Source organism: Saccharopolyspora sp. NPDC003752 (genome assembly GCF_053605825.1).
This window is the reverse complement of record NZ_JBSGJZ010000035.1, coordinates 1-55926: the sequence shown is the minus strand read 5'-3', so window position 1 is coordinate 55926 and position 55926 is coordinate 1. Positions and strand designations below refer to the sequence as shown.

51 protein-coding genes and 1 pseudogene (1 of these 52 only partly in view) are annotated in these 55926 nt (G+C 71.1%); 21 read left to right on the top strand and 31 right to left on the bottom strand.

What is annotated here, in order from left to right; genetic code table 11:
- The 4 genes from ACWEV3_RS33285 to ACWEV3_RS33270 all read right to left on the bottom strand — a co-directional run.
- A protein-coding gene (locus tag ACWEV3_RS33285; protein ID WP_452617683.1) for an ABC transporter permease crosses the window boundary here: on the bottom strand, positions 1 to 211 show its 5' end (the start). 965 nt of this gene lie to the left of the window's left edge; the window shows 211 of its 1176 coding nt (coding positions 1-211); the start codon lies at positions 209 to 211; its stop codon lies beyond the left edge, outside the window.
- Complete coding sequence (locus ACWEV3_RS33280; RefSeq protein WP_452617682.1) at positions 208 to 1119, bottom strand: ABC transporter ATP-binding protein; 912 nt, start codon at positions 1117 to 1119, stop codon at positions 208 to 210. The genes ACWEV3_RS33285 and ACWEV3_RS33280 overlap by 4 nt, the downstream gene beginning before the upstream one ends.
- A gap of 197 nt (positions 1120 to 1316) precedes the next feature.
- A complete protein-coding gene (locus ACWEV3_RS33275; RefSeq protein WP_452617681.1) occupies positions 1317 to 2891 on the bottom strand; it encodes a glycerol-3-phosphate dehydrogenase/oxidase in 1575 nt (524 codons plus the stop codon).
- Positions 2892 to 3002: 111 nt separating this feature from the next.
- Positions 3003 to 3659: a TetR/AcrR family transcriptional regulator gene (locus ACWEV3_RS33270; RefSeq protein WP_452617680.1), complete on the bottom strand. Its 657-nt coding sequence runs from the start codon at positions 3657 to 3659 to the stop codon at positions 3003 to 3005.
- A 16-nt stretch (positions 3660 to 3675) separates the two neighbouring features.
- Here ACWEV3_RS33270 and ACWEV3_RS33265 point away from each other — a divergent pair, with 16 nt between their 5' ends.
- Positions 3676 to 5319, top strand: a complete 1644-nt coding sequence (locus tag ACWEV3_RS33265; protein ID WP_452617708.1) for an FAD-binding oxidoreductase — start codon at positions 3676 to 3678, stop codon at positions 5317 to 5319.
- On the opposite strand, the gene ACWEV3_RS33260 is transcribed toward ACWEV3_RS33265, so the two are convergent.
- The 3 genes from ACWEV3_RS33260 to ACWEV3_RS33250 form a co-directional block, all read right to left on the bottom strand.
- The gene (locus ACWEV3_RS33260) at positions 5300 to 6037 is read right to left on the bottom strand and encodes a GNAT family N-acetyltransferase (RefSeq protein ID WP_452617679.1); all 738 of its coding nucleotides are present in this window, start codon (positions 6035 to 6037) and stop codon (positions 5300 to 5302) included. The two genes, ACWEV3_RS33265 and ACWEV3_RS33260, sit on opposite strands and share 20 nt — an antisense overlap.
- Positions 6038 to 6136: 99 nt before the next feature.
- Complete coding sequence (locus ACWEV3_RS33255) at positions 6137 to 7288, bottom strand: MFS transporter (protein ID WP_452617678.1); 1152 nt, start codon at positions 7286 to 7288, stop codon at positions 6137 to 6139.
- Complete coding sequence (locus tag ACWEV3_RS33250) at positions 7285 to 8460, bottom strand: MFS transporter (RefSeq protein ID WP_452617677.1); 1176 nt, start codon at positions 8458 to 8460, stop codon at positions 7285 to 7287. Before ACWEV3_RS33250 ends, ACWEV3_RS33255 begins: the two co-directional genes overlap by 4 nt.
- A gap of 90 nt (positions 8461 to 8550) precedes the next feature.
- Here ACWEV3_RS33250 and ACWEV3_RS33245 point away from each other — a divergent pair, with 90 nt between their 5' ends.
- The gene (locus tag ACWEV3_RS33245) at positions 8551 to 9099 is read left to right on the top strand and encodes a TetR/AcrR family transcriptional regulator (protein ID WP_452617676.1); all 549 of its coding nucleotides are present in this window, start codon (positions 8551 to 8553) and stop codon (positions 9097 to 9099) included.
- A gap of 292 nt (positions 9100 to 9391) precedes the next feature.
- Here ACWEV3_RS33245 and ACWEV3_RS33240 read toward each other — a convergent pair whose 3' ends face one another.
- Positions 9392 to 9652, bottom strand: coding sequence for a hypothetical protein (locus ACWEV3_RS33240; RefSeq protein WP_452617675.1), 261 nt, complete (start codon positions 9650 to 9652; stop codon positions 9392 to 9394).
- A gap of 56 nt (positions 9653 to 9708) precedes the next feature.
- Between ACWEV3_RS33240 and ACWEV3_RS33235 the strand changes: the two are divergent.
- Positions 9709 to 10056 (top strand): annotated as a pseudogene (locus ACWEV3_RS33235) (TetR family transcriptional regulator C-terminal domain-containing protein); the annotation flags it as partial.
- A 183-nt stretch (positions 10057 to 10239) separates the two neighbouring features.
- On the opposite strand, the gene ACWEV3_RS33230 reads toward ACWEV3_RS33235, so the two are convergent.
- From ACWEV3_RS33230 to ACWEV3_RS33210, 5 genes are all read right to left on the bottom strand, one after another.
- Positions 10240 to 10632 carry a hypothetical protein gene (locus ACWEV3_RS33230; protein ID WP_452617674.1) on the bottom strand — a complete coding sequence of 131 codons (393 nt, stop codon included), beginning with the start codon at positions 10630 to 10632 and terminating at the stop codon, positions 10240 to 10242.
- Positions 10625 to 13450, bottom strand: coding sequence for an FtsK/SpoIIIE domain-containing protein (locus tag ACWEV3_RS33225; RefSeq protein ID WP_452617673.1), 2826 nt, complete (start codon positions 13448 to 13450; stop codon positions 10625 to 10627). Before ACWEV3_RS33225 ends, ACWEV3_RS33230 begins: the two co-directional genes overlap by 8 nt.
- A gap of 137 nt (positions 13451 to 13587) precedes the next feature.
- Positions 13588 to 13839 (bottom strand): hypothetical protein, encoded by a 252-nt coding sequence (locus ACWEV3_RS33220; protein WP_132488398.1) that lies wholly within the window; start codon positions 13837 to 13839, stop codon positions 13588 to 13590.
- Positions 13840 to 13972: 133 nt separating this feature from the next.
- Complete coding sequence (locus tag ACWEV3_RS33215) at positions 13973 to 14233, bottom strand: hypothetical protein (RefSeq protein ID WP_132488400.1); 261 nt, start codon at positions 14231 to 14233, stop codon at positions 13973 to 13975.
- Between the two features lie 255 nt (positions 14234 to 14488).
- Positions 14489 to 15331 (bottom strand): hypothetical protein, encoded by an 843-nt coding sequence (locus ACWEV3_RS33210; protein WP_452617672.1) that lies wholly within the window; start codon positions 15329 to 15331, stop codon positions 14489 to 14491.
- Positions 15332 to 15467: 136 nt separating this feature from the next.
- Between ACWEV3_RS33210 and ACWEV3_RS33205 the strand changes: the two genes are divergently transcribed.
- Positions 15468 to 16394: a polysaccharide deacetylase family protein gene (locus ACWEV3_RS33205; RefSeq protein ID WP_452617671.1), complete on the top strand. Its 927-nt coding sequence runs from the start codon at positions 15468 to 15470 to the stop codon at positions 16392 to 16394.
- Between the two features lie 58 nt (positions 16395 to 16452).
- Here the strand turns inward: ACWEV3_RS33205 and ACWEV3_RS33200 are convergent, their stop codons facing one another.
- From ACWEV3_RS33200 to ACWEV3_RS33190, 3 genes are all read right to left on the bottom strand, one after another.
- On the bottom strand, positions 16453 to 16800 hold the full coding sequence (locus tag ACWEV3_RS33200) for a PRC-barrel domain-containing protein (RefSeq protein ID WP_452617670.1): 348 nt from the start codon (positions 16798 to 16800) through the stop codon (positions 16453 to 16455).
- Between the two features lie 220 nt (positions 16801 to 17020).
- Positions 17021 to 17824 (bottom strand): alpha/beta hydrolase, encoded by an 804-nt coding sequence (locus tag ACWEV3_RS33195; protein ID WP_452617669.1) that lies wholly within the window; start codon positions 17822 to 17824, stop codon positions 17021 to 17023.
- Between the two features lie 127 nt (positions 17825 to 17951).
- On the bottom strand, positions 17952 to 18347 hold the full coding sequence (locus ACWEV3_RS33190) for a DUF4232 domain-containing protein (RefSeq protein ID WP_452617668.1): 396 nt from the start codon (positions 18345 to 18347) through the stop codon (positions 17952 to 17954).
- On the opposite strand from ACWEV3_RS33190, the gene ACWEV3_RS33185 reads away from it, so the two are divergent.
- The 3 genes from ACWEV3_RS33185 to ACWEV3_RS33175 all read left to right on the top strand — a co-directional run bounded on the left by ACWEV3_RS33185 (position 18340) and on the right by ACWEV3_RS33175 (position 21158).
- Complete coding sequence (locus ACWEV3_RS33185; RefSeq protein WP_452617667.1) at positions 18340 to 18840, top strand: hypothetical protein; 501 nt, start codon at positions 18340 to 18342, stop codon at positions 18838 to 18840. The two genes, ACWEV3_RS33190 and ACWEV3_RS33185, sit on opposite strands and share 8 nt — an antisense overlap.
- Positions 18841 to 19037: 197 nt before the next feature.
- Entirely contained in the window at positions 19038 to 19832 is a 795-nt protein-coding gene (locus tag ACWEV3_RS33180) for a GH25 family lysozyme (RefSeq protein ID WP_452617666.1), read from the top strand.
- A 186-nt stretch (positions 19833 to 20018) separates the two neighbouring features.
- A complete protein-coding gene (locus ACWEV3_RS33175; RefSeq protein WP_452617665.1) occupies positions 20019 to 21158 on the top strand; it encodes a hypothetical protein in 1140 nt (379 codons plus the stop codon).
- Here ACWEV3_RS33175 and ACWEV3_RS33170 read toward each other — a convergent pair.
- Positions 21113 to 22192 carry a copper resistance D family protein gene (locus ACWEV3_RS33170; RefSeq protein WP_452617664.1) on the bottom strand — a complete coding sequence of 360 codons (1080 nt, stop codon included), beginning with the start codon at positions 22190 to 22192 and terminating at the stop codon, positions 21113 to 21115. The genes ACWEV3_RS33175 and ACWEV3_RS33170 overlap by 46 nt on opposite strands.
- A 953-nt stretch (positions 22193 to 23145) precedes the next feature.
- On the opposite strand from ACWEV3_RS33170, the gene ACWEV3_RS33165 reads away from it, so the two are divergent.
- Genes ACWEV3_RS33165 through ACWEV3_RS33150 form a run of 4 tightly spaced genes read left to right on the top strand, consistent with a single transcriptional unit; the run spans position 23146 to position 27454 of the window.
- On the top strand, positions 23146 to 24135 hold the full coding sequence (locus tag ACWEV3_RS33165) for a hypothetical protein (RefSeq protein ID WP_452617663.1): 990 nt from the start codon (positions 23146 to 23148) through the stop codon (positions 24133 to 24135).
- Positions 24132 to 25364, top strand: a complete 1233-nt coding sequence (locus ACWEV3_RS33160; RefSeq protein WP_452617662.1) for a glycosyltransferase — start codon at positions 24132 to 24134, stop codon at positions 25362 to 25364. Before ACWEV3_RS33165 ends, ACWEV3_RS33160 begins: the two co-directional genes overlap by 4 nt.
- A 6-nt stretch (positions 25365 to 25370) precedes the next feature.
- On the top strand, positions 25371 to 26291 hold the full coding sequence (locus ACWEV3_RS33155; RefSeq protein WP_452617661.1) for an alpha/beta fold hydrolase: 921 nt from the start codon (positions 25371 to 25373) through the stop codon (positions 26289 to 26291).
- Positions 26288 to 27454 carry a glycosyltransferase family 4 protein gene (locus tag ACWEV3_RS33150; RefSeq protein ID WP_452617660.1) on the top strand — a complete coding sequence of 389 codons (1167 nt, stop codon included), beginning with the start codon at positions 26288 to 26290 and terminating at the stop codon, positions 27452 to 27454. Before ACWEV3_RS33155 ends, ACWEV3_RS33150 begins: the two co-directional genes overlap by 4 nt.
- A gap of 170 nt (positions 27455 to 27624) precedes the next feature.
- Here ACWEV3_RS33150 and ACWEV3_RS33145 read toward each other — a convergent pair whose 3' ends face one another.
- Positions 27625 to 27963 (bottom strand): peptidase inhibitor family I36 protein, encoded by a 339-nt coding sequence (locus ACWEV3_RS33145; RefSeq protein ID WP_452617659.1) that lies wholly within the window; start codon positions 27961 to 27963, stop codon positions 27625 to 27627.
- A gap of 345 nt (positions 27964 to 28308) precedes the next feature.
- Here ACWEV3_RS33145 and ACWEV3_RS33140 point away from each other — a divergent pair, with 345 nt between their 5' ends.
- Both ACWEV3_RS33140 and ACWEV3_RS33135 read left to right on the top strand, forming a co-directional pair.
- On the top strand, positions 28309 to 29964 hold the full coding sequence (locus ACWEV3_RS33140) for an FAD-binding dehydrogenase (RefSeq protein WP_452617658.1): 1656 nt from the start codon (positions 28309 to 28311) through the stop codon (positions 29962 to 29964).
- A 45-nt stretch (positions 29965 to 30009) separates the two neighbouring features.
- Entirely contained in the window at positions 30010 to 30300 is a 291-nt protein-coding gene (locus ACWEV3_RS33135; protein WP_452617657.1) for a YrhK family protein, read from the top strand.
- 33 nt (positions 30301 to 30333) lie between these two features.
- On the opposite strand, the gene ACWEV3_RS33130 is transcribed toward ACWEV3_RS33135, so the two are convergent.
- The 3 genes from ACWEV3_RS33130 to ACWEV3_RS33120 all read right to left on the bottom strand — a co-directional run bounded on the left by ACWEV3_RS33130 (position 30334) and on the right by ACWEV3_RS33120 (position 33209).
- Complete coding sequence (locus tag ACWEV3_RS33130; RefSeq protein ID WP_452617656.1) at positions 30334 to 30696, bottom strand: hypothetical protein; 363 nt, start codon at positions 30694 to 30696, stop codon at positions 30334 to 30336.
- Positions 30697 to 31095: 399 nt separating this feature from the next.
- Positions 31096 to 32688, bottom strand: coding sequence for a solute symporter family protein (locus ACWEV3_RS33125; protein WP_452617655.1), 1593 nt, complete (start codon positions 32686 to 32688; stop codon positions 31096 to 31098).
- Positions 32685 to 33209 carry a DUF485 domain-containing protein gene (locus ACWEV3_RS33120; RefSeq protein WP_452617654.1) on the bottom strand — a complete coding sequence of 175 codons (525 nt, stop codon included), beginning with the start codon at positions 33207 to 33209 and terminating at the stop codon, positions 32685 to 32687. Before ACWEV3_RS33120 ends, ACWEV3_RS33125 begins: the two co-directional genes overlap by 4 nt.
- 601 nt (positions 33210 to 33810) lie before the next feature.
- Here ACWEV3_RS33120 and ACWEV3_RS33115 point away from each other — a divergent pair.
- From ACWEV3_RS33115 to ACWEV3_RS33100, 4 genes are read left to right on the top strand one after another with little or no spacing between them, the layout of a single operon-like run.
- Positions 33811 to 36768 (top strand): nitrate- and nitrite sensing domain-containing protein, encoded by a 2958-nt coding sequence (locus ACWEV3_RS33115; protein WP_452617653.1) that lies wholly within the window; start codon positions 33811 to 33813, stop codon positions 36766 to 36768.
- A gap of 54 nt (positions 36769 to 36822) precedes the next feature.
- Entirely contained in the window at positions 36823 to 37263 is a 441-nt protein-coding gene (locus ACWEV3_RS33110) for a roadblock/LC7 domain-containing protein (protein WP_397525958.1), read from the top strand.
- Positions 37264 to 37270: 7 nt separating this feature from the next.
- Positions 37271 to 37864 (top strand): DUF742 domain-containing protein, encoded by a 594-nt coding sequence (locus ACWEV3_RS33105; RefSeq protein ID WP_452617652.1) that lies wholly within the window; start codon positions 37271 to 37273, stop codon positions 37862 to 37864.
- Positions 37845 to 38474 (top strand): GTP-binding protein, encoded by a 630-nt coding sequence (locus ACWEV3_RS33100; protein WP_132488436.1) that lies wholly within the window; start codon positions 37845 to 37847, stop codon positions 38472 to 38474. Before ACWEV3_RS33105 ends, ACWEV3_RS33100 begins: the two co-directional genes overlap by 20 nt.
- A gap of 59 nt (positions 38475 to 38533) precedes the next feature.
- Here the strand turns inward: ACWEV3_RS33100 and ACWEV3_RS33095 are convergent, their stop codons facing one another.
- The gene (locus ACWEV3_RS33095) at positions 38534 to 39349 is read right to left on the bottom strand and encodes an SAM-dependent methyltransferase (protein ID WP_452617651.1); all 816 of its coding nucleotides are present in this window, start codon (positions 39347 to 39349) and stop codon (positions 38534 to 38536) included.
- A 77-nt stretch (positions 39350 to 39426) separates the two neighbouring features.
- On the bottom strand, positions 39427 to 40530 hold the full coding sequence (locus tag ACWEV3_RS33090) for a winged helix DNA-binding domain-containing protein (protein ID WP_452617650.1): 1104 nt from the start codon (positions 40528 to 40530) through the stop codon (positions 39427 to 39429).
- A gap of 126 nt (positions 40531 to 40656) precedes the next feature.
- Here ACWEV3_RS33090 and ACWEV3_RS33085 point away from each other — a divergent pair, with 126 nt between their 5' ends.
- Positions 40657 to 41400: a decaprenylphospho-beta-D-erythro-pentofuranosid-2-ulose 2-reductase gene (locus tag ACWEV3_RS33085; RefSeq protein ID WP_452617649.1), complete on the top strand. Its 744-nt coding sequence runs from the start codon at positions 40657 to 40659 to the stop codon at positions 41398 to 41400.
- 485 nt (positions 41401 to 41885) lie between these two features.
- Here the strand turns inward: ACWEV3_RS33085 and ACWEV3_RS33080 are convergent, their stop codons facing one another.
- On the bottom strand, positions 41886 to 42596 hold the full coding sequence (locus tag ACWEV3_RS33080) for an ArsR/SmtB family transcription factor (protein WP_452617648.1): 711 nt from the start codon (positions 42594 to 42596) through the stop codon (positions 41886 to 41888).
- 64 nt (positions 42597 to 42660) lie between these two features.
- On the opposite strand from ACWEV3_RS33080, the gene ACWEV3_RS33075 reads away from it, so the two are divergent.
- Positions 42661 to 43449 (top strand): isocitrate lyase/PEP mutase family protein, encoded by a 789-nt coding sequence (locus ACWEV3_RS33075; RefSeq protein WP_452617647.1) that lies wholly within the window; start codon positions 42661 to 42663, stop codon positions 43447 to 43449.
- Here the strand turns inward: ACWEV3_RS33075 and ACWEV3_RS33070 are convergent.
- The 7 genes from ACWEV3_RS33070 to ACWEV3_RS33040 all read right to left on the bottom strand — a co-directional run bounded on the left by ACWEV3_RS33070 (position 43404) and on the right by ACWEV3_RS33040 (position 52388).
- The gene (locus ACWEV3_RS33070) at positions 43404 to 44147 is read right to left on the bottom strand and encodes a dienelactone hydrolase family protein (RefSeq protein ID WP_452617646.1); all 744 of its coding nucleotides are present in this window, start codon (positions 44145 to 44147) and stop codon (positions 43404 to 43406) included. The two genes, ACWEV3_RS33075 and ACWEV3_RS33070, sit on opposite strands and share 46 nt — an antisense overlap.
- 155 nt (positions 44148 to 44302) lie before the next feature.
- The gene (locus ACWEV3_RS33065; protein ID WP_452617645.1) at positions 44303 to 45808 is read right to left on the bottom strand and encodes a PucR family transcriptional regulator; all 1506 of its coding nucleotides are present in this window, start codon (positions 45806 to 45808) and stop codon (positions 44303 to 44305) included.
- Complete coding sequence (locus tag ACWEV3_RS33060; RefSeq protein ID WP_452617644.1) at positions 45805 to 46884, bottom strand: DUF917 domain-containing protein; 1080 nt, start codon at positions 46882 to 46884, stop codon at positions 45805 to 45807. The genes ACWEV3_RS33065 and ACWEV3_RS33060 overlap by 4 nt, the downstream gene beginning before the upstream one ends.
- 406 nt (positions 46885 to 47290) lie before the next feature.
- Positions 47291 to 48391 (bottom strand): DUF917 domain-containing protein, encoded by a 1101-nt coding sequence (locus ACWEV3_RS33055; protein ID WP_452617643.1) that lies wholly within the window; start codon positions 48389 to 48391, stop codon positions 47291 to 47293.
- Positions 48388 to 49458 (bottom strand): DUF917 domain-containing protein, encoded by a 1071-nt coding sequence (locus ACWEV3_RS33050; protein WP_452617642.1) that lies wholly within the window; start codon positions 49456 to 49458, stop codon positions 48388 to 48390. The genes ACWEV3_RS33055 and ACWEV3_RS33050 overlap by 4 nt, the downstream gene beginning before the upstream one ends.
- Positions 49459 to 49461: 3 nt before the next feature.
- Complete coding sequence (locus ACWEV3_RS33045; protein ID WP_452617641.1) at positions 49462 to 51012, bottom strand: hydantoinase/oxoprolinase N-terminal domain-containing protein; 1551 nt, start codon at positions 51010 to 51012, stop codon at positions 49462 to 49464.
- A gap of 47 nt (positions 51013 to 51059) precedes the next feature.
- Positions 51060 to 52388 (bottom strand): purine-cytosine permease family protein, encoded by a 1329-nt coding sequence (locus tag ACWEV3_RS33040; protein ID WP_452617640.1) that lies wholly within the window; start codon positions 52386 to 52388, stop codon positions 51060 to 51062.
- A 167-nt stretch (positions 52389 to 52555) separates the two neighbouring features.
- On the opposite strand from ACWEV3_RS33040, the gene ACWEV3_RS33035 reads away from it, so the two are divergent.
- Both ACWEV3_RS33035 and ACWEV3_RS33030 read left to right on the top strand, forming a co-directional pair.
- Complete coding sequence (locus ACWEV3_RS33035) at positions 52556 to 53464, top strand: erythromycin esterase family protein (RefSeq protein WP_452617639.1); 909 nt, start codon at positions 52556 to 52558, stop codon at positions 53462 to 53464.
- Positions 53465 to 53520: 56 nt separating this feature from the next.
- Entirely contained in the window at positions 53521 to 55782 is a 2262-nt protein-coding gene (locus ACWEV3_RS33030; RefSeq protein WP_452617707.1) for a molybdopterin-dependent oxidoreductase, read from the top strand.
- Positions 55783 to 55926 lie beyond the last annotated feature (144 nt).

The window sequence follows — 55926 nt, the reverse complement described above, 5'->3', positions numbered from 1 at the left end:
AGGCAGTGCCGGCGGCCTGCAGCGGCGCGCCGACGGCCGCCGCCTGCGCGGCGACGCCGACCTTCGTCGTGCCGGCCTGGTGGCCGATGAACGTCATGAGCGCCGCGTAGCCGCCCATGATCAGGATGGTGGCGACGGTGCCGGCGATGAAGGCGCGGGTCCGCACCCGGGTGCGGATCTCCCGGCGGGCGACCAGCCAGACGGGGCTCATGCGGCGGGCTCCTCGGAGACGACGTTGCGGAACAGTTCGGTGAGCGCGGGCCGGTGCCGGCTGAACTCGCGGACCGGGCCGGTGGCCAGCGCGGCCTTGAGCACCGCTTGGTCGTCCGCGTCGTCGGCGAGCCGCAGCGTGGTCCGGCTGCCGTTGACCTGGACGACCTCGGCGCCGGGCACGTCGGCGGCCCAGCCGGGCTGGGCGTCGGGGGCGTCGACGACCAGCGTGGCCGGGCCCTGGTCGCGGAGTTCGGAGACGGTGCCGCAGGCCACCATCTGTCCACTGCGGACGATCCCGACCCGGTCGCACAGCCGCTGCACCAGGTCGAGCTGGTGGCTGGAGAACACCACCGGCACCCCGGAAGCGCACTTCTCCCGCAGCACCTCGCTCATCACGTCCACCGCGACCGGGTCGAGCCCGGAGAACGGCTCGTCGAGGATCAGCACCTCCGGGTCGTGCGCCAGCGCGGCGGCCAGCTGCACCCGCTGCTGGTTGCCCAGGCTGAGCTTCTGCACCTCTTCGCCGCGGCGGGCGGCGAGTCCGAGCCGTTCGGTCCACCGCTCGGCGGCGTCACGAGCGTCCGCAGTGGACAGACCGTGCAGTTCGGCGAGGTAGGCGAGCTGCTCGGCCACCTTCATCTTGGGGTAGAGACCGCGTTCCTCCGGCATGTAGCCGATCCGGCGGCGGGCCTGCAGGTCCAGCGGCGCGCCGTTCCAGCGCACCTCGCCGGAGTCGGCGGCCAGCACGCCGAGCGCGATGCGCATCGTGGTGGTCTTGCCGGCGCCGTTGCTGCCGACGAACCCGAACATCTCGCCCGCGCGGACGGAGAACGTCATCTCCCGCAGCGCGACGACGTCCCCGTAGCGCTTGGAGATCCGGTCGATCTCCAGTTCGCGATCAGGCATCCCGTCTCCCTCGATTGGTGCTCGAATATCGATTCTGCCTGGTGACGGGCGAATGTGCAGGATATTTGCGTTTGTCGGCAGGCGACGCGAGGCTGAGCCGCTCGGACTTCGTGCGTTCTGGGGCCGTGCGTGTTTTGTGCTGCTACAGCAACACAAAACACGCACGGCCCTTGATCAGGCGGAACTTCCGCGCGTGCTCAGCCCGAAACGCCGTGCAGCGCGCGTTCGACGAGAGCTTCGACCGACGGGAGGGCCGACTCGCGTTCCGCCGGGTTCAGCCCGACCCGGCTGCGCCGGTCCAGGACGTCCGCCGCGTCGAGCGCGCCTTCGTGGCGGATCGCCCAGAGCACCTCGGCGGCCGTGAGCTGCAGGCCCGGCGCGATCGGCTCCGCGAGATCCGGGTCGAACTCGGCCAACGCGGCGACGCGCGCGGCCTCGGTGCCGTACTTCGCGATCAGCCGAGCCGCCGCCTCGACATCGGTCAGGTGCCGCCGCGGTGCGGCGCCGACCAGCGCCACGGCCGCGGTGCGCGACGGTCCGGCGGGCAGCCCGCCGGTGCGCACCGCCGCATCGACCGCCTCGGCGGCCATCTTCCGGTAGGTGGTGAGCTTCCCGCCGACCACGGTCACCACGCCGTCCGGCGAGGTCAGCACCGCGTGCCGGCGCGACAGGTCCGCCGACCCCTTGCCACCCGGCTGCGCCAGCAGCGGCCGGAGCCCGGCGAACGAACCGAGGACGTGCTTGCGCTCCAACGGCTGCCCCAGCGCGTCGCGCACGCCCGCGAGCAGGAAGTCCACATCGGACTGCGGAACCTCGGGAACGGACGGGATCGGCCCGGGCACCGGCTCGTCGGTCAGCCCGAGCAGGGCGCGGCCGTCGGGCTGCGGCAGGAGCAGCAGGAACCGGCCCGACTCACCCGGGATCGGCGCGACCAGCGCGGTCCCGGCGATCCCGGCGGCCTCCGCGTCGACCAGCAGGTGCGACCCGCGCGACGGCCGCAGTTCGACGTCCGGCGCGAGCTCGCCGGCCCACACCCCGGCCGCGTTCACCACCGAACGGGCCCGGATCCGCAGCGATTCGCCGGTCTGCTGATCCACCGCGTCGGCGCCGCGGCCGTCGAGCTCGCGCACGCGCACGCGGGTCAGGATGCGGGCGCCGAAACCGGCCGCGGTGCGCGCCAGCGCGACGACCAGCCGCGCATCGTCGACGAGCTGGCCGTCGAAGCTGAGCAGGCCGCCGCGCAGGTCGGCGGAGCGCAGGCCCGGGATGAGCGCGAGCGCCTCCGCGGCGGGAATCCGCCGGGGCGGCGGGAGCACGTCGGACGGGGTGCGAGCCGTGCGGCGCAGCGCGTCGCCGGCGTGCAGCCCGGCGGCGAGCACCAGCTCGGAGCGGCGCGACACGCTGCCGTGCAGCGGGATGAGCTGCGGGAGCGTCCGCACGAGGTGCGGCGCGGTGCGCGTCATCAGCACGTTGCGCTCGACGGCGCATTCACGCGCCAGCGCGATATCGCCGTGCGCCAGGTAGCGCAGGCCGCCGTGCACGAGCTTGCTGGACCAGCGGGACGTTCCCCAGGCGAGGTCCTCGGCCTCCACCAGGGCGACCGAGAGTCCGCGCGCGGCTGCGTCCAGGGCCGTTCCGGCGCCGGTCACGCCGCCGCCGACCACCAGCAGGTCCACCTCGTCTTCGGCGACTGCGGACAGGTCGGCGGCGCGGCGCGCGGCGTTCAGCGAGGTGGCGCGCAGCGAACCGGCGGGCAGCGGGGTGGTGATCATCGGACCTCCGGGCGGGTCGGTGGGGTACCGGGGGCCGCAGTTTCAATTGAAACTGCGATCAGTCGACGGGTTCGGCGCAGTTTCAAGTGAAACTGCCGAAAACCGGGGTGGTCAGGCATCGGTGGGCTCCGGGCCGAGGGCGCCGTCGAGGAGGTGGGCCAGTTCGGTGGTCAGGGCCGCCGGGTCGATGTCGCCGGAGGCCGGGCGGGCGGAGATGACGAACGACTGCACGAGCAGCAGCAGGGCACGCGCCTGCACGGCCGGATCGGCGCGGCGGATCGAGCCGTCCTCGTGGCCCCGCACGAGGTACTCGCGGATGAACCCCTCGGCGGCGAGCTGGGTGCTGCCGAGCCGCTCGACCAGGTAGGGCAGCAGGAGTTCGGCGTCGGTCTCCAGCACCCGCTGCAGCAGCGGCGCCGCCTGCAGCAGCCGGATGCCGCGGACCGTCCTCGCGACCAGGAGCTGCCGGCCGTTGCCGGTCTCCTGCTCGGCGCCGGCCAGCTGCAGGATCTCGCCGAACTCCACCGTCACCAGCGCGGTGACCAGGCTGTCGACGTCGGGGAACCGCCGGTACAGCGTCATCCGGCTGACCCCGGCGCGCCGCGCGATCTCCGTCAGCGTGGTGCGCCGGACGCCGTTGGCCAGCACGCACTCCCGGGCGGCGTTCAGCAGTTCGGCATCGCCGACCCGGTTGGCCGCCTGGCGGGCCGGGCGGGCGGGCGCCGGCGGGGTGCTGTCACCTCGCGTGCTGTGACATTGCGACGTCATGTGTAACACTGTACTGGTGAACGGCCTGATCGAACACACCCTCCGCGGCAGCTGGACCCCATCGGGGGCGTCCGCTGCGCCGTTGTCACCACACGCGCTGCGCTGGTTGCGCCAGCGAACCGGCCTGGTCGAGACCGCCACGCCGGCGGTTCCCGCCTCGCTGCTGGAGGTCGCCGAGAGCGACCTGCCGGAAGCGGCGCGCGCCGAACTCGCGGCCCTGATCGGCGAGCAGCAGGTGCTGATCGACCCAGCCGAACGGCTCGGCCGCGCCGGCGGGATGTCGTACACGGACCTGATGCGCCGCCGCGGCGGCAGCAGGCTCGCGGTGCCCGACGCGGTGCTGCTGCCCACGGACCCGGATCTGGTGCAGGGCGTCCTGGAGATCTGCGTCCGGCACGACATCGCCGTCGTTCCGTTCGGCGGCGGCACCTCGGTGGTCGGCGGCGTCGACGCGCTGCGCGGCGGCAAGACCGCGGTCGTCGCGCTGGACCTGGCCCAGCTCGACCAGCTGGTCTCGCTCGACCCGGGCTCGCGGATCGCCGTGGTGCAGGCCGGGATGCGCGCGGCGGAAGCCGAATCCCTGCTGGCCGCGCACGGTTTCACGCTCGGCCACTTCCCCCAGTCCTACGAGCGGGCCACCATCGGCGGCTTCGCCGCGACCCGGTCGGCGGGGCAGGCCTCCGCCGGTTACGGCCGCTTCGAGGACATGGTCGAGGGCGTCCGGCTCGCGACACCGGTCGGCGAGTGGCGGCTCGGGGTGTCCCCGGCGTCGGCGGCGGGCCCCGACCTGCGGCAACTCGCGGTCGGCAGCGAGGGCGCGCTCGGCGTGATCACCGAGGTGGCGCTGCGCGTCCGGCCCGCGCCGGCCCGGAGCCGCTACGAGGCGTTCGTGGTCGACGGCTGGCAGTCCGGCGTCGACGCGGTGCGGGCGCTGGCGCAGGGGCGCGCGCTGGCGGATGTCACCCGGCTGTCCGATGTGGACGAAACCGACGTGCAGCTGGAGCTCTCCGGCGCGCTCAAGGCCCGGTCTCTGAAGACCTACTTGCGCGGCAGGGGAATCCGGCAGCCCTGCCTGCTGGTGCTCGGCTGGGACGCGGCCTCGCGCGGCGAGCTGAAGCAGCGCCGGTCGGCGACCCTGCGCGCGCTGCGCGGAATCCGCACGGTCCGGTTGGGCCGCCCGGTCGGCGAGGCCTGGCGGTCGCACCGGTTCTCGGGGCCGCGGCAGCGCGACGCGCTGCTGGATCGCGGGGTGTGCGTGGAGACGCTGGAGACCGCGACGCACTGGACCGATCTCAGCGAACTGCGCTCCGCGGTGCGGACGGCGCTGGTGCGGAGCCTGCAGGTCAACGGCAAGTCGCCGATCGTGATGTGCCACATCTCGCACGCCTACGAGACCGGCGCCTCGCTGTACTTCACGGTGCTGGCGGCCCGCGACGCCGACGACCCGCTCGGCCAGTGGCAGCGGGCGAAGATGGCCGCCTCCGACGCCATCGCGGGCCGCGGCACGATCACCCACCACCACGCGGTCGGCGCCGACCACCTGCCGTGGCTCGAAGCGGAGATCGGCGACGTCGGCGGCGCGGTCCTCGCGGCGGCGAAGAAGGCCGTCGACCCCACGGGAATCCTCAACCCGGGCAAGCTCATCCGGCCAGCGCGGTGATCGCGCGGTAGCGGTAGCCGAGCCCGCGGTACACCCGGAGCGCGGGCTCGTTGCCCGCGTCGACCATCAGCGCCACGCCGCCGTCGCGGGCGAGCTCAGCGGTCAGGAACGCGCAGAGCGTCGTGGCCAGTCCGGCGCCGCGGTGGTCGGGGTGGGTGGCGACGCCGGAGATCAGGCGGAGCCGGGGCGCGGGCCAGGAGTCGGCGCCGACGGCGAGCAGTGTGCCGTCCGTGCCGCGGATCCCGGCCCAGCGGCAGGCCCCGGGATCGTCGGGGAACAGGTACGACGTCGGGTTCGCCTTGCGCAGCAGGCTGGCGATCGCGTCTTCGTCGGCGCCGGTGAGCCACTCGACGCCCGCGGTCGGGGCGCTCGGCGGCTCGGCGGCGAGGTGCATCCACCCGAAGGTCGCGCGCACGTCCAGCCCGAGGCGCTCCGCGACGGGCCCGGCGAGTTCGGCGTCGGCGAGCGGCCGGAGCCGGTCGCTGCGCACCTCCGCCATGACCCGCGCGAGGAGCTCCGCCGCGTCGTCGGCAGGGCCGCTGAACAGCACGCGGTCGTGCCGGCACAGCTTCGGCGCGTAGACGGCCACGGCACGGCCGTGCTGCCACGCGGCGCCGGCTTCGTGCGGGTACTCCGGCGTCAACGCCTGCGCGCCCCAGCGGACCAGCAGATCATCGGTGGCTTCGGCGACGGCGCCGGCGGATAACAGCTCCTGCATGCCCCGATCGTCCCTCGCGAGCACCCGGCCCGTTGCGGCGGTGTTCCCCCCGGGGCGATTTCGCGCGAAATCGCCACCCGATCCACGCCGGGCGCGAGCTCAGTCGCGGAGGGACAGGAGCAGCGCCACCGCGGCGAGGGCCGCGGCGATGAGGCCCAGGTGCTGAGCGCCCGCCCACTCGATCCCGATCGCGCCGATGATGCCGGACGCCGCGATGGCCAGGTAGAGGATCGCGGCGTTGAGCGACACCAGCACCGATGCCGAGCCCGGTGACAGCGTGATCAGCCGGTGCTGCTGCGGCGTCGTGATCGCGAAGGCCGCGATGCCGAAGAACACGATCTCCGCCGTCGCCAGGCCGAAGCTCCCGGTGGTCAGCGGCAGCACGAGCAGGCTGACCACCAGCCAGGCCAGGGCGAGCGCGACGACCCTCCGCCCGCCGATCCGGTCGGCCAGCGCGCCGGCCCCGAAGTTGCCGATCGTGCCGATCACCCCGAGCAGGAACATCAGCACCGCCAGGCGGATTCCGCTCCCCTCGGTGGCCGGCGCGAACACGGCGGCGATGTAGGTGTACGGCAGGTACACGGCGGTGAAGCCGATGAGCGTCGTCGCCAGCACCACCAGTACCCGCCGGTCGGCCAGCGGCGCGAACCGCGCGCGCAGCGACTCGGGCGTCGGCGCCGCCACGTCGGCGGGCACCAGCCGGAGCACGCCCAGCAGGCCCAGCACCGCCAGCCCGGCGACGAACCACATCGTCATCCGCCAGCCGGACACGGCGCCCAGGGCGGTGCCCAGCGGCGCGCCGAACGCGGTCGCGGCGGTGAAACCCGTTGTCACGGCGGCGATGGCGCGGCCTCGCCGGTCTTCGGGCACTAGCGCGGACGCCGTGACCGCCGCCGTCGGCACGAACAAGCCCGCTCCCGCGGCCGCGACCACCTGCGCGGCGACCACCAGCGGGAACGACGGCGCGACCGCCGTGGCGATGTTCCCGATCAGGTAGACCGCCACCGCGAGCAGCAGGACCCGGCGTCGTCGCCAGCCCGCGGTCGCGGCGACGAGCACCGGCGCGACCAGCGCGCAGGTCAGCGCGAAGGCGGTCACGACCTGGCCCGCCGTGCTCATCGAGACCCGGAGGGTGCCGCTGAGCTGCGGAAGCACGCCCGCGAGCACGAACTCGCAGGTGCCGACCGCGAAGGTGCCGAACCCGAGCACCGGCACGGCCCAGCGGCTCGGGGTGTCCACTGTGGATGTCATGGGCGGGCTCCGGAACGGTTCGCGTACTCGGACATCGCCAGGCCCGCGACGACGAAAGCCGCCGAGACCCAGGGCAGCGCGGCGGGGGAGAACGGCAGCGCTGCGGCGCCGATGACCCCGGCCAGCGACGACCCGAGGTACCCGCCGGAGGCGTTGAGCGAGATGACGAAGGACGCCGAAGCCGGTGCGGCCGCGATCAGCCGGTGCTGCTGCGGCACCGTGATGCTCCACGAGGTGAGCCCGAAGACCACGATCGCGATGACCGCGCCGGCGAAAGTGGCGGCGGACCAGGGCATCACCGCGAAGTTGAGCGCGCTGACCACCAGCGCGGCGGCGATCACCCGACGCGGCCCGATCCGGTCGGTCCAGCCACCGGCCACCAGGTTCCCGACGGTTCCGGCGCAGCCGGACAGGAACAGCAGCACCGCCAGCAGCACGCCGCTGCCGCCGGTCGCGGCGCCGACGACCACGCTGACGTACGTGTTGACCACGAAGATCCCGATGAACACGGCGACGGTGGTCAGCAGGATCGCGACGACCTTCCCGTCGCCCAGCGGCGAAAGCCGTTCGCGCAGGCTCGCGGCGGGCGGCGTCGGAACCGGCGGTAGGAGCAGCGCGATGCCGATCCCGGCGGCGATGCCGAGCCCGGCGACCAGCCACATGGTGCCGCGCCAGGTCGCGACCGTCCCGAGCAGCGTGCCGATCGGCACGCCGAGCGCGGTCGACGTGGTGAGTCCCAGCGTTACCAGGGAGATCGCGCGTGCGCGCTGGTCCTCCGGAGCGAGTGCGGCGGCGGTCGCCCCGGCGATCGGCGTGAACATCGAGGCGCCGGCGGCGGCGAGGACGCGGGTCGCGAGCACCGCGCCGTAGGTCGGGGCGAGCGCGGTGGCGACGTTGCCGACCGCGAAGACGGCGAGCGCGGTGAGCAGGACGCGGCGGCGGGGCCAGTTGCCGGTCAGCGTCGCCATGACCGGCGAGAGCACGGCGTAGGCGATCGCGAAGACGGTCACCAGCTGCCCGGCCTCGGCGATGCTCACCTGCAGGTCCGCCGAGATCTCCGGCAGGACACCGGCGACGACGAAGGCGTCCGTGCCCACGGCGAACGTGCCCAGCGCCAGCACCGCCACCCGGAGCGGGACGCGGCCGGTGGTGGGTTCAGCGGTCTTGGTCAAGGGTGCTCCCCAAAACGGTACCGATCGTTTCCATGTGGCGAACGGTACCGATCGTTTCCGTTTTGGCGCAAGCTCGGATATCGTGACGGCATGGCAACGCGCGCTCGAGAACGTCTCGTGGAGGCCGCGGAGCAGCTCTTCTACACCGAGGGCATCCGGGCGGTCGGAGTGGAACGGCTGGTCGCCGCCTCGGGAGTCGGCCGCGCCTCGTTCTACCGGCACTTCGACAGCAAGGACGACCTGGTCGTGACCATGCTGCGCGGCTACGCCGACGCCGTGCTGGAGCGGCTGAAGGCCGACGTCGCCAACCGCGGCGGCGGGCCGCTGGCGGTCTTCGACTCCTTCGCGGAGCGCTTCGCGGCGCCGGACTTCCGCGGCTGCGCCTCGATCAACACGATGGTCGAGATGGCGGACCCGGACAGCGCGGCGCACCGCGTCGCGGCGGAGCACAAGGAAGAGGTCACCGACTACCTGGACGGCCTCCTGGTGGAAGCGGGCTACCGGAGCCACCGGCAACTGGCCGAACAGCTGATGCTGCTGATCGACGGGGCCAACGTCACGGCCCTGCGCGAACGAACGGCGGAACCGGCCAAGCGCGCCAAGGCCATTGCCGCGTCGCTGCTGGAAGCCGCCACCTGATCCGGTCCGCGACGCGCCGGGATGTCGCCGTTTTCGCGCGAAACCGTCGCCCACCCGCACGGGACTTGGCGTTTTCGCGCGAAAACGCCAAGTTCACCCTCGTGGCCAGGCTCGGCGCCGTTCAGCGGTGGCCGTCGCGGCGCACTGGTAGCGCTACCGGCCGCAACGAGAATTCCCGCGCTGGCCTGGAATGCCGTGGCGTAGTCCACCGGTGCCTGCGGATCCTGGGTGCCGGAGATGGACATCAGCGCGGCAAGTCCGAATGCGCCGCCGATCTGCTTGGTGGTGTTCATCAGACCCGCGGCGGCACCGGCCTCGGTGGCGTCCGCTCCGGCGGTGACCGTGGTCGTGAGCGGCGGTTCAGCAGGCCGCCGCCGAAGGAGAGGACGATCGCCGGGCCGAGGATCCCGGCCAGGTATCCGCCGTCCGCGTCGATGCGGCTCTGCCACGCGAACCCGGCCGCGGCGATCAGCGCGTCAGCGACGATCAAGGTGCGGCCGCTGGCGTGGCGCATCAGCCAGGGCGTGAGGAGCCGCCCGGCGATGATGGTCACGAGGGTGTGCGGCAGGAAGCCGAGGCCCGTTTGCAGGGCGGTGTAGTGCCGTGACGATGCGTTCGGTGGCCGCCGAAGCCGGTGTCTCGCTGCGGCTGGAGCGGATGCCGAGCCCGCCGTCGGGCCGCGCCTTCGTCGAAGCATTCCTCGCCGAGGCGCTACCGACCGACGAGGTGAGCCGGGCCTTCCACCTCGTCGGCGCCTCCTACGCGGTGCTGGCGATGACCGATCCGGAACTCGCCGACCAGTCCTTCGTCGCGGGACTGAACCATCTCGAAGAACAGCTCGCCGATGCGCTGCGCAAGGCCCAGACCGATGGCGAGCTGTCGCGAGATCGCGACGCGTCCGTGGAAGCGGCTCGCCTGATCGCGCTGAACCACGGGCTGGGCACGGCAGTGCTCGTCGGCCAGCGCGCCGGCCAAGACGCCGAGGCCGTGCTGCGCTGCCACATCGACGAGCTCTTCGCCGCCCCAGGTGAGCCCTGGCCAGCCGTTTCCGCAGTTCAGGGCCCGTGCGTGGTTTGTGTTGCTATGGCGACCAAAAACGTGCACGGGTCCAGCCAGGCGGAACGGTGGTTCGTGGCCTGGTCAGGAGTCCTTCTTGCGGCGGGGGCGGAGGCTCGCGGCGAAGCGGGGCTTCTCGAGCGCGTTGTAGAGCGCCATGTAGGCCTGCTGGACATCGCGACGGGAATCGTCCGGTGTGGACGGTTTGGCCGTGCGGTCCGGGTCGGGCATGCTCGTGACCCGCATCCACCGCTCGTTCCACAGCGCTTCCATCGCGGCGTTCCACCGCTTGCGCACGTCGTCGAGCACCTTCTCGCGCTGCTCGTCGGCGGCCTCCCGGCGCTGCTTCCCCGCCGCGACCGCCTCGCCGAGCTCGCCGGCCCGCTCGCGCTCGTGCTTGCGCAGCTGCTGCGCGGCCGTGGTGGCCCGCGCGGTGATCTCCCTGTACCGCTCCGCGGCCGGAATCTGCTCAGTCACCGGCTTCCTCCCGGATCTCGCACCGCTCGTCCGCCGCTCGCGGCGCCGGGACCGCCGGCACCGGCTTCGCCTGGTCGCCGGGGTCGAAGGGCAGGATCACCTCGGGCCGGGAGTGCACCGCGCGGTCGAAGAACAGGCCGCGCCGCGCCCGCGGCGACCAGTTGACCACCTGCCCGGCCGCGAACGCCGCCAGCTCCTGGCCGTGCACGTCGAAGGCGACCCAGGCGCCGATGTCGTCGACCGGGCCCATGCCGAGGGTGTTCTTCACGCGCTGCGCGCTGCGCCACCAGCCGATCACGTGCACCCGCAATTCGGGACCCTGCTTGAGTATCTTCCGGAGGTGGTCGAGCCCGCTGACGCGGGTGGTCGGGTCCTTGCGCTCCAGCGTGGTGTGCGCCGCGTCGGCGGCGTAGAGCACCAGGACGTGCGGCACGTCGGCGCCGGACCGCTGGTCGATCGTCTCAGCGGTGGCGGCCAGCGCGGCCTCGATGCCGTCCAGGCCGACTAGCTCGACGTCATGACCGTCGATGCGCAACGCCTCGGCGACCCCGCGGGCGTCGTCGTCGACGTCGTCGAGCAGGGTCGCGATGGTGAACTTGATGCTGCCCGGAACGTATTGGCGCGCCAGGGAAAGCGTCGCCGTGCCGAGCACGCTGGTCGCATCCGCCAGCACCGAGCCGATCACCGCGATGTTGCGTCCCGGCGAGCGCACGAGCCTGACCGCGGCGGCCGTGCCGTTGACGTCGATGATCTGCCCGAGCAGGACCTTCGGTACCGCCACCGGCGCCCGCAGCTTCGCGTAATCGTCCAGTGTGGACAGCGCTGGCAGGTTCGAACCGTCGAACAAGCGCGGCGGCGGGGCGCTCTCGTCGCGCCGCTTCCACAGATCCTGCTGCAACGCATCGAAGGTGTTCTTCGCGGTGGCGTCCGGGATGCGCGCGATCTCGTTGCCGTGCTTGACGCCCGACTCGTGGTTGACGACCGCGTGCCAGCGCGGCAGCTCCAGCGCGGCGTTGTTCTGGTCGGCCAGCACCCGCCGCGCCTTGGGCAGCGCGATCCGCAGGATGAACTGCTCGAAGATCGCCGGCTTGCCCCAGAAAGCCTCGATCCCGGACACGTCCTGGCTGGCCAGCACCAGGTGGATGCCCTGCGACCGCCCGCGCCGCGCGACGTCCTCCAGCAGCGCGGCGGCCTGCGCCGTGACCGGGTCGCGCTCAGCGAAGAGGTACTGGAACTCGTCGATCACCGCGACGATCCGCGGCCACCGGCCGTTCGGGTCCTCGGCGCGCAGCTCCTCCAGCTTGGTGACCTCGTGCTCCTTGGCGGACTCCGCGCGCCGCCGCATCTCGTCGGCCAGGAAGCGCAGCAGCGCCAGCCCGAACTCGCGGTCGGTGTTGACGTTCACCCCGACCAGCTGCGCGTGCGGCAGCCAGCTCGGGTCGCGGCGGCCCGGGGTGAACTGGGCGAACGACACACCTTCCTTGAAGTCGAGCAGGTAGAGCTCCAGCTCGTCCGGCGAGTAGCGGGCCGCGAGCCCGCCGAGCATGCCGTAGAGGAAGTTCGTCTTGCCCGATCCGCTGGGGCCGCCGATCAGGGTGTGCGGGCTGCCGTCGCCGAGCGTGATCCACACCGGTTCGCCCTCGTTGAACCCGACCGGCGCGTGCAGCCCGGCCGTCGAGCGCTGCGTCCACAGCTGCTCCGGCACCAGGTCGTCGAAGGTCCGCACCCGCGCCCGCCGGGCGAGGAACGCCTCCGCGATCGCCGAGCACGCCTTGGTGACCTCGTTGCGCGACGGCGATTCGTCCAGCTGCACAACGGCTTCCGGCCCGGTCATGCTGGTGCGAGCCCGGTCGCCGCCGAGCAGCCGGATGGACTCGATCGCGCTGTTCACGGTCAGCGAGAGGTCCACGACGATCAGCTGGATGCCGCAGGCCAGGCCGTTGCGCGCGATCCGCTGCAGCTGTTGCTGCTGCTCCTCGCGCAGCGCCTCGCCGTTGCCGAACAGCACCGCGACCCGCCAGGGCTCCGAGCGGTGCCCGCTTTCCGCGGCCAGCGAGCGCAGCGAGGTGTGGCCGCCCACCAGCGAACTGGTGTGGATCCGCCGGATGTGGTCGGAGAGCGCTTCGAGCATCTCGTCGAGCCGGGTCGGATCGTGCGCCGTCAGCAGGCCCGCGCGGGTCAGCGGGTAGAGCCCGGGCAGCGTTCCGGTCAGCTGCGCGACGTCCCAGACGTGGATGCGCACCAGGCCGGGCTGGAACCGGCTGAGCAGCCGCAGCAGCAGGTTCTGCACCAGGGCTTCGGCGGATTCCGGGTTGCCATCGGTGACGATCCGCAGGTGCGACTCGTCCAGCAGCGGGACGGCGGCCGGGAACGGTTGCGGGTCGGGCGAATCCGGGACGGTCGCGGTGCCGATCCGCCACAGCTCGGGCGGCGGATCGGCGGCGTCCTGGGTGCCGACCTCGCCGAGCCATTCCGGCCACGGAAGCCCCGCGGCGCCGGGAGCCGCCTCCGCGACGAGCCCGCCGAGCTGCTCCGGGCCCTGCTCGCTCCACTCGGCGTAGATCTCCGCCCGCTCGCGCAGCGCCTCCTGCATCGCGGCCTGGAAGACCGGGTTCTCGGGGTCGGCGATCTCCGCCGGTTCGCGTTCCGCCGCGGCCACCCCGACCTGGGCGATGCGCAGCGCGAACTCCTGCTGCGAGCATTCGGCGAGGACGCGGTCGTGCTCCTGCTCGGCGGCGCCGAGCGCGGAGGCGATGCTGGCTCGCAGGCGCTCGAAGGCCGCTTCGATCCGACTCCGCCGCTCGTTGCGTTTACCCACGCCCCACCTCGGAACCCGTGTTACAGACCGTGATCAAAATACCACTCGACGAGGAGCCGGGCAGGCCCCTGGTACACCCATGCACGAGGGCGAATGTGGCTCGGTTGAGCGCCGAAAGCCGAGAACACCGCCGCGTCCTACAACCGGGTGGCGAAGTCGCGCACCGTGTTGAGGACGTGCTCGATCATCCCCTGGGATCGCTCGATCTGGTCATCTGCGCGGTGCAGGCTCGGCGGCACCACCGTCTCCGGGTGTTCCGGGTCGAGCTTCGCCAGCGCCTGCTCCGCCTCGGCCAGCGCGGTCCGGCTGGTGCCGAGGTGGGCGCCCGCGTCCGCCAGGTGTTCCTCCACGAGGCGCAACGTCTGGATCAGTTCGTCGAGTGTCGACACGGTGCCACAGAGCCTGTCTACGAGGTCGGGTTGGACTTCTGTCGTTGCGGCGGTTTCGCGCGAAATCGCCGCCCGGTGCGCGTGGGGACGGCGGTTTCGCGCGAAACCGCCGTCCTCGCCGAGCGGCCGGGACCTAGAGGCGGCCCGAGTAGCCCTCGGTGGCGTTGATCGTGGCGCTGATCTGCGCCTGCACGCCGCTGATCACCTGCATCACCTCGGCGAGCGAGCCGTGCGCGTGCTGCATCTCCTCCTGGGAGCTGCCCTGGGTGGCGGTGACAAGGGCCGATTGCGCCTCTTCGAGCGCGAGGTTGCCCTGTTGCAGGGCGGCGATGCTTTCCTGCATCTTCTGATTTGCCAAGGCAATTCCCGCGCGAACTTCTTCGACGCCCGCCATCTGGACTCTGGACCTCCGTGGTGCACAACGCTGTATCGGTCCACAAGTTAGCGCCCGGTGGCGGCGACGGCGCAGGCAGGTGGGTGCGGATGATCACGACGCGATCGCGGTGCGTGACGACCAGCGAAATTGATCACCCGGCCGGCAGAACGCCCTCCTGAAATGCCCCTTTTGCCCGTTCCACCTTCCGATGTGCCCGCAATTTCAATGGAAATCGGACCTTCGATTTCCATTGAAATTGCGGCCGATCGCCGGTCAGCCGCGGTTCGGGGTGCCCACTGTGGAGTGTGGTTCGCCGGCTTCGGCCTCGACGGCGGACACCTCGATCGCCGCGACGCCGGACGGCGGCGTCGGCGCCGCCGACCACCGGGCGGTGGCGCGGTGTTCGTCGACGCGCAGCCGCGACCAGCCGTTGCCGCCGAGGGACGAAATCGCGCCGAGCACGATCTCCGGCAGGTCGCCGAGCGCCGGCCCGAGATCCATCGCGACCCGGACCAGCGGCGGATCCACCGCGTACTCGGTGATCGCGGCCGTGTGCGACAGACGGCTGGCCACCGCCCGCGCCGGCCACTCCGCGCCCGCCCGCCGCTCGGTGACCACGTCCACGAGCAGCTGCAGCCGCGGGCGGGGGTTGCCGCGTTCGTCCAGGTCGCCGATGCTCTCCGGCACCTCCGCCGGCGGTTCGTCCGGGTCGCCGGGGTCGGACCTGCCGAACAGGATCGATCCGCCGGACCACGCCTCGACCAGCAGTCGCTCGCCGCCGGCGACCAGATCGCCCACCAGCTCCGGGTGTTCCACCACCGTCCACGCCGTCGGCGGCTCGCAGGCCACCCGGTGCCTGGCGTAGCCGGGCCCGAGCTCGCGCAGGAAGTTGCGTACCGCGCGGGACAACCCGGCCACGTGCTGCGCGGTTTCCTCGCTGGCCCGGCTGATCGTGACCGACCAGCAGCCGGGCTCCTCGTCGGAGCAGTCCCCGGACGCCACGATCCGGCCGTCGATCCGCCGCACCAGGCCGCGGCAGGCGGCGCGGGCGGCGGTCTCGTCGTCGGCCGCGACGACAACGGTGATCAGCAATTCGAGCTCGGTGTTCTCAGCCATCGCGAGAAGCATTCTCGCGCACTGAACCGGAACGTCGAACGGATGATCAGGTGAAGTCGCGACGCGCGGGCGGACGGCTTGTGCCCGACGACACAGCCGACCCGTTTGACCCTCACACTGGTGTGATGGTTGGAGCATGGCCGCAACACCCGGAAAACACCGCGACAGCAGGGAAAACCCGTCGCGGCAGCCCGATCAGGAGGCGGCAGTGCACAACCAGCTCTTCGACTACAGCCCGATCGTCGACCGCGCCCCGCTGCGGTGGCCGGACGGCGCCCGGCTGGCGTTCTACGTGGGCCTCAACGTCGAGCACTACGAGATCGACCGGCCGTCCACCAGCATCTTCGCCGGTACCAGGGACCTCGCGCCCGACCCGCTGAACTACGGCTGGCGGGACTACGGCCCCCGGGTCGGCATCTGGCGGCTGGTGGACATCTTCGACCGGCACGGCATCCGCCCCAGCGTGCTGCTGAACTCCGACGTCACCGAGCACAACTCGCAGATCATCGACGCGGGCAAGCAGCGCGACTGGGCCTGGTTGGCGCACGGCAAGAACAACTCGATCCTGCAGGCGGACATGCCGGTCGACGAGGAGCGCGCCTACCTGCGGGACGTGGTGGACACCATCGAGGCCGCGACCGGCACCCGCCCGCGCGGGTGGATGGGGCCGGGGCTGACCGAAACGTTCCACACGCCGGAGCTGCTCGCGGAACTCGGCCTGCGGTACGTGCTGGACTGGAGCAACGACGACCAGCCGTACCGGCTGAACGTGCCCGGCCTGCTCAGCGTGCCGTACCAGACCGAGCTCAACGACGTGACGCTGTTCGTGGGCACCGGGGTGAGCGGCCAGGACTTCCTGCAGGCGGTCAAGGACCAGTTCGACCAGCTCTACGCCGAGTCGGCGGACAGCGGGCGGGTGATGTCGCTGGCGCTGCACCCGTTCGTCATCGGCCAGCCGTTCCGGGCCAAGTATCTGGACCAGGCGCTGGAGTACATCACCGGCCACGAGGGCGTGTGGCTGACCACCAGCGACGAGATCGCCGAGTCCTACGCCAGGAACTAGTTTCCCGGCTCACCTCGCGCGGCGGTGCGGGCGGCCCTCCTGCGGGAGCTGCAGCCGCCTAGAGCTGCTGCTCGGTCTCGGCGGGCGGTTCGCCCTGGTCCAGGCCGTAGTAGTGGTAGAGGTCGCGGCCTTCCTGGTCGGAGAGGTGGCCGTGCTCGGCCTCGATGCGCGGGGCGTTGCGCACCCGGTCCTTGGAGACGCGCAGGTCGAGGCGGTTCTCCTCGGTGGTCGCGCCGGCCAGCGGCACGAAGGTCTCCTTGACGCCGAACACGCCGATCCGCACGGTGACCCACTCCGGCTGGTGGGTCACGTCGTCGACGTAGACGTTCCCGACCCGGCCGACGCGGTCGCCGTTGCGGTCGAACACCGGAGTGCCGATCAGGTCCTGTGCGCGCTCGACGTTCATGGCCACCTCGCTCGCTCCGCCCCACCCAGAGGCGCCGACCCCCCCGTCGGCAATCCTCAAGCTGCCCGTGGAGAGCTTGAGCTGCAACTGCGCAAGCGACACGCCTCACCTGAACAGGTAATGATCGAGATTATTCGGCGTCCACTATTAATGATCCTTCATTTTCGGCCATGGCTCGCGCGCCGACTTCGTCCTTGCGAAATCGCGCGGAGGCCAGTGGTCACGAGTTCAGCTCGCGGCCGATGAAGGTGAGGACGTCGTTCATCACCTCGGCCTTGTTGGTCTCGTTGAACAGCTCGTGGCGGCCACCGGGGTAGATGTGCTCGTGGAACTCGCCGCCGCGAATCCGGTCGATGCCGGTGCGGGTGTCGGCCTCCGGCACCAGCTCGTCGTCCTCGCCGTGCACCCACAGCGTCGGCCGGTCCAGCGTCGGCCCGTCGTTGATGGCCAGCAGGCACTCGTCGATCGCCTGCAGCGTGGCGCGCTTGAACGGGCCGTGCCAGACCAGCGGATCGGCGATGTACGCCGCGCCCACCTCGGGGTCGCGGGACAGGATCGCCGGATCGATCGGGGCCTCCGGGATCTCGTCGTGCTCCAGCAGGTCCAGCACGTGCCAGGTGCCCAGCACCGGCGCGGACAGCACGACCGCCGCAAGGTGCTCCTGGTGCTCCTGCGCGTAGCGGGCGGCGAGCATCCCGCCCATGGAGTGGCCGATGAGGACGACCGGCAGGTCCGGGTGCTCGGCGGTGACCTGCCTGCGGAGCTCCTCCAGATCGGCCACGATCGTCTCGGCGTCCTCGAAGTAGACGCGGTCGCCGGGGGAGCGGCCGTGCCCGATGTGGTCCGGGGCGTAGACCAGCGCGCGGGCGCCGACCAGCTGCTCCGCGACCCACTGGTACCGGCCGGAATGCTCGCCGTAGCCGTGCACGACCAGCGCGATCCAGCCGGGGTTGGTCCCCGACCACTCGCGCACCGCCAGCTCGCCGTGCCGTCCGCTGACCACTCGATCCGTTGACTCGATCATGCCGCCACCCCAGCACACCTCATCCGGTCGGGCCAACCCCGGTCCTTCGCCGCCGAACGGCGATTTCGCGCGAAATCGACCGGCTCCCGGTGCGGGAGCGCCGATTCCGCGCGAAGCCGCGCTGCCGTCACTGGTGGTACGCGCTGTTGTCGATGCTGCCGAACCCGCAGACCGGGCCCACGTTCCAGGTGACGGGGAGCGCGTCGGTCTCGTCCGGCGGGATGACCTGCGCACGCACCGGAGTCGGCTGGCAGGGGCCGTCCATCGGCTCGCCCTCGTGCGGGACGGCCGTCCAGTGCAGCGTCGCGCGGGCCGACGCACCGGGTGCCAGCGTGATCAGGACCGGGCCGGGGTTCGGCGTCCGCTCCATCTTGGTGGGCACCGCCTGGCCGGAGGCGTCGACCAGCTGCATCCCGCCGTAGCCGTAGAGCGTGCAGGTCTCGTTGCTGGAGTTGCGCAGCACCAGCTCGGCGTAGCGCTGGCCCGCTCCGGCTTCGGCGCCCTCCACCGAGCCCGTGAGCATCGAGGTGTGGCAGCGCTCCACCTTCTTCGGCTGGACGCGCCCCGGCGACGAGGCCGGCGTCGTGCTGCCGCCCGTGGCGGGGCCGTTCCCGGCGGCCTCGGAAGCTTGGGGATCCGGTCGTGCATCCGTGCTCGTCGCCGGTGGTGCCGGCTGGACGTTCTGCTCCGGTGCTGTGATTGCCTGGCCGGTCTGCGCGGTTTGCGCGCTGTGCGCTCCGCAGGCCGCCATCAGCCCGGCGATCAGCAGGGCCCCGGACGCCTGGAGCGTCCGCGAGCCGAAAATCCGCAATCGGTTCGGGGTCACGGTGACCACCTCCCGTCCCCCGGCCTCGCGGGCGGGGTCGTCGGTATTTGCTCTGCTGTTCCTGAAGACGTCCGGCCGTTGGCGAGGTTGCCCGCACGGTCGATTTTCCGCCGTCGGTGACTTCGTGACCTGCGGTGCGGCGGATGCTCCGGTTGCCCCGATCGACTGCCTCGACCAGCGGATCGAGTGACTGGCGACTGCGCCGAATAGGTCTTGCCACGGCTAAGTGCAACCCGATTCGGGTAATTCACGGCGCCGCGAATCCGTTACGCATTGCGCAGATATCGACCGATCGGGTGGGGATCTTGACCTGAACGGCGGGACTGCCACTTTGCCCGACTTCGATAGTTTGGCAACTGCAGAAAGGCCGAAGTCAGGGGGTTGATCATGGCCGAGCGAATTCCGGGCATTGATGTCGCGCGATATCAGGGGGAACCGGACTGGGGGGCGGTTCGCGGCGCGGGATATGCCTTCACGTACATCAAGGCGACCGAGGGAATCGGATATGTGAGCCCGACGCTGGACGCCCAGCTGGCCGGCGCCCGCGGTGCCGGGATGGTCACCGGGCTCTACCACTTCGCCCGGCCGGACACGAATTCGCCGCAGCAGGACGCGGCCGACTTCGCCGCCCAGCTGGCGCGGCTGAACTCCAGCGCGGCGGGCAACCTGCCGCCGTGCCTGGACATGGAGACCGACGCGCCGAACCTCGGCGGCTGGATCAAGGGGTTCATCGACGCGGTCCGCGGGCACACCGGGCGGCACGAGATCGTGGTCTACGCCTCGACGTCCTGGTTCCAGAGCAAGCTCGCGCCGGAGACCTGGGTCGACCCCGGCGTGTTCCTGTGGGTCGCGCACTACGGGCGCCCGCCGGGCGAGCCCGGCTACCTCACCGACCGGGTCGCCATCCACCAGCACGCCTCGGACGGGAAGGTTCCGGGGATCGCCGGCGACACCGACGTGAACGTCTCGCTGGTCCCGCTGGAGGTGCTCACCGGGGCCGGTGCCCCGCCGCCACCGCCGCCGCCTCCGCCGCCGGCGGAGACCTACGTCGTGCAGCCCGGCGACACGCTCTCCGAGATCGGGCAGAAGCTGGGCGTCGACTGGCGGGAGATCGCGCGGGTCAACGGGATCACCGATCCGGACCTGATCTACGTCGGCCAGGTGCTGAAGATCCCGCGCTGAGATGGTGCCGTGCTCCCGGCGGAGCCCCCGGCGATCCTCGTGACGGGCGTCCGGGGCTCCGCTGGCGTGCGCTCTTCCGGCGAATTGCTCAAAACGTTACTGCCGCGTACGTCGTTGCCGCACACTCGCGATCAGTACCGACTACCGTTTTTCGCGTGAACATCGCGCAAGGTGGAGGTGAACGCGATGGCGGGTACAGCTGAGCTGGTCCGAAGCCACTGGACGCGTGGCGAGCCGGGTCGGGAGGCTCCCCCGGAACTCGTGATCGCGCTCTATCGCTGGTGGGTGATCGCGATGGCGCTCAAGATCGCGGGCGCCACCTGGGACATCTGCTGGCATTTCCGGTGGCTCCGCGACGACCTCGCGCCACCGCACATGATCAACACGGTCGGCACCGCGATCGTGATCGGACTGGTGGTCTTCCACACCTACACCGGCATCGGCGCCGATCGCGCCACGCTGCGCTGGATGCAGTGGGGGCTGGGCATCTTCCTGGTCGCCGCGCCGCTGGACGTGATCAACCACCGGGTCAACGGGCTGGACATCACAGCGTGGAGCCCGTCGCACGCCCTGCTCTACCTCGGCACCGGGCTGATGAGCGTCGGCCTGCTCCGCGGCTGGGCCCGCTACGGCGGCGGCGACCGGTACTACTACCCGATCACCTGCTTCCTCTGGTTCACGGTGCTGGACAACTTCCTGTTCCTCAACCAGCACCAGGAATACGGCGTGCTCGGGCTGGCGGCGTGGGAGCGCGGCACGCCCTACGCCGAGGACATCCTGCTGCAGTTCGCCGCCGACGACCTCGGACGGCCGCTGGACTGGATCGCCGTCAAGTCCTTCACGCTCCCGGTGCCGGACTGGGTCTACCCGACCTGGGCGGTCATGACCGGGCTGGGCACGCTGCTGCTGGCCCGGCAGCTGGTCGGGCGCCGCTGGACGGCCACCACCATCACCGCCGGCTACCTCGTTTTCCGTTGCGTGGCCTGGGGATTGCTGGCGGCGGCCGACTTCCCGATCTCGACCGTGCCGTTCTTCCTGCTCGCCGGGGCGGTGGCGATCGACCTGTCGTTCCGGCTGGCGCCGCGCATCCGGCCGTTCGCCGGGGCGGCGATCGTGACCGCGGTGGCGTACCTCGCCCTGCTGGTGCAGCAGACCTACATCGCCGCGCCGCCGGTCGACTACTGGTCGGTGCTGTACACGGTGGTCATGTTCGCCGCGGTGTGGTGGGGCATCTCGTACCTGGTCGAAACCGAGCGCGGGCGCCGGCTGCTGTCGCGCGGTCAGACGATGACCGGGGCGCGGGAGAGCACGACGCCCAAGCCGTAGGCGATACCCATCACGCCGACCTCGGCAGCGGCCCAGCCGATCAACGCGGCGCGCTGGTGGCGCGCGATGCGGGGCAGCAGGCGGAACCGCATCTGCGACGCCACGATGCCCAGCAGCACCAGGCAGCCGGTCTTGGCCAGGATGATCTGGCCGTAGCCGGTGTTGATCAGGCCGGGCAGGCCGACGGTCGGCGTGATGATCAGCACCATCAGGCCGTTGAACAACCCGGAGGCGCCGACCACGACGATCGCGATGGTGGCGAGCTTCGAGAATCGCGGCAGGGCCTCGGCGAGCAGCCCGCGGCGCGGAGCGACGAACAGCGCGATCGCGGCCAGGCCGCCGGTCCACATCGCTGCGCCGATCACGTGCAGTTCCATCGAGATCATGCTGAAGTCGTGGTACTGCCAGTCCGTGGCGTGGCCGGTCAGCGGGATCGGGAGCAGGCCGAGCAGCGCGATGATGGTGCGCAGTTCCGCCGGGACGCTCTCGCCGAACCGGACCGCGAGCAGGCCCAGCGCCGCGCACACCAGCCCGGCGCCGGCGCTGGCGAGCAGGCCGGGGCCGGCCGGCACGTTCGCGACGTAGTCGATCAGCAGCTGGGTGGTCACGGGCCGGCCGGGGCTGAGCTCCGCGGCGTGCAGGACCAGCGAGACCAGGGCGCTGAGCATCCAGATCAGCGAGGTGATCACGGTGGCCCGCCGGGCCAGCGCCATGACCGGCTCGGTGTGCTTCGGGCGGTCGAAGCCCAGCAGCTTCGGCAGCAGGCTCAGGCCGACGGTCCCGAGCGCCGCGATGTCGAGCACGGCCCGGGCGACGGGCAGGCCGAAGTGCACGAGCGGCGGCGGGTCGGGGAGGCCGGGGATGGTGCCGACTGCGGTGTAGGCCGTCGCGGCGAGCGCGGTCAGCAGCGCACCGCCCAGCAATGCGGCCACCACGGCTGCCTTGGCGCCGAACACGTTGCGTTCGTCGGTGTCGGCGGGGTGCTCCGGCTTCGCGGTCCGGCCGTGCTGGGAGACATCAGAGTCGGCAGCCACGAGTGCATCGTCTCACCCGGACGAGCGCACATCTGCCTTCGGTCCCGAGGATGAGCCGAATCTGATCACGGGTCGTGACCGATTTGTTTCGGTGCGCGAACGGTTTGCGGGGCGTGATGTTGTCGTGATGTCGCATTCGTCACCGGTTCCGAGACGATTAGTTGATCTTCATTGTTTCCGATTTCCCTGCTGGCGAGGTGTTTTTGGCGGCGCATCGATATTCCGCGGGATTGCGGTCGAGACGCTGCCGCCGTCCTCCGGGCGAGTCGGGATGTGTTGCTGGCAAAGTCCTCAGCGACGTTGTTCTACAGTCGTGCACGTGGATCCGGCGGACAGTGCAGAAGCGCACGCGCGAGGTGCGTCCGGCGCGCCTCCATCGTGCGCGAGCGCAACGGTTCCGAAACTGGTTGGGTTCATTCCACTTGTTTCTCCTGGCGGTCGACTTTCGTTCACCGGATCGGTTCACGCATATTCGTCTGGCGTTTCACGAGCCGCCGCAATTCCGTGCTTTGCTGTAATGCCCGCCGGGCGGGCCGGGATGTGCGTGCGGGTTACCCGGAGAGTTGGCCGGGTCGGTGCCGCAGCGTGTTTACGCAGGTCCGGCGGGGTTCTGGGGCCGGTTCCGGGGCGTCGTGGCCTGGGGGCCCGGCGGACGCCCCAGGGTGCGAACCCGGAACGTCTCAGGGAAATTGGGGGTCCGGCCCCGGATGTGAGCCGGACTCGCGAGACGCGAGATTGAGCGGTGTGGACGGACAGCGAAGGCGGGAACCAGCGGGTTCGGAGCCCGATACTGGTAGCAGGCCTACGCGGCGGACGCCGCGGGGCTCGAAAGCGGGACGTGACATGGATCGCGCACTAGGGTGTTCGGCAGCCGAACGTTCCCGCAGCCTGGTGAAGAGGACTGATCCGGTCGTGCAGCACCATCCGGCCACCGTCGCGGGACGTGGTCCACGATGACTGCGCTCGCGGTACTGCTCGCCGCACTGGGGGCCTGCGGTTATGCCGTGGGGGCGAGGCTGCAGCACGCCGCTGTGCACGATGCGATGGACGGCCGCGGACTCGGCCTCCGCAGCCAGGCCCAGCTCATCCGCAACCCCCGCTGGCTGGGCGGCCTCGCCGCGCTCGGCAGCGGCACCGTCCTGCATGCCTGCGCGCTCGGCCTGGCACCGCTGAGCGTGGTGCAGCCGGTCGGCGTGCTGGCGCTGCCGATCACCGTCCTGCTGAACCTCAGGCAGCAGGGCATCACCGCCCGGGACCTCAAGCCCAGCGTTGCGCTGTCGGTGGTCGCGGCCACCGGCGGCGTCGGCGCCTTCGTCTTCCTCGCCGCGGGCAGCGCGACGGCCACCCCGATCGCCGGTGACGAGCAGCTGCTGGCGACACAGCTGGTGGCCGGCGCGATCCTGGCGTTGGGCGTGCTCGCGATGCTGACCCGCTCGAAGGCCCGCTGCATCCTCTTCGCCGCCGGTTGCGCGGTGGCGTACGGGTACGTGTCGGTGCTGATGCGGGCGGTGGCTCAGCAGCTGGGCACGACCGAGCTGCTGGACATCAACCCGCTTCCGCTGCTCGGCATCGTCGTCGCGATGGTCGTCGGCGGTTGGCTGCTGCAGCACGGGTACGCCAGCGGCCCGCCGGACCTCGTGGTGGCCTGCCTGACCGTGATCGACCCGCTGGTGGCGGTGGGGCTGGGCATCGGCCTGCTCGGCGAGGCCGACCAGGTCAGCGCCTGGACCGCCGCCGGCGAGGGCCTGTGCGCCGTCGTGGCCTGCGCGGGCGTCTTCGCGCTGGCCCGCTACCACCCCGACACCCAGGAACGGAGCGAGCCCGCCGCCGCTGCGTTCTCCTCGACCACCATGACCACTGCGACCTCAACGAACACTGTGAACGGCAGCAGTGATCTTGCCGGACCGAGTTCGACAGATCGTCCTGACGGGAGTTCCACTTGACTTCGCAACCGCCCAGCAGGCGCCCGATGCGGATCGTGGTCGGCGCGACCACTTACCCCCCCGACGTGAACGGGGCGGCGAACTTCGGCCACCGCTTGGCGACCGGGCTGTCCGGTCGCGGCCACGACGTGCACGTCGTCTGCCACTCGACCGACCGGGAGTCGCGCTCCGAGGTCGAGGACGGCGTGACCGTGCACCGCGTCGCCTCCTACGGCTCGCCGTTCCACCCGTCGATCCGCGGCCTCCTCCCTTGGCAGGCCCGCCAGGCGGACCGGCTGATCGCCGAGATCCAGCCCGACGTCGTGCACGTGCAGTCGCACTTCTTCATCTGCCGCGGCCTGATCAACTCGGCGCTCCGCCGGGACATCGGGCTGATCGCCACCAACCACTTCATGCCGGAGAACATCTTCGGCTACTTCAAGGTCCCGGAGTTCCTCCAGCAGGCGGCCGGCCGCCTGCTGTGGCACAACCTGGTCAAGCACTACGGGAAGGCGCAGCTCGTCACCGCGCCGACCCCGCGCGCCGTCCAGCTGCTGCAGGAGAACGGGTTCACCGACCTGGCGCTGCCGGTCTCCTGCGGCATCGACGTCGAGCGGTACCGGCGGCGGGCCCGGAGCTACCGCAAGCAGAACCCGGACCCGGCCGTTCGCACCGTGCTGTTCGTCGGGCGCCTCGACGAGGAGAAGCACATCGACGACCTGCTGCGGGCCATGGCGCTGCTGCGCACAGAGGTGCCGACGCGGCTGGAGATCGTCGGCAACGGCAGCCGGCGTGACGCCTTCGAGCAGCTCGCGGTGGAACTCGGCATCGCCGACCGGGTGCACTTCCACGGATTCCTCAGCGATGACGAACTCCTGGACGCCTACGCCCGCGCGGACCTGTTCTGCATGCCCAGCATCGCCGAGCTGCAGAGCCTGGCCACCATGGAAGCCATGTCGGCGGGCACCCCGGTGGTGCTGGCCAACGCCATGGCCCTGCCGCACCTCGTGCAGCCGGGCGAGAACGGCTGGCTCTACCCGCCGCGGGACGTGCACGCCCTGGCCCGGGCGATCGACGACGTGATCAGCGATCGCGCGACGATCGACCGGATGGGCGCGGCCAGCGAGCGGTTCGTGTCCCGTCACGACATCGACGAGATCCTGGGCCGGTTCGAGGCGATCTACCACCACGTGACGGACCCGGAGAGCACCGTCGAGCTCGACGAGATCCGCACCGAGCTGGCGAGCTGACCCACCATGATCGTCCCGGAACTCCAGCCCGCGGAGCGGGTGGAGCACATCAGCGGCGCCGAGCTGCACTACTGGGTCTACCGCGACCACCTCGCCGAGAGCGGTTCCACCTCGCCGGTCGCGTCGACCGAACCGGTTGACGCAGCCGAGACGGTGGTGATGGTGCACGGCCTGCGCGGTACCCACCACGGCCTGGAACTCGTCGCGGCGGGCCTGCCGGACCAGCGCGTCGTGATCCCGGACCTGCCCGGGTTCGGGGACTCCGGGCCGATGACCGGGCGACGGCACGACGTCGCCGGCTACGCGCACGTCATCACCGAACTCATCGAGCGGCTCGGCGGCCGAATCCGGCCGGTGGTGCTGCTCGGGCACTCCTTCGGCTCGATCGTGGCGTCGCACGTCGCCGCGGGCTCGCCCGAGCTCGTCCGGCGCCTGGTGCTGATCAACCCGATCTCGACGCCCGCGCTGCGCGGGCCCCGCGTGGTGCTCTCCGGGCTGACCTCCGCCTACTACACGCTGGGCAAGCGGTTGCCGCTCCGGGCCGGGCACTCGTTGCTGAGCAACCGATGGGTAGTGCTCGCCGCGAGCCGGGCGATGACGCGGACGAAGGACAAGCAGCTGCGCGGGTTCATCGACGAGAACCACCTGCGGTACTTCAGCCGCTTCCACAGCCCGGCGCTGCTCAGCGAGACCTTCGAGGCTTCGGTGACGCACACCGTCGCGGACCACGTCGACGAGCTCGGGATGCCAGTCCTGCTGATCGCGGGGGAGTCCGACGAGATCGCGCCCCTGGCCGGCCAGCGCGCGCTGGCGGCCCGGTTCGCGGACGCCGAACTCGTGGTGATTCCGGACGTCGGCCACCTGGTGCACTACGAGACGCCGGAACCGGCGGCCGAAGCGATCCGACGATTCCTCGGAACGCCATGACCGGCCTCGGACAGCACGGGAGCGGTACCTCCGGCCGGCGTTCGGGCGAGGCCGGGGCGGCGACGATGAACGTGTTCGTCGACGCGCGTTGGACGCGAACCGATCAGCACGACGGGATCAGCCGCTTCGGCGCGAGCTTGATCGAGGCATTGCACCACCTCCATCCGGTGACGATGTTGATCCATGACGAGCGGCAGCTGCGGCTGCTGCCGTCCGGGGTTCCGCACGTGAAGGTCAACAGCCCCTTCTCGCCGCGGGAGCTGTGGCTTTCCCGCACGCTCAACCGGCTCGGCGCGGACGTCGTGTTCAGCCCGATGCAGGTGATCGGCGGCTTCCGGCGCGACTACCGGCTCGTCCTCACGCTGCACGACCTGATCTACTACCGGCACCCGCAGCCGCCGGGTTTCTTGCCGCTGCCCGTGCGCATCGCGTGGCGGCTCTACCACAAGGCGTTCTGGCCGCAGCGAGTCATGCTCAACCGGGCGGACGCGGTGGTCACGGTCAGCGAGACGACCCGCAAGCTCATCGAGGAACACCGGCTCACCCGGCGCTCGGTGACGGTTGTCCACAATGCACCGTCTCCGTCGTCGGGGGACGATGCCGGCGACAGAGAGCCCGGCGCCGATTCCGGTGCGGAGCCGGGCGGGCCGCGGGAGCTCGTGTACATGGGCTCGTTCATGCCGTACAAGAACGTGGAAACGTTGATCGCGGGCATGGCTCTCCTTCCGGAACACCGGTTGCACCTGGTCAGCCGGATCGCAGCCGCGCGCGAGGCGGAATTGCGCGCGCAGCTGCCTCCGGACGCCGATGTCGTTTTCTGGCATGGCATCAGCGAAAGCGACTACCAGGCGCTGCTCGGCAGGGCGAGCGCCTTGGTGACCGCTTCGCGGGACGAGGGTTTCGGGTTGCCGATCATCGAGGCGATGAACGCGGGGACGCCGGTGGTCTGCAGCGACCTGGAGATCTTCCACGAGGTGACCGGGGGACACGCGAGGTTCTTCGATCCGGGGTCGTCGAAGGGCTTCGCCGCCGCGGTGCGTGCCGTGGAGGATCCCCGGGCGCGTGCGGATCTGATCGCCGCGGCTCGAGGTCAGGCGGCGAAGTTCACCTGGGCCAACTCCGCCGAACGCCTGCTGGAGCTGATGCGGGACCTGGTCCGCTGAGTTCCTGCCGGGAATCGGTGCTGCGCGTGTTTCTGCGGCGGGTTCTCAGGCGTCGTCTCGGGGGGACGGCATCGGCGCTGCGCATCGGTGAATGCGCGAACGGGATGTCGTCGACGGCGTCTGAGATTCCGCCTGCGCCGCGAATTGCTGTCGAGGCAGGCTCTCGCCGGTCAGTGCGACCAGATCTTGATTGCTCGCGCGACGTATGCCGCCCGTGGATTCTGGGAACCCGTTGGATACGTGCTGAATTCCGCTTCGGTGTCGCAGTCGGGATCCTGGTAGACCGTCACCGGGCGGCCGGTGTTGTTCGCGAAGGACCGCGCCTCCGCACCCTGCTGGAGCCGGACGCACTGCTCCAGCGAGGTCGCCTGGAGGCCGACCGCGTGCGACTGGCCGGTGAAGTTCTCCTCCGGCCATGTGCAGAAAGACCCTGCGGGGCAAGGGCTTTCGGGTGGCGCGGCGTAGGCCCCGCCCGCGCCGACCGCGATCGCGGTGAGGACGGACAGCACCGGGACGACTATTCTCCGGAGGCCGCTCAGCCAGACCCCTCGCCGGGCGGACGAGCGGATCGCGATTCGGCGCGACGCGGCGGAAGAAGCGCACTTGGACATGCTAAAACCCTTTCCTGGGCGGATAATGAGTGGATAGCGACCGAAATCGGCGCGCTGAAAACAAGATTCCCGAAGCCCGGATCGGAATGCCAGCGAATTTGCTGGATACACCCCGACCGGGTGGAATTCCGCGCCTGCGCGCAATGTCGCGGCGCCGCGGCGATCGGCCGGGCGGGCTGTCGGAGCGTCCCCGACTGCGGTATACAGGCACTCGGTTACCACTCGGTAGTGCGGAGGTCGGCAGTGACGTTGGACGCTGATGTCATCGTGGTGGGCGCCGGTCTGGCCGGCCTGGTCGCCGCCGCCGAGCTGGCCGACGCGGGCCGCCGGGTCGTGCTGGTCGACCAGGAACCCGAAGCCTCCCTGGGCGGCCAGGCGCACTGGTCGTTCGGCGGCCTGTTTCTGGTGGACTCCCCGGAACAGCGCAGGCTGGGCGTCCGCGACTCCCACGAGCTGGCCCTCCAGGACTGGCTCGGCTCCGCCGGGTTCGACCGGCCCGAGGACCACTGGCCCCGGCAGTGGGCGGAGGCCTACGTGGACTTCGCCGCCGGGGAGAAGCGCTCCTGGCTGGTCGAGCAGGGAGTGCGGTTCTTCCCGCTGGTGCAGTGGGCCGAGCGCGGCGGTCACCTGGCGACCGGGCACGGCAACTCCGTGCCGCGGTTCCACGTCACCTGGGGCACCGGCCCCGGGGTGCTCGCCCCGTTCATCCGCCGCGTGCGGGAGGCCGCCGAGCGCGGCCTGGTGACGTTCCGGTTCCGGCACCGCGTCAGCGAGCTGATCACCAGCGGCGGAGCGGTGACCGGCGTGCGCGGCGAAGTGCTCGTGCCGAGCGCGGTGGAGCGCGGGCAGCCGAGTTCTCGCGACGTGGCAGGCGATTTCGAGCTGCACGCGCAGGCCGTGGTCGTCGCGTCCGGCGGCATCGGCGGGAATTTCGACCTGGTGCGCCGGAACTGGCCCGAGCGCTACGGCGAGCCGCCGAAGGAGATGATCGCCGGCGTGCCCGATCACGTGGACGGGCGGATGCTGGAGGTGGTGTCCCGCACGGGCGGGCGCATCATCAACCCGGACCGGATGTGGCACTACACCGAGGGAATCCGCAACTACGCACCGATCTGGAGCAGGCACGGCATCCGGATCCTGCCCGGCCCGTCGTCGCTGTGGCTGGACGCGCAGGGCAGCCGGCTGCCCTCGCCGCTGTTCCCGGGCTTCGACACCCTCGGCACGCTGGAGCACATCGTGCGGACCGGCCACGACTACACCTGGTTCGTGCTCAACCGGCGCATCATCAGCCGCGAGTTCGCGCTGTCCGGCTCCGAGCAGAACCCGGACCTGACCGACCGCAGCATCCGGAAGCTGCTGCAGCGCGGCGGCGGCGCCACGCCGGGGCCGGTCGCCGAGTTCGTCCGCCGCGGCTCCGACTTCGTCGTCCGGCGCACCGTGCCGGAGCTGGCGCGCGGGATGAACGACCTGGTCGGCGAGCCGCTGATCGACGCGGCCGCGCTGGAACGCGAGATCGTCGCCCGGGACCGCCAGGTCGAGTCGGGGCTGGGCAAGGACGAGCAGGTCATCGCCATCCGCGCGGCCCGCCGCTACGTGGTCGACCGGATGATCCGGGTCGCCGAGCCGCACCGGCTGCTGGACCCGGCCGCCGGGCCGCTGATCGCGGTGCGGCTGTCCATCCTGACCCGCAAGACGCTCGGCGGGCTGGAGACCGACCTGTCCGGCCGGGTCCTGCAGGACTCGGGCGAGCCGCTGCCCGGGCTCTACGCGGCCGGGGAGGTCGCGGGCTTCGGCGGCGGCGGTGTGCACGGGTACCGGGCCCTGGAGGGCACGTTCCTCGGCGGCTGCCTGTTCTCCGGCCGGCAGGCCGGGCGAGCGGCCGCCGCTGCCGTCGGCTAGCCCTGCTGACCTGCGGAGTTCGCCCGGCTCGCGGACAATCGGATCATGCGAGATCCGGCCGAGTCGGGCCAGTTGGTGCTGCGGATCGGGCGCGAGGAGCTGCTGATCCGGCGGCGCTACGAGGTCATCAGCATCGTCAACGACTTCCTGATCGCCGTCTGGTTCGCCGTCGGCAGCCTGCTGTTCTTCCACGAGTCCACGGCGACCGCGGGCACCTGGCTGTTCCTGCTGGGCAGCTGCGAGCTCGCGGTGCGGCCGGTGATCAGGCTCGCGCGGCACGTGCGCCTGCGTCGGTTGCGACCGGCCGGGTTGCGCGGATCTGATCAGGATTTCTGACCCGCCCATTCCCGGCGGCCGAATGCGACTCGATCACAGGAAGCAGCCGCTGACGAATCCGGTGACGCGGGTGCGGCGATTCGTGATGTCGAACCATTCCGAATTCGCGGATCCGTCCGGGCAGCGGACGGATTCCCCGCGGGTCGCCTGGCGAATGCTGACGTCGTCGCCGGGATTTCCCACGCCGCGTGCGGCGCTGCCGGTATCGGGCGCCGAGCGGATCAGCACCCCGGACTCGCGGAAGTCGCCCGACCGGCCGTGGGAAGCCTTCTGGGCCAGCTCGACCAGGCCGTTCTTGACTTCGGCCGCGATGATGACGACCTGGGTTCCCAGCCCGGACATGGGCAGGACGGCGGCGGTGACCGCAGCGAGCAGTGCATTGCGAACCGTTCGCATGGAATACCCCCCCGATTCGCCCGCCGGATCGCTTCCCATTGCCCCTGCTATTGCCGAAGCGCCCCGATGGCGGGCAGTTCCATTTTATGGAGAATTGCGGCCGCCCGGCAGTATCCGATTGGGTAGAGCGGAATCGAGCACGGCGGCCGGACGGCCGGTGACCCATGGCGATCGGGCACCCGGCGGAGCCCACCTGTGGGTTAGCACCGGTCGGGCCACCGCTGCGGTGCGTGCATACGAAGACGGCCCCGGGACACCGAGGTCCCGGGGCCGTTCGCCAGCGTTTCCAATTGGTCATGCGCAAGTCGGGGATCCCGGAGTCCAGACGGCGGCCGTGACTCCCGCAGGGGGCCGCCACCCGCACCGCTCCGCAGAACGAGCCTGGAAGTCCGGGGACGCTCAGCCGGCTCGGGAGCCGATGCCGGTCAGGGCGCGGACCTCCATCTCCGCCTGGCGGTCCTCGTCGACCGCTTCCTTGCCGACGAAGGTGCCGATGATGCCGCAGATGAACGAGACCGGGATGGACACGATGCCCGGGTTCTTCAGCGGGAAGAAGGCGAAGTCCACGCTCGGGATGATCGAGTCCGGCGAGCCGGACAGCACCGGCGAGAAGATCACCAGCAGCAGGCAGGAGCCGAGCCCGCTGTAGATGCCCCACAGCGTGCCGGTGGTGTTGAACCGCTTCCAGAACAGCGAGTACAGCAGCGTGGACAGGTTCGCCGAGGCGGCGAACGCGAACGCCAGGCCGACCAGGAACGCGATGTTCTGCCCGATGACGAGGATGCCGCCGAGGATCGAGGCCACGCCGATCACCAGCGCCGTCAACCGGGCGACCCGCACCACGGAGTCCGAGTCGATGTCGCCGCGGCGGATCACGTTGGCGTAGATGTCGTGCGCGAACGACGCCGATGCGGTCAGCGTCAACCCCGCCACCACCGCCAGGATCGTGGCGAAGGCGACCGCGGCGATGATGCCCAGCAGCACCGTGCCGCCGATCCGGTAGGCGAGCAGCGGGGCGGCGGAGTTCTCCGCGCCCGGCGCGCCGAGGATCGCGTCCGTGCCCACCAGCGCGGCCGCGCCGTAGCCGATGACCAGGGTGCAGATGTAGAACGTCGCCACCACCCAGGTCGACCAGACCACGGAGCGGCGGGCCTCGCGGGCGTTGGGCACGGTGTAGAACCGCATCAGCACGTGCGGGAGGCCGCCGGTGCCGAGCACCAGGGCCATCGACAGCGACACGAAGTCCAGTTTGGTCAGTTCGGACTTCCCGTACTGGACGCCCGGGGCGAAGATGTCGCGGCCGTGCGGGTTGTTCTCGGCGGCGTGCTGCAGCAGGTTCGTGAAGCTGTAGCCGAACTTGCCGAGCAGGAAGATCGTGATCATCAATACCGACAGCAGCAGCATGGCGGCCTTGATGATCTGCACCCAGGTGGTGCCCTTCATGCCGCCGACCAGCACGTAGATCATCATGATCGCGCCGACCGCGGCGATCACCAGGGCCTGGCCGAACTTGCCGTGCACGTTGAGCAGCAGGGCGACCAGGCCGCCCGCGCCGGCGATCTGGGCGATCATGTAGATGATCGTGATGGCCAGCGTCGAGGACGCTGCCGCGGCCCGCACCGGGCGCTGGCGCATCCGGAAGCTGAGCACGTCGCCCATGGTGAAGCGGCCGGTGTTGCGGGTGCGCTCGGCGAGCAGCAGCAGGTTGATCAGCCAGGCGACCAGGAAGCCGATGGAGTACAGGAAGCCGTCGTAGCCGTAGACCGCGATCGCCCCGGCGATGCCCAGGAACGACGCGGCCGACAGGTAGTCACCGGAGAGCGCGATGCCGTTCTGCACACCGCTGAACGAGCTGCCCGCGACGAAGTAGTCGCTGGAGGTGCCCCGGTTGCTCACCCGGTACACGATGAACAGCGTGATCAGCACGAACGCCGCGAAGACGCTGGTGTTGATGATCGCGTTGTCGGCCGGGATCAGCTGCGGTTCGTTCACTGGTCGGACTCCCCAGCGTCCTGTCGGATCCGGTCGACCTCGGGGTCGATGCGGCGGCGGGCGAACCGGACGTAGAGCGCGGTCAGGCCCAGGGTGGTGACGAACTGGCCGACACCCATGACCAGGCCGACGTTGATCTCGCCGATGAGCGGCTGGGCCATGAATTCCCGGGCGTATGCGGCGATCGCCACGTACCCGAGGTACCAGATCAGGAAAAACGCCGTAGCCGGGAAAATGAACCATTTCAGTCGGCGGCGCAGGTCGCGGAATTCCGGGCTCTGCTGGATAGCGGCGAAATCAGGACGTTCGTTAGTCGCGCGAACGGAGCTCTTGTCGATTCCACCGAAGGCCACCCGCGGATTTCCGGGCTGGTCGCGGGGGCCGCCGCGCAGCGCGGATTGCGTTGCGTTGCTCATGCATCCTTCCTGGAACTTCGCGGTTGGCCGCTCGGCTGAAGGCCTGGCGGTGGCGGGGAATTCTAACCACGTGTCGCGCGAGATCGACAGTGTGGTGATCCCCACGTGGTTTCGGCGGTTGCGGAGCGGCTCGCGGGCCTCGGCGATGCCGGTCGTCGACGCTTCGTTACTGTCCGGTATTGCCAGGTCAGAGGTCCGGCTTCGGCGCTTGCGATCTTGTTGACCAGGTCTTTTGCGCCGCTCGCGACCAAAGTGGATTACCCCGCTCTAGGCTGAACGAGTGAAAAAGTCGCCGGGTGCGGAGTGGGGTTCGAACACTCGGTGTTACATCGCCTGTTTGTCGTAGCGGAATGGGAAAAAGCCCCCGGTGCTATCCGCGGTCCTGGGCCTTATAGTGCTTGGGCACTGAAAGACAGTCGCGCGATCTGGAAGGTCACGGTTCGGTACCAGTGTTCGAAATGCGCCAACCGGGGACGCTCGTAGTTACTCTGAGTGAATCTGATCACGCATTGATACGGTGCCGTGCCGTAAGCCGTTTCCGGGCGTCGGGTGGTGCTCGACCGCGGCTGGATTTCACCCCCGACAGCCCAGACGACGATTGCGGGACCGCACGCATGCGCCGTTCTCGAACGCATTGTTCGCCCGAGAGGGTCCAGACCTTGGTTGACCTGCACGAGGCCCTGAGCTCGAAGCCTGGAGGGCGCTCGTGACCGCGGGTGGATTCGAGCGGGTGCGCGACAACGTCGTGCAGTGGCGCAACTGGTCGCTGCCGACGAAGCTGGGCGCGGTCGTGCTGGTGCCGGTCATCTTCGCGATCACGCTCGGTATCGGGCAGATCCGGTGGCAGGTCGACCGCGCCGCCGAGTACGGCCGCGTCGCGGACGTGCTGAACGCGGTCGACCAGGTCGAGCCGCTGCTCGTCGGGGTCCAGCACGAGCGCACCCGCTCCGTCGAGTTCCTGGTCGGCGACGGCGACCTCGCCGCGGCCGAGGAGCCGGCCGCCGCGGTGGACCGGGCGGTCGCCGACCTCGGACAGATCCTGGCCTCGCCCGACGTCGACACCGGCGTCATCGCCGACCGCTACGGCGAGCTCCGGCCCCTGCTGGACGGGCTCGGGCAGCTCCGCCAGCAGATCCGCGAGCACCGGATCAGCCCGGCCAAGGCGATCGGCGACTACACCCGCGTGATCAACTCGGTGCTGGCCCTCGACCGCGCGCTGAGCAGCAGCGTCGCCGACCGGAGCCTGTCCAGCACGGCGACCGCGCTGCAGGACATGCTGGGCCTGACCGAAGAAGTGCGGCTGCAGCAGGCCTGGGTGCTGACCGGGCTGACCGAGGCCGACATCGAATCGGTGGCGCTGGAGAACCTGAGCGGTTCGCGGGCCCGTCTGCTCAGCAAGATCGGCGATGCTCGTTCCACCGTCGCCGCGTACTGGCAGCAGCGGCTGGACCAGACGCTCACCGCCCCGGCGATCGTGGATCGCAACCGGATGCTCGATGCGATCGTGCGCGAGAGCACCGACAACATCTTCTCCGGCGGGTTCTCGGTGCAGCGCGACGCCTGGAACGCCGCCACCGAAGCTTCGGTCGCGCTGATCGACCAGGGTCACGACGACCTCGCGGCCGACGTGCGCGCCACCGCTTCGCGGCTGGAGGACGAGGCCAGCAACGCCGCCGGCTGGGACTCGGTGCTGTTGCTGTCCGCGCTGATCGCCGCCGCCGCGATCATCATCGTGATCGCCCGGCAGCTGCTCGGCTCGCTGCGCGACCTGCGCAGCAGTGCGCTGGACGCCGCGGAGTACGAGCTGCCCGCGGCGGTGTCCAGCATCCGGCAGGGCCGGATCGCCGAGGCCGTCGTCGAACCGTTCCCGGTGGACACCACCGACGAGGTCGGCCAGCTGGCCCGCGCCTTCGACGAGGTGAACCAGCAGGCGCTGCGGCTCGCGGTGGAGCAGGCGGACCTGAGGCGCGGCTACGGCGAGGTGTTCATCAGCATCTCGCGGCGCAGCCAGAGCCTGCTGGAACGGCAGCTGCGGCTGTTCGAGCAGCTGGAGCAGGACGAGGAAGACCCGGACCAGCTCGCGCGGTTGTTCCAGCTGGACCACCTGGCCACCCGGATGCGGCGCAACAACGAGAACCTGATGGTCCTCTCGGGCAGCGACCTGGCGCGCCGCTTCACCCAGCCCACCGACATGGCGGACGTGCTGCGCGCCGCCGTGTCCGAGATCGAGCAGTACCCGCGGGTCGTGGTGCAGCCGCCGCCGGCGGTCAAGCTGCGCGGGCACACCGCCAGCGACCTGGTGCGGCTGGTCGCCGAGCTGCTGGACAACGCGGCCAACTTCTCCGCCCCGGACACGACCGTCACGGTGTCCAGCTACCAGTCCGGCGACGGCACGGTGGTGCTCGACGTGCTGGACCAGGGCATCGGCATGGGGCACGAGGAGATCGCCCGGGCCAACGAGCAGCTTGCCCACGCGGACGAGGACGACCTCGGCACCTCGCGGCGGATGGGGCTGTACGTCGCCGGACGGCTGGCGGTTCGTCACGGCGTCGGCGTCGAGCTGCACGGCGGGCCGGACGTCGAGGGCGTTCGGGCGACCGTGATGATCCCGGCCGAGCACGTCGTCTCGGTCGAACCCGGGCCGGCCCTGCAGCCCACGGCGACGCCGCCGGGGCAGCGCAACGGGCACTCGCACACCGAACTGCCGACGTCCGGTGTGCTGCCGCGTCGCGGTGCGCAGCCCGAACCGGCGCAGGACAGCTCGCCGTGGCAGGAACCGGCGTCGGCAAGCCTCTTCGAGCCCGGTCCCACCCGGGAGGAATCGCCGACGGAGCACCTCTTCGACGCGCCGATCGACATCCCGCAGCAGCCGCGCGCGGTGTCCTCGGACCTGGGCGTCGACTGGCCGGATGCCGAGCCGCCGGCGGAGCGGCCCGCGCCGGAGGCGCCGCTGTTCACCGAGGCATCGACCCAGTGGTTCCAGCCGGCCGGCGAGAACCCGTACGCGAAGGAGCGGGCCGCCGCCGACGATTTCGGCTGGCCCGACGCGGAGGGCGAACCGGCGGGCTTCCCGTCGAGCTCGGACTTCCCGCCGGACGACCGGCAGCCGGAGGAGCCGTCGCTCACCTCGTCCGGGCTGCCTCGCCGCGTGCCGCGCGGGCAGCAGCAGCCGGAACCGCCGACCGACAGGCCCTCCCGCAGCGCGGAGGACATCAGCCGGCGGCTGGCCCAGAACGGGGTCCAGTTCGGGCACCCCGCCGACGTGCCTGTGGAAACGCCCGCGGAAACCTCCGGGGCGGGTTCCTGGTTGTCGGAGCCCGCACAGCAGGACCCGTGGACGGAGCCGGCCGGATCGGACGGCCCGGCGGCCGCCGAATCATCGTGGATCCCGGACACCTCCGGGCCGGACGCCTGGAACTTCGCCGCCGACAAGGCGCGCGAGGCGGCGGAGGCCGCGGCGAACCCGCAGCCGGCGTCGTTCACCCAGGCGGGCCTGCCGCGCCGGACCCCGAAGGCGCACCTCGTGCCGGGCAGCGTGACGAACGCCGAGCGTCCGGTCGAGGCCGAACCCTTCCAGCGCGACGCGGATCAGCTCCGCGGCCGGCTGGCCGACTTCCAGAGCGGTATCAGTCGTGGTCGGCATCGAGCAACCGACGAGGGCTGACATGGATTCCGCAGCGCGAAGGCGTGATCACCGCGGCAACGAACAGGAGGTTGCATGACTGCTCAGGAGATGATTTCCCGCAGGTTCGGCTGGCTGATCACTGACTTCACCGAGCGCGTGGCCGGTGTGGCGCACGCGATCGTGGTGTCCGCCGACGGCCTGGTGCTGACCGCCTCGGCGACGTTGCCCAGGGACCGGGCCGATCAGCTGGCCGCGGTCGCCTCTGGGCTGCTGAGCCTCACCCAGGGCTCGGCGAAGTGCTTCGAGGCCGGACGAGTGGTTCAGACGATTGTCGAGATGCAGCGCGGCACCTTGCTGCAGATGGGCATCAGCGACGGCTCGTGCCTGACCGTGCTCGCCGCCCCGCAGTGCGACATGGGACTGGTCGCCTACGAGATGACCATGCTCGTGGAGCGCGTCGGCCAGATGCTCACCCCGGAGATCCGGTCGCAGCTGCAGGGGGCGCCGAACGCGTTCACCGGCCAACTGGTGTGAGGATGCGATGAGTAGACGCTCTGAATATCCACGGCAGGGCCGAAGACGGGACAGCTCGGGAGACGACAGCTTCGCCCACGTCGTCAACGGGTTCACCTTCGGCAGCGGGCGCAAGAAGCGCAAGCGCGACGAGCCGCAGGAACAGCCCGGCGAGTATTACGAGGACCAGTACGACGACGGGTACGAGGACCAGTACGGCGACTACGGCCATCACGACGACCGGCAGGAGCCGTACCCGGACGAACCCGTCGAGCCGGAGGCGCCGGCCGCGTCCAGCATCCGCTCCTACACCTGGACCGGCGGGCGCACCAGGTCGAACCACAAGCTGGAGCTGGAAACCCTGGTCTCCACGGGAGACATGTACCAGCAGGGCGCGGCGGTCCGGCTGGAGCACCAGTCGATCGCCGAGCTGTGCCAGCACCCCAGGTCGGTGGCGGAGGTGGGGGCGCTGTTGTCCGTGCCGATCGGGGTCGCCCGCGTGCTCCTGGCCGACATGGCCGAACTGGGGTTGATCACCGTGCACCAGACGGTGAGCGAAAGCGGTAGCGCACCACACATGGTGTTGATGGAAAGGGTTTTGAGTGGACTCCGTCGGCTATAGCGCGCCCCAGCTCGGCTCCGCGCCGCCGCAGGCCGTCAACCAGGGCAGCACCACGTCGACGTCGGCGAAGATCGTCGTCGCGGGTGGTTTCGGGGTCGGCAAGACGACGTTCGTCGGGTCGGTGTCGGAGATCGTGCCGTTGACCACCGAGGCGGTGATGACGGAGGCCAGCCGCGGCGTCGACGACCTCGGCGCCACGCCGAACAAGACGACCACCACGGTGGCGATGGACTTCGGCCGGATCTCGCTGGCCTCAGACCTGATCCTGTACCTGTTCGGCACGCCCGGGCAGCAGCGGTTCTGGTTCATGTGGGACGACCTGGTGCGCGGCGCGATCGGCGCGGTCGTGCTGGTGGACACCCGGCGGCTGGCCGACTCGTTCTCGGCGATCGACTTCTTCGAGGACCGCGGGCTGCCCTACCTGGTCGGCGTCAACCTGTTCGACGGCCAGATGCTGCACTCGATCGAACAGGTCCGCGAGGCCATGGCGATCGGCCCGGACGTGCCGATCGGGCCGTGCGACGCCCGGGACCGGGAGTCGACCAAGCGGACCCTGATCGCGCTGGTCGAGCACGCCATGCGGCACTGGACCTCTCGGCAGCCCGGCTGATCCAGGCACGAGATCGGGGGTGTTCCGGGCAACCGCCCGGAACACCCCCGGCTCGTTCTTCAGACCTTGCGGGCGACGCCGCCGAGGAGGTTGTACTCGGCGTCGGACGGCTCGGTGAGGCGCGGGCCGTCGGGCCACCAGTCGAAGAGGTACGACAGGCCCGGCTCGACCATTTCGAGGCCGCAGAACAGATCCTGGATCTCGTCCCGCTTGCGGTAGTAGCAGCTGCCCATCATCGAGTTGAACCGCAGCTGGGACTCCGTCGCGAGCGTGGCCCGCGAGCTGCCGTCGGCCGGGTTGTGCAGGTGCGAGATCGCGAGGTAGGAGCCCGGCGCCAGCGCGTCGACGTAGGCCGACATGATGCCCTGCGGATCCTCGTCGTTGGTGACGTGGTGCAGGGTGTTGCACTGGATCAGCGCCACCGGGCGGCTCAGGTCCAGGTACTTGGTCACCACCGGGTCGGACAGGATCTCCGCGGGATTGCGCAGGTCGCCGACCGCGAAGTGGGTGTAGTCGTTCTCCTCCAGCAGCGCGCGGCCGTGCGCCGCGACCGACGGGTCGTTGTCGAAGTAGACCACCCGGGCCTCGGCGTTGAGCCGCTGCGCCGCCTGGTGGGTGTTCTCCGCGGTGGGCAGCCCGGAGCCGAGGTCGAGGAACTGGTCGATGCCGGCGTGGCCGGACAGGAACCGGACCACGCGGATCAGCCACGCCCGGCACTGCCTGCCGACCTGCACCGCCTCAGGGGCTATCTTCTGGATCTGCTGCAGGACCTGGCGGTCTACCTCGAAGTTGTCCTTGCCACCGACGAAGGCGTCGTAGACCCGCGCGATGCTGGGCTTGGTGGTGTCGATCTGCGGCCTGTCAGCAGTTGCCATGGGGAAGGGTCCGCTCGGTCCGGGGTCGAAACGATCAAGAGCAGGGTATTCCGCCGAATGCGCCAGGTAAACACCTGTTACTGATCGACTTCGGCGATCCGGACGCCGTGCTCGGCATCCGGCTCAGCGAACTCCAGCAGCCGGCGGCCTTCTGCCTCGATGGCGTCGGCGTCCTCTTCGGACAGCTTCCGGTACGGCTCGACCAGGAGCGTCGCGGAGTTCTTCCGCCGGTCGATCCGCCAGGTGCCGTGCAGGAAGCCGTCGACCAGGATCGTGCCCGGCAGCACGGCGTTCTTGACGGCGAACAGGCGCTTGCGGTCGTCCTCCCGCATGACGCGGGTGCGGTCCTTGTGCGAGAGCAGCAGGTTGTCGAACGGCGGCAGGAAGCGCGGCGGGCTGGGCACGTCGGGATCGGGGCGGGGCGCGTCGGGGAGGTCGAGCAGCTCGCGGCCGTTCTCGTCGCGGAAGCTGCGCAGATCCAGCTTCGACGCGACCGCCTTCAGACCCGTGAGGCCGGACCAGGTCTGCATGTCCGCGACCGTGGCGGGGCCGAAGGCCGCGAGGTAGCGGCGCAGGACGTCTTCCGGCGCGGGCTCCGCGTCCAGCGGTCGCCCTAGCCAGGTTTCGGCCGTCGCATAGGTCGGCTGGCCGCTGCGACCCCAGATCGCGCGCGGCGGGACCTGCACCAGCGGCAGCAGGCTGCGGACCGCGTGCGCCAGCGACGCCGGCTTCCGGTCCGGCCACCGCTCGGCGAGCAGCGGGCCGAGCTGGGCGGCCGTCCGGGGTTGCTCGTCGAGCAGTTCCCGGGCAGCGGCGGCGAGCTCGGCGTGGTCCAGCTCCGCGATCTCGTCCCGGTGCTGGTTGTTCGTGCGCAGGCCGCGATCCATGATCGGCTGCACTAGCGGGCGCAGCAGCAGGCAGTCGGCGGCGGAGACCAGGTGGACGGTGCCGCGCATCAGCACGATGCGGACCACGCTGCGGTCCAGCAGCCGTTGTGCCAGGTCGTCGGGCCGGAACCCGGCGATTCGGGTCCACAGGCCGAAGTACGGCGGGAACGGCGCCTGCGCCTGCATCCCGACGAGGTGGTCGATCACCTCCACCGCGGACCGCTCGGAGCGGCGCAGCAGCAGTTGCCGCTCCAAGGTCGCGCGGTTCAGCTCGCGCAGGCTCAGCACCGTCATCGTTTTCCTCTCGCCGGGGGCCGACCTTATGTCGTGGGACCGACGGGTTCGCCTCGATGGGCGGTGCGAACAGGCCGTTCGTGCCGGTGCGAGGCGGGCGGGGACGCCGATGGCAGACTTGCGGCGATGAGCGGAGCGGTATTGGTCCTCGGGGGCCGCAGCGAAATCGGTGTGGCGGTGGCGGAGCGCCTCGTCAAGCGCGGGCACGGCACCGTGGTGCTGGCGGCGCGGCGGTCGGCGGACCTGGACGCCGAGGAGGCCGCGCTCCGCGAGGCCGGGGCCACCGACGTGGCGCGGGTGGAGTTCGACGCCTCGGACGTGGACAGCCACGCGGAGCTGCTCCGCGACATCGTCGACCGGCACGGGCCGATCGCCGTCGCGGTGACCGCCTTCGGCTTGCTCGGCGACCAGGAGCGGGCCGAGCGGGACGCGGCGCACGCGATCGACATCGTGCACGTCGACTACGTCGCGCACATCAGCGTGCTGACGCACCTGGCGAACCTGCTGCGCGAGCAGGGCAGCGGCGAGATCGTCGTGTTCTCGTCGGTCGCCGGCGTGCGGGTGCGGCGCGCGAACTACGTCTACGGGTCGGCGAAGGCCGGGCTCGACGGGTTCGCCAACGGGCTGTCCGACGCGCTGGTCGGCAGCGGCGTGCGATTGCTGATCGTGCGGCCGGGGTTCGTCATCGGCCGGATGACCCGGGGCATGAGCCCCGCGCCCTGGTCCAGCACGCCCGACCAGGTCGCGGATGCGACGGTCAACGCCCTGCGGCGGGGGCGGCGAGTGGTGTGGGTGCCGCCGATCCTGCGCTGGGTGTTCGCGGTGATGCGGCTGGTGCCGCAGGCGATCTGGCGCCGCATGCCCCGCTGATCCTCGGTCTCGTCCCGCGCGGCTGCGCCTGCCGCATGGATGCGGTTTCAATAAGCCGCTTTCATCCTGGTCTGCGGCGTCAGGCCAGGTCCCGAGTGTGCAGGGTCGTGAGTGGCCATGGTCGCCATAGCAGCCATAGGCACTCACGACCCGACGTCCCGCAGTCGTGAGTGGCCATGGTTGTCATAGCAGCCATGACCACTCACGACCCAGGACACAGGCCATCCGCGTAGAGGATGAAAAAGTCATTGAAACCTGGCCCAGGGGTCCTCGGGGGGCAGGTTTCATGGAAACTTGACCTCGTCGGGTGGTGGGGTTCTGGTGCGTGGCCGCAATTTCCATTGAAATTGAACCTTCGATTTCAATGGAAATTGCGTCAGTACCCGGCGTCGGTGCGGTATCCGCAGGTCGCAGGCCGTGCGTGTTTCTTGCTGATTTGGCGGCACAACGTGCTCACGGGTGCTGACCTGCGGGGATGTCCGCGTTCACGTCAGGCCCTGGGCCGTTGCGTCGATCGCGAGGAGATCGCGGAGGGCCTTGGTGCCTGGATCGGTCAGCCGAACCGCTCGGCCCGTGCCGATCCGCTTGATCCAGCCGTTGTCCAGGAAGCTGCGCAGGAGGTGGGCTCCGGCCGCTCCGGCCAGGTGGGAGCGGCGCTCCGTCCAGTCCAGGCAGGCTCGGGCCAGCGGGCGCCGGGTGCCGGTGAGGTCCGCGGCGGAGATGCCGAGGGTGCCGGTCAGCCAGTCCACACCAGCCTCGGTCATCGCGAACCCACCGGCCTGGTCGAGCAGTCCGGCGGCGGTCATGCCGTCGGCGATCGCGACCCCGATCCGGCCGGCCAGGTGGTCGTAGCAGGTGCGGCCCCTGGCCAGGGCCGCCGAGGCGCCGACCGCGCGCAGGCCGCGTGGCTGCTCCCGGCTCGGCCCCAGGTGGCCGATGAACGCTTCCAGCAGGTCCGCCGCCTGCGAGTTCGCGAGCTGGACGTACCGGTGCCGTCCCTGCCGGCGCTCGACCAGCAGCCCGCCCGCGACCAGCCGGTTCAGGTGCTCGCTGGCCGTCGACGCGGCGACCCCGGCGTGCGCGGCGAGCTCGGTCGCCGTCCAGGCCCGGCCGTCGAGCATCGCCAGGCAGAACGCGGCACGGGTCGTGTCGGCCAGCAGCCCGGCCAGTTGCGCGACATCGCGTGCCATCGTCATGCGGTCATCCTGCAACACCGACGGTTCGGCGGCTGCCGAACCGTCCCGGTCCTATGGTGCGGGCATGTTCCGAGAATTCCACGCGCTGCACCACGCTGACGCCCCGCTGCTGCTGCCGAACGCCTGGGACTTCGCCTCCGCTGCGGCGCTGGTCGAGGCCGGTTTCGAGGCGATCGGCACGACGAGCCTCGGCGTTGCCGCGGCCCACGGCCTGCCGGATGGCGAGGGGCGCACGCGCACGCAGACGATCGAACTCGCCCGTCGCCTGGCGGCCCTGCCGCGGCCGGTGACCGTCGACATCGAATCGGGCTTCGGCGGTGGCCCCGGCGAGGTCGCGGAGCTGGCCGGGGAACTGGCCGCGGCGGGCATCGCCGGGATCAACCTCGAAGACGAGCTCGGTGATCCCGCGCGTCATCAAGAACTGATCGGCGCGGTGAAGGAGCGGGTGCCGGATCTGTTCCTCAACGCCCGCACCGACACCTACTGGCTGGGCGACGAACCGTCGCTGGCCGACACGATCGACCGCGCGAAGCGCTACGTCGCCGCTGGTGCGGACGGCGTCTTCGTGCCGGGCATGGCGGCGGACGACGACATCCGCGCGCTGCGGGACGCGATCGACGTGCCGATCAACATCCTCTTCCAGCCGGGACAACGCATCGAGCACCTCGCGGAGCTCGGCGTCCAGCGCATCAGCACGGGCTCGCTGCTGTACCGCGCCGCGCTGCACGCAGCGGTCACCACGGCGCGCAGCGTCCGCGACGGTGCACCCCTGGCGACCGGCATCCCCGCTTATTCGGTTGTGCAGGACTACGCGATCGGTGGCCGTCGGCGGGGTTCCGGCGGCTTCCAGTGACCTCCGTCCGGGCCGGTCCAGCGCTCGACCCCGGCGCCGAGGTAGTTGCGGAACCAGTTCGCGGCCAGCTCCGCGACCTGGTCCAGCGCGCCGGGCTCCTCGAAGAGGTGACCGGCGTGCGGCACGATCTCGATCTTGACGTCCGTCAGCGGCAGCGACGTGAGCAGCTCGGCCGCCTGCCGGTTCAGGTTGAGCACCTCGCGGTCGTCGCCGCCGACGATCAGCAGCGTGGGCGCCTGCACCGATGCCAGCCCCTCGCCGCCGAGATCCGGGCGGCCGCCGCGCGACACCACGGCGGCGACGCGGTCCGGTCGCCGGGCGGCGGCCTTCAGCGCGGCGGCCGCGCCGGTGCTGGCGCCGAACAGCCCGATCGGCATGCGCCTGGTGGCCGACCACTCGTCGAGCTGGTCGATCGCGGGCACCAGCCGCTCGGCGAGCAGCTCGATGTCGAAGCGCAGTTCGTGGGTCCGCTGGTCGAACTTCGCCTCCTCCGGGGTGAGCAGGTCCAGCAGCAGGGTGCCGAATCCGGAGTACTGCAGCGACTCCGCTACCGCGCGGTTGCGGGGGCTGTGCCGGGAGCTCCCGGAACCGTGCGCGAAAAGAACCACCGCCCGAGCAGGCGGTGGCACGACGAGATCCCCTTCGAGGTCGCCCTTGGGGGTCTTGACGATCACCGGCTCGGTTGCGACTTGAACCATGTGAGCCTCCTCCAGTTCCGCAAGCTCCGACTACCCCGACCCGCGTGCGCCGACACGCGTACGCCGCTGATCGACCACTTCGGCTGGTGAACCGTGATGTCCGTGAGTGCTTCGGGGCGCTATGGCACCCCAAAGCGCTCACGGGACTGCCCTGCCTAGCCCTCGGCGAGGGTGACCGCGCGGCAGGCCAGGTGCAGGGCCAGGCGCTCGTCGCGGTGGCTCAGGTCGACCGCGAGGAGGCGCTCGATCCGTTCGATGCGGGCCGCGACCGTGTTGCGGTGCACGCCGAGCACCGCCGCCGTCTCCGCGATCGAGGACTCCGCGTCCAGGTAGGTCGCCAGGGTGCGGATCAGGTCGCCGGGTTGGCCGCGCAGCGGCGCGATGAGCGCGCGGGCCGCCGGTTCGAAGGTGTCCGTGCGGGTCCACTCCAGCAGCAGCTGGGCCATGCCGAGCTGGTCGACGTGCAGGAACCGGCCGGACTCCGGGCGGGTCCGCGCCATCCGCGCGGCGTCGGTGGCCTCGGCGATCGTCGTCGCCAGCCCGTCCGCCTGCGGGTGCGGGCGACCGACTCCCATGTGCGCGTCCAGCGTGCGCTGCAGCTCGTGGGTGGCGGCGCGCAGCTGGGCGGCCAGTGCTCGCACCCGGTCGGCCGTCGGCTCCTGGTCGAAGGTGACCCAGCCGGTCCAGCCGTCGCCGTGCTCGACCACCACCGCGTCGACGCCCTCGGCGTGCAGCACCCGCTCCACTTCCCGGCCGCGCGCGACGGTGTCCACTGTGGATTGACTGCCGATCCGAATGCCGACGTGCCAGCCGCCGAGCCCCCAGCCCGCGTCCGCCGCGCGACGGCGCAGGTCGGCGGTCGGCTCGTCGTCCAGGCGCAGCAGGTCGCTCAGCAACGCGGCCCGGGACCGGGCGTCGCGTTCGAGTTCGAGCCGGTTGGCGAGCAGCCAGCGCTGCACCGCCGCGGCGGCGACCGACAGAGCAGGCGGCACGATGTCCGCCCGCGCCGCGTTGGCGTCGGGCAGCTCGGTGGCCAGCCAGAGCGTCGGTCGAGCCGTGTCGGGGAGCAGCACCGGGTGCGCGAGCAGCACGCTGTCGTCGAGCTCGATGCGCTGCGGAACCGGCTCGTGCACGCGGACTTCGTTGGTGTGGGGGAGTTTTCCGGCGAGCAGCGTGCCGCTGTCGTCGAGCAACGCGACCGGCGCGTCCAGCAGACCGTTCAACGTCGCGACGATCTCCTCGGGCGAGCGGATGCGCGAGCCGAGCGCTTCGTGGGTCGCCAGCACCAGGTCCGCGCGGTCGAGCGCGGGAGCCGCCAGCAGGAGCCGGGCGGAGATCAGCAGGTCCAGCGGCGATGCGGCGGCCGCCAGCAGCGGGATGCCGAGCCGGTCGGCGAGCAGCCGGGTGGTTTGCAGCAGCTCCCCGGCCGGCAGCAGCACGCCCGCGCCACCGCCGTCGGCGACCCGGCGGAGCAGGGCGTCGATGCGCCAGTCGGTGGCCGGTATCGGCTGCACCAACACCACGAGCTCGCCGGGCTCGACGGGACGGTCGGGTGCCATCGGCCGCGCCAGCCGCACGATGCGCTCGACGTCGCCCGCCAGCACTCCCACCGACTCGCGCCACTCCGGCAGCGCGAGCAGCCGGCGCACTCTGATGCTCATCGCCGCACCTCCAGCAGGATCGGGTCGCAGTCGATGCCGAAGGCGCGCGGCTCCAGCACCGGCAGGCGCCGCGGATCGGTCCAGAACTCCGCGGCGGGCAGCTGCAGGACGGTGACCTCGACGCCTTGGCGGACGACGTCGCAGGGGATCGGCACGCCGGTGCGGCGATCGAGCACCGCGAGAACGTCCGGTGTGGACGCCACCGGTTCGCCGTCGAGCATCGCGAACAGGTACTCGTTCTCCATCTCCACTCGCAGCAGCGACCGGCTCCGGTGATCCAGGATCGTCGCGCTGCCGCGGGCGAACCCGGTCCGGCCGTGCTCGCCGGGGCCCGGCCGCCGCGACACCTCGACCACCCGGCCCAGCCCGACCACCCGCCCGCCGGTGGCCGCCGCCAGCTCCTCGGCGCCGGATCGTTCGCCCACCGAAAGTGCTTGCTCGCCAAGGTAAACCGCGGAACTCATGCTGCCGGGAATCGCGCAGGACGGCAGCTCGCGCGCGGAGATCGGGGCGAGCGCGAGAACCGCCCAGCCGCCGGAACCGGCGAGGAAGGCGCGCGCGGTGCGCTCCAGCTCGGCGGCGGTCGCCTCGGCGAGCACCAGCACCTGACCGCCGGGCTCGGCCAGCGCCGCGGGCGTCAGCCCCTTGCCCGCGGCGGCCACCGAGAGCTGGTTCAGCCGGGGCACGCCGCGCCCCGACAGGTCGGCATCCACCACCGGCAGACCCAGCTGCCCGCCGACGACCAGTGGCAGGACCCCGTTGAGCCCGCCGACCTCGATCGAGACCAACGCGTCCGCGCGCCGGCCGGTCCACCGCTCGATCGCGGCGATGGCCGCGCCGAACTCCGCCCCGCTGGGCAGCTTCTCGGCGAACACGGCGGTCGCGCCGACCACGCCGACCGGCACCACCTGCGCATCGGCGCCGAGCTCGCCGACCGGGGTGAGCGCCACCTGGTGACCGGCGGCGAGCCGGTTGCGCAGCAGCGCGGCGCCGGTGACGGTGTCGCCGCCACCGCCGGAACCGAGCAGCGAAACGCCCCGCTCCAGCGCGGGCACGTCCGGCAGACCGATGCGCATGCCCCACAGCCTGCCCCACCAGCGGAGACCGAGCCCGGGTGGGCGCATCGCCGGGTCACCGGTGGTGTGCGCGGTTTCAATTGCGCCTTTTTCATCCTGGTCGGCCCGCAGCCGCGGGTCGTAAAGCTGCGTCGATGGGGTGTCGCATGCGCCGCAGGCGCATAGCCCACCTACGACACCGGCACCGCCGCGGGTTCTCAGAGGCTTCCTGGCGAGGACGGCCCCTCCGCCGTGTATTGGACATACATCAGGAGGGGCACCCACAGTCAGGGAGCCTCTGAGGTTCCGCTACCCGCACCGCCACGCAAAACGAGACTGGAAAAACCTCATTGAAACTGTGCACACCACCGGTGCACTCCGCCGAACCCGGGACCGATCCGTTCACAGTTTCAATTGAAACTGGGGATCAGGGGTCGACGAGGTCTTCCACGGGGTGGAAGTCGTAGGGGAGGCCGAAGGCCGCCGGGCCGAAGACCGCCAGTGCTTCCGGGGTTCGCATCAGGTCCGGGGTGGAGATGCCGATGACCGCGACCCGCTGGCCGTAGCGCAGGGTTTCGGTGGTGATCGGCTCCGCCTGCTCGGATTCGAGCACGCACACCAGGTCCGGCACCACGCACCGCACCTCGCCGTCGACCAGTGCCACCAGGTTCTCGTTCTGGAACTCCAGCTCCAGTTTGTGCTCGCCGTCGAAGGACACCGCCGCCGCGCGCCCGCGGGCGAACCCGGCCTCGGTGCGCCGCTCCACGTCCGAGACCTTGCCCCGGAACAGCACCCGCAGGTTCCCGTACAGCGTGTCCTTCAGGACCTCGCCGAGGTGCGTGATCGGATCGCCGTTGCCCTCCCGGGCCTCGCGGATGGCCTTGCCGACGGTGTGCGCCAGCGTGAGCGTGCGCGGGATCGCGGTGCGCTTCACGTCCGCGCCGCTCATCGAGTACTCGGCGATGTGCGCGACGCCGCCCAGCCTGATGGTGATGCCGCGCGCCAGCCACTCCATCCGCTCGTTGTCGTCGCCGGCGTCGATCACCGTCGTCTCGCCGCGCTCCCCGGCCACCGCCATCGGCGACCCCGTCACGCCGTAGACCCCGAAGGTCTCCATCTGCAGTTCCGGGAACGCCCGGCCCATGCCGTCGGCGTCCACCACCGGCAGGCCGGTGCGCGCGGCCACCACCAGCGGGATCATCGAGTTGATCCCGCCGCACTCGATCGGCATGGTCGCGCTCGCCTCGGCCCCGAGGTAGGACTCCAGCGCGCGCAGCGCCGACACCGGCTCGTCGCCGCTGGGGATCTTCTCGTGCACCACCGTGGGCGCGCCCATCTGCGCCGTCGGGATCACCAGCGCATCGTCGTCCACTTCGGACGGATCGAGCACCGTGATCGGCCCGGACTCGCGGATCGCCTGCTGCACCAGCAGGCGGCCCACGTACGGGTCGCCGCCGCCACCGGTGCCCAGCAGCGCCGCGCCGCGGGCCAGGTCTTCGAGGTGTTCCTCGGTCAGCTGCCAGCTCACCGCGCGACCCCCACCGGGTCGATGTCGTAGCCGAAGTAGCGCGGCCCGGCCAGCTCCAGGCCCGCAGGGGTGTGCCAGCGCGGGTCGGCAGGCGCGGCGATGACCGCGATCCGCTGGCCGAAGCGCAGCGCCTCGGTGGTGACGGCCTCGCCGGACTCCCGGTCCAGCGTGCAGATCAGGTCCGGCACCGAGGCCAGGACGGTGCCGTCGCGCTCGGCGACCAGGTGCTCGTTCTGGAACCGCAGCACCAGCTCGCTGCCGGTGTCGCCGTCCATGCCGGTCAGCCGCGCGTCGCCGCGCGCGAAGCCCGAGACCGTGCGCCGCGAGACGTCGACGACCTTGCCGGTGAACAGCCGCCGCCCGCCCAGCCGCGCGACGACCGCGTCCACCGGATCGGCGTGCTCGGCCTGCGCGGTGCGCACCAGCCGGCCCAGCTCGGCGCAGAGCGTCAGGGTGCCCGGCACCAGCGAGTCGCGGGCCTGCTGCCCGGTCATGGCGTACGTGCTGATCATCGCCGAGCAGCCCATGTCGATGGTGGCGCTGCGCGCCAGCCGCTCGGCCCAGTGGTTGTCGACCGTGTCCAGAACGCCGCGGTTGCCCTTCTCGTCGGCGATGGCCATCGGGGTGGCCTCGACGCCGTACAGCGTCGGCAGCACCATCTGGATCTCGGGGAACGCGCGCCCCATGCCGTCGCCGTCGATCAGCGGCAGGCCCAGCTGCGCGGCGGCGGCGACCGGGATCAGCGAGTTGACCCCGCCAGCCTCGGCGCACGCGATGTGCGTGAGCTCGCGGCCGAGGTAGTCGGCGAGGGTGCGGGCGGCCAGGCCGATCTGCTCGATCGACGGCAGCTTCTCGACCATCACGGTCGGCGCGCCCATCATCGCCACCGGCAGCACCGCGGCGTCCGCGGGCACTTCTTCCAGCGGCGTCAGGGAAACCGAGCCGTGCTCGCGCACCGAGGCGGCGGCCAGCAGCCGGCCGATGTGCGGGTCGCCGCCGCCACCGGTGCCCAGGATGGCCGCGCCGCGGGCGATGTCGTCCAGGTCGGACAAGGTGATCTCGCGCATGCTTCACACCTCCAGTTGCAGGTCGCCGACGGCCTTCGCCCGGATCCGGGTGGCGTTGCCCGGCAGGTACGGGATCGGCACCTCGTCGAAGTCCACGATGTCCACTGTGGACGGACTCGCGCCCGCCGCCACCGCCCGGTCGATCGCCTCCTGCTTGGCCTCGTCGACCACCGACTCGCGGCGGCCCGGCTCGATCGCGTACACCCGGTCGACCTCGCCGCCGATCTGCGCGATCGCGGCCCCGATGGCGTTGGCCACCGCGTAGTTCTCCGGCCGGTGCACCTCGCCGGCGTCGCCGAGCTCGTCCGGCAGCAGCACCGAACCGCCGCCGACGGCGACCACCGGCAGCGGCTCCGCAGAGGTCCGCATCCGCTCGACCGCGTCCGCGTTGTCGGCCGCGATGCGCTCCAGCGCGGCCCGCACCAGGTCGCGGTCCAGGTGCTTGACCAGCTCCGGGTCGCCGATCTCGGCGCGCCCGGCCGCCACCGCGATGTCCGTCGCGGTCAGCGTGTCGCCGCCGAACACCAGCGCCTTCGAGGTCAGCCGGTAGCCCACCGATTCGGGCCCGACGGTCACCGCCGACGGCTCGCCGCGCACCAGGCTGCCGCCGCCGATGCCGATCGACAGCACGTCCGGCATCCGGAAGTTGGTGCGGATCCCGGCGACGCTGACCGCCGTGGTCGCCTCGCGGGGGAAGCCCTGGTTGAGCACGCCGACGTCGCTGGTGGTGCCGCCGACGTCGACCACCGCGCAGGTGTCCAGGCCGGAGAGCACGGCGGCGCCGCGCATCGAGTTCGTCGGGCCGGAGGCGAACGTCGCCACCGGGTAGCGGCGGGCGAAGTCGACGTCCATCAGGGTGCCGTCGTTCTGGCTCAGGTAGAGCGGGGCGGTGATGCCCGCGCCGGTCACCGACGACGCCAGGCCGTCGACGATGTTGGCCGCGAGCTCGCGCAGCGCGGCGTTGATGACGGTCGCGTTCTCCCGCTCCAGCAGGCCGATCCGGCCGATCTCGTGGGACAGCGAGATCGCCACGTCCGGCAGTTCCGCGGCGATGAGCTCCGCCGCGCGCTGCTCGAATTCGTGGTTGACGGGCGAGAACACCGAGGTGATCGCGACGCTGCGGATGCCGTTGCGGCCCATGTCGTCGATGGCCTTGCGCAGCTCGGCCTCGTCGAGCTCGGCGATGTGCCTGCCGTCGAACTCGTGCCCGCCGTGGCACAGGTAGCTGCGCCCGGAAACGGCGTCCACGAGCCGCTGCGGCCAGTCCACCATCGGCGGCAGCGACGCGCCCGCGGGCAGGCTGAGCCGCACCGCGGCGGTCGGGGCGAGGCGGCGGGCCTCGACGAGGGCGTTGATGAAGTGCGTGGTGCCGATCATCACCGCCCGCACCCCGGCCGGGTCGAACGGGTGCTGCCGCTGCAGGCCGTCGATGGCCGCGACGATCCCGGAGGTGACATCGGTGGTGGTGCTCATCTTCACCGCGGCGAGCACCTCGGTGCCGTCCAGCAGGACGGCGTCGGTGTTGGTGCCGCCGACGTCAATGCCGATGCGCAAGTCGGAACTCCTTGTCTGGGTTGGTGTCGTGAGCGCTGAGCCCGGTTCTAACCGGCGTCAGCGCTCACGACCTCGGCGGTGGTACGGGTGCTGCCGACGCCGCGGACGAGGCCGAGCTTCCCGGCGACGACGTAGAGCACGAACGCGAGCACGAGCGAGTTGATGCTCGGCAGGCCGATCTCGACGAACCCGCCGACCAGCGCGGAGACCAGCCAGACGACCAGCGTCGCGGGCACCCAGTTCGGCGCGGCGGCCGGGATCTCGCCCAGCGCCCGCGACGCCTCCAGCTCGCCCCGCCAGCGCCGCACGATGAAGTACTCGGCGACCATGATCCCGCCGATCGGCGGGAACACCACGCCGAGCACGGTCAGGAAACCGGTGAACTGGTCGAGGATGCCGACGGCCGCCAGCACGCTGCCGATCAGGCCGAACACCGCGGTCGCGACGCCGCGGTTGAGCTTCTTGCCGAAGACCGTGCCGACGAAGTTCACCAGGCCCAGCCCGGACGAGTACAGGTTCCAGTCGTTGATCTTCACGGTGCCGGCGACGACCACCAGGATGCCGACCCAGCCGACCGAGGAGGTGACGATGGTGGTGATGTCGGCGGACCGCACGGCGTGCGCGAGCAGCACCCCGGCCAGCCCGATCACGTACTCGCCGAGGGTGATGCCGACCAGCGTCTGCTTGACCACGTCGCCGACGGAGCGGTTGAAGCGGGTCATGTCCGGGGTGATCACCGCGCCGGTGATGAAACCGCCCGCCACCAGCGTGGTGCCCTCCAGCAGCGACAGCTGCGGGCCGGGCGGGGCGGAGGCCATCAGCGCGCCGATGTCGTGCTGCGAGAGCTCGACGCCGATCGACCAGCCGACCAGGACCAGGAAGGCGGGCACGGTCACGTAGGCGACCCAGGCCATCGAGCCGAACCCGCGCAGCACGACCGCGGTGACGATCAGCCCGAACACCAGCGCCCAGCCCCATTCCGGCAGCCCGCCGACCAGCGCCACCAGGCCCTTGGCGGACACGGCGGACTGGATGCCGAACCAGCCGATCAGGCTGATCGCGATGGCCAGGCCGATCAGCGCGGACCCGGCGCGGCCGAAGCCGGTCCAGCGGGCCAGCATCGAGGTGGACAGGCCCTCGCGGGCGCCGATGATGCCGACGAAGATCGCGACGATCTCCAGGATCACCGCGCCGAGCGTCAGCGCGAGGAAGGCGTTCCAGAAGGTCATCCCGAAGCCGAGGGTGGCGCCGAGCAGGAACTGGCTGAGCGCGGACACCTGGCCGAACCGCTGCACCGCGACGGACCACCAGGAGTAGCGGGCGCCGGCGGGAACCCGGGTCAGCGCGTAGTCGTCGACCCCGACGGATGAGGCCATGGCGAGCTCCTTCGGATGGGCGCCGGTGTTAGCCGGTAACCGTAAGACCAGGTCAGCTCGTCGTCAGTGGGCTTAATGCACAGCCTGGAGGGCAGAAGGGTGCCTCTTGCACAGTCTGCGTCCGGCGATGTTGACCTCCACTTCGATGGAGGTTCTACGTTCGGATCGTGGAACGAGCAGAGCAGTGGATCAACAGCCGGGCGGTGCGGCTCACCTCGCTGGACCCCCGCGCCCCGCACGAGGACCTGCACCCGCTCCGGGACCGGCTGCGCGACGCGACGGTCGTGGCGCTCGGCGCGTCGTCCCGGGGAACTCACGAGCTGGCGGCCGTCGCGCACCGCCTGCTGCGGTTCTTGGTGGAGGAACTGGGGTTCCGGACGCTGTTGCTGGAAGGCGACGACGTCGCGAGCGCCGAGCTCGACGCCTACGTGCGGACGGGGCGGGGAGATCCGCGCGAGGTGCTGGCCGGCGCCCGGTCCTTCCTGCGAACGGAGGAAGTCCTCGACGCCGTGCGGTGGATCCGCAGTCACAACGAGCGGCACCCCGACGACCAGGTGCGGTTCGCCCTGGCGGACCAGGCGGTCGGGCCCGGGCCCGACCTCTCGTATATCGAGCGCGGACTGGCCGAGAACACCATCCGCTGGCACGAGCGCACCGGGCACAAGATCGTCTACTGGGGCGGCCTCGCGCACCTCGTCAACGGTGCGGCGCGCACGGTGTCGCCGGGCGCGCTGACCCACCGCAACGCGGGCAGCTACCTGCGCGAACGCTTCGGCGCCGGATACGTCCCCGTCGGGTTGACCTTCCAGCGCGGCCACGAGGTGCCCGCACCGCCCGCGGACTTCGCCGAAGCCGTGCTCGCCGCCGGGCCCGACGCCTACGTGCTCGACCTGCGCGCCGATGCCCCGGCGGACGTGCGCGCCTGGCTCGACGCCCCGACGCGGACGCGGCTGATCGGCCCGCACTACGACCCCGCCGACGACGCCTCCTACCACCTCTCCGGCGGGTCCCTGGCCGAATGGCTCGACCTCGTGGTCCACGTCCGCGAGGTCGGCGCCGCCCGCCTCCTCCGCTGATTTCGGCCGAAGCCTTCGGCAGAGGGCAGTTGGTTTGCGACGATGCTGAGGTGACCATGCATCGGCAGCAGAGCTCGCACTGGGGACTGTTCACCGCGGCCCGCACGCCGGACGGCCTGGACGTGATCGCCGATCCGGACGACCCGGACCCCGCTCCGCTGCTGCGGAACGTGCCCGCAGCGCTCGACGAACGGGTGCGCGTGCTCGCGCCGCACGTGCGCAAGGGCTTTCTGGACGGCCGGGGCGTGCGCGGCCGGGACGAGTACGTGCAGGTCAGCTGGGCCGAGGCGGTCGAGCTTGCGGCGGGCGCGCTGGACCGGGTCCGCCGCACCCACGGCAACGAGGCGATCTACGGCGGCTCCTACGGCTGGGGCAGCGCGGGCCGGTTCCACCACGCGCAGAGCCAAATCCACCGGTTCCTGAACGTCATCGGCGGCTACACCCGCTCGGTGAACTCCTACAGCCTGGGCGCGGCCACGCCGCTGCTGCGGCACGTCGTCGGCAACGAAGACCCCATCGGCCGCCCGACGGCGTGGCCGGTGCTGGCCGAGCACACCGAGCACTTCGTCTGCTTCGGCGGCATCCCGGCGAAGAACTCGCAGGTCAACTCGGGCGGCATCAGCAGGCATTCGGTCGCCGGGCACCTGCGTCGGGCAAGGGAGCGCGGCGCGCGGTTCACGCTGGTCGGCCCGCTGCGCGACGACCTCGCCGCGGAGCTCGACGCCGAGTGGCTGGCGCCGGTGCCGGGCACCGACACCGCGCTGATGCTGGCGTTGTGCCACGTGCTGATCGAACGCGGTTGGCACGCCGAGGAATTCCTCCGCACGCACTGCGAGGGCTTCGAGGAGTTCTGGAAGTACCTCTCCGGCGCGGCGGACGGCACCGCGAAGAGTCCACAGTGGGCAGAGGAGATCTGCGGCATCGACGCGGGCGTGATCGCCGGGCTCGCCGAGTCCATGGCGACGCGGCGGACGATGGTGACGCTGAGCTGGTCGCTGCAGCGCTCCCGCCACGGCGAGCAGCCGCTGTGGGCGGGCATCGCGCTGGCGTGCGTGCTCGGCCAGATCGGTCTGCCCGGCGGAGGATTCGGCCACGGTTACGGCTCGATGGCCGGCATCGGGGTGCGCCCGCTGCCGTACCGGTTGCCGAAGTTGCCGCAGGGTGTGAACCCGGTGCGCCAGTTCATCCCGGTCGCGCGCATCGCGGACATGCTGCTGAACCCGGGGCAGGAGTACGAGTACGACGGCGAGCGGCGCACGTACCCGGACATCAGGCTGGTGTACTGGGCCGGCGGGAACCCGTTCCACCACCACCAGGACCTGACGCGGCTCGCGGAGGCGTTCAACCGCCCCGAGGCGGTCATCGTGCACGACCCGTTCTGGACGGCGACGGCGCGGCACGCCGACATCGTGTTCCCGGCCACGACCACGCTGGAGCGCAACGACCTGGGCTGCGCCAGGGAAGATCGCGCGCTGGTCGCCATGCGCCAGGTGGTTCCGCCGCTCGGGGAGGCCCGGTCAGACTTCGAGATCTTCGCCGCCTTGGCCGAGGAGCTCGGGCTGGCGCAGGAGTTCACCGAGGGCCGCGACGAGCGGGCCTGGCTGGAGCACCTTTACGAGCAGTGGCGGCAGAACTTCGATCCGGGCCTGGACTTCGCGCAGTTCTGGGAGAACGGCCGGCTGGACCTGCCGGGAGAGCCGGACGACCAGGTCCTCTACGACCGGTTCCGCGCCGACCCGGCCGGGAACCCGCTGCCGACGCCGAGCGGGCGGATCGAGCTGTTCTCGCAGCGCATCGACTCCTTCGGCTACGCCGACTGCCCCGGCCACCCGGCCTGGCTGGTCCCGGAGGAGCTGCAGGTCCCGCCGGGATCGGGCGAGTTCCCGCTGTTCCTGGTCGCGAACAACCCGGCGACCCGCCTGCACAGCCAGCTCGACCACGGCGCGACCAGTGCGGATTCCAAGGTCCACGACCGGGAACCGATGCGCATCCACCCCGCCGACGCGGCGGCGCGAGGACTGTCCACAGGGGACATCGCGCGGATCGTGAGCGCCACGGGCAGCGTCCTCGCGGCGGTGGCGATCAGCGACGCCGTGCGGCCCGGCGTGGTCCAGCTCTCGACCGGCGCCTGGTTCGATCCGAGCGCGCCCGAGGTCGCGACCTGCATCCACGGCAACCCGAATGCGGTGACACGGGACATCGGAACTTCGAGCCTGGCCCAGGGCTGCACGGGCCAACTGACCCGGGTCGAGGTCCGGCGCCACGAGGCTCCGCCACCGCCCCTGCGGACCCGGACCCCTCCGATCGCCCCCAGGTGACCGGCCCGGATCCCGGTTTCCCGCAATTTCAATGGAAATCAGACCTTCGATTTCAATGAGGTGATCTCAGTAAGGGGTTAGGTGAGTCGGCCGTGTTCGAAGTGGGTGAGCACAAGTGCGGCTTGGACGATGCGGCCGATTTTG

What these genes read in the sequence shown, in the direction of transcription:
- ACWEV3_RS33095 (WP_452617651.1), bottom strand. Translation starts at nt 39,349, where the DNA reads ATGGCAACTGCTGACAGGCCGCAGATCGACACCACCAAGCCCAGCATC.
- ACWEV3_RS33090 (WP_452617650.1), bottom strand. Translation starts at nt 40,530, where the DNA reads ATGACGGTGCTGAGCCTGCGCGAGCTGAACCGCGCGACCTTGGAGCGG.
- ACWEV3_RS33085 (WP_452617649.1), top strand. Translation starts at nt 40,657, where the DNA reads ATGAGCGGAGCGGTATTGGTCCTCGGGGGCCGCAGCGAAATCGGTGTG.
- ACWEV3_RS33175 (WP_452617665.1), top strand. Translation starts at nt 20,019, where the DNA reads ATGGCGGGTACAGCTGAGCTGGTCCGAAGCCACTGGACGCGTGGCGAG.
- ACWEV3_RS33150 (WP_452617660.1), top strand. Translation starts at nt 26,288, where the DNA reads ATGACCGGCCTCGGACAGCACGGGAGCGGTACCTCCGGCCGGCGTTCG.
- ACWEV3_RS33165 (WP_452617663.1), top strand. Translation starts at nt 23,146, where the DNA reads ATGACTGCGCTCGCGGTACTGCTCGCCGCACTGGGGGCCTGCGGTTAT.
- ACWEV3_RS33195 (WP_452617669.1), bottom strand. Translation starts at nt 17,824, where the DNA reads ATGATCGAGTCAACGGATCGAGTGGTCAGCGGACGGCACGGCGAGCTG.
- ACWEV3_RS33205 (WP_452617671.1), top strand. Translation starts at nt 15,468, where the DNA reads ATGGCCGCAACACCCGGAAAACACCGCGACAGCAGGGAAAACCCGTCG.
- ACWEV3_RS33180 (WP_452617666.1), top strand. Translation starts at nt 19,038, where the DNA reads ATGGCCGAGCGAATTCCGGGCATTGATGTCGCGCGATATCAGGGGGAA.
- ACWEV3_RS33190 (WP_452617668.1), bottom strand. Translation starts at nt 18,347, where the DNA reads ATGCTCACGGGCTCGGTGGAGGGCGCCGAAGCCGGAGCGGGCCAGCGC.
- ACWEV3_RS33255 (WP_452617678.1), bottom strand. Translation starts at nt 7,288, where the DNA reads ATGACATCCACAGTGGACACCCCGAGCCGCTGGGCCGTGCCGGTGCTC.
- ACWEV3_RS33210 (WP_452617672.1), bottom strand. Translation starts at nt 15,331, where the DNA reads ATGGCTGAGAACACCGAGCTCGAATTGCTGATCACCGTTGTCGTCGCG.
- ACWEV3_RS33030 (WP_452617707.1), top strand. Translation starts at nt 53,521, where the DNA reads ATGCATCGGCAGCAGAGCTCGCACTGGGGACTGTTCACCGCGGCCCGC.
- ACWEV3_RS33080 (WP_452617648.1), bottom strand. Translation starts at nt 42,596, where the DNA reads ATGACGATGGCACGCGATGTCGCGCAACTGGCCGGGCTGCTGGCCGAC.
- ACWEV3_RS33270 (WP_452617680.1), bottom strand. Translation starts at nt 3,659, where the DNA reads ATGACGTCGCAATGTCACAGCACGCGAGGTGACAGCACCCCGCCGGCG.
- ACWEV3_RS33135 (WP_452617657.1), top strand. Translation starts at nt 30,010, where the DNA reads ATGCGAGATCCGGCCGAGTCGGGCCAGTTGGTGCTGCGGATCGGGCGC.
- ACWEV3_RS33280 (WP_452617682.1), bottom strand. Translation starts at nt 1,119, where the DNA reads ATGCCTGATCGCGAACTGGAGATCGACCGGATCTCCAAGCGCTACGGG.
- ACWEV3_RS33105 (WP_452617652.1), top strand. Translation starts at nt 37,271, where the DNA reads ATGAGTAGACGCTCTGAATATCCACGGCAGGGCCGAAGACGGGACAGC.
- ACWEV3_RS33155 (WP_452617661.1), top strand. Translation starts at nt 25,371, where the DNA reads ATGATCGTCCCGGAACTCCAGCCCGCGGAGCGGGTGGAGCACATCAGC.
- ACWEV3_RS33065 (WP_452617645.1), bottom strand. Translation starts at nt 45,808, where the DNA reads ATGAGCATCAGAGTGCGCCGGCTGCTCGCGCTGCCGGAGTGGCGCGAG.
- ACWEV3_RS33075 (WP_452617647.1), top strand. Translation starts at nt 42,661, where the DNA reads ATGTTCCGAGAATTCCACGCGCTGCACCACGCTGACGCCCCGCTGCTG.
- ACWEV3_RS33130 (WP_452617656.1), bottom strand. Translation starts at nt 30,696, where the DNA reads ATGCGAACGGTTCGCAATGCACTGCTCGCTGCGGTCACCGCCGCCGTC.
- ACWEV3_RS33070 (WP_452617646.1), bottom strand. Translation starts at nt 44,147, where the DNA reads ATGGTTCAAGTCGCAACCGAGCCGGTGATCGTCAAGACCCCCAAGGGC.
- ACWEV3_RS33215 (WP_132488400.1), bottom strand. Translation starts at nt 14,233, where the DNA reads ATGGCGGGCGTCGAAGAAGTTCGCGCGGGAATTGCCTTGGCAAATCAG.
- ACWEV3_RS33275 (WP_452617681.1), bottom strand. Translation starts at nt 2,891, where the DNA reads ATGATCACCACCCCGCTGCCCGCCGGTTCGCTGCGCGCCACCTCGCTG.
- ACWEV3_RS33260 (WP_452617679.1), bottom strand. Translation starts at nt 6,037, where the DNA reads ATGCAGGAGCTGTTATCCGCCGGCGCCGTCGCCGAAGCCACCGATGAT.
- ACWEV3_RS33110 (WP_397525958.1), top strand. Translation starts at nt 36,823, where the DNA reads ATGACTGCTCAGGAGATGATTTCCCGCAGGTTCGGCTGGCTGATCACT.
- ACWEV3_RS33200 (WP_452617670.1), bottom strand. Translation starts at nt 16,800, where the DNA reads ATGAACGTCGAGCGCGCACAGGACCTGATCGGCACTCCGGTGTTCGAC.
- ACWEV3_RS33040 (WP_452617640.1), bottom strand. Translation starts at nt 52,388, where the DNA reads ATGGCCTCATCCGTCGGGGTCGACGACTACGCGCTGACCCGGGTTCCC.
- ACWEV3_RS33245 (WP_452617676.1), top strand. Translation starts at nt 8,551, where the DNA reads ATGGCAACGCGCGCTCGAGAACGTCTCGTGGAGGCCGCGGAGCAGCTC.
- ACWEV3_RS33060 (WP_452617644.1), bottom strand. Translation starts at nt 46,884, where the DNA reads ATGCGCATCGGTCTGCCGGACGTGCCCGCGCTGGAGCGGGGCGTTTCG.
- ACWEV3_RS33050 (WP_452617642.1), bottom strand. Translation starts at nt 49,458, where the DNA reads ATGCGCGAGATCACCTTGTCCGACCTGGACGACATCGCCCGCGGCGCG.